Annotated in this window: 44 protein-coding genes; 24 read left to right on the plus strand and 20 right to left on the minus strand. The window is 72.2% G+C overall.

Features of this window, described 5'->3' with window-relative positions; translation table 11 throughout:
• On the minus strand, window positions 1–1,361 hold a 1,361-nt coding region (gene glnA, locus ABD844_RS37730), incomplete at its 3' end, for a type I glutamate--ammonia ligase (protein ID WP_344889082.1).
• Between the two features lie 195 nt (window positions 1,362–1,556).
• Between glnA and ABD844_RS37735 the strand changes: the two genes are divergently transcribed.
• Both ABD844_RS37735 and ABD844_RS37740 read left to right on the plus strand, forming a co-directional pair.
• Entirely contained in the window at window positions 1,557–2,102 is a 546-nt protein-coding gene (locus ABD844_RS37735) for an EF-hand domain-containing protein (RefSeq protein WP_344889085.1), read from the plus strand.
• 224 nt (window positions 2,103–2,326) lie between these two features.
• Window positions 2,327–3,343, plus strand: a complete 1,017-nt coding sequence (locus ABD844_RS37740) for a terpene synthase family protein (RefSeq protein ID WP_344889088.1) — start codon at window positions 2,327–2,329, stop codon at window positions 3,341–3,343.
• 42 nt (window positions 3,344–3,385) lie between these two features.
• Here ABD844_RS37740 and ABD844_RS37745 read toward each other — a convergent pair whose 3' ends face one another.
• Complete coding sequence (locus tag ABD844_RS37745; protein ID WP_344889091.1) at window positions 3,386–4,348, minus strand: DUF5937 family protein; 963 nt, start codon at window positions 4,346–4,348, stop codon at window positions 3,386–3,388.
• Between the two features lie 59 nt (window positions 4,349–4,407).
• On the opposite strand from ABD844_RS37745, the gene ABD844_RS37750 reads away from it, so the two are divergent.
• From ABD844_RS37750 to ABD844_RS37775, 6 genes are all read left to right on the plus strand, one after another.
• On the plus strand, window positions 4,408–5,619 hold the full coding sequence (locus ABD844_RS37750; RefSeq protein ID WP_344889094.1) for an MDR family MFS transporter: 1,212 nt from the start codon (window positions 4,408–4,410) through the stop codon (window positions 5,617–5,619).
• Window positions 5,620–5,719: 100 nt separating this feature from the next.
• Window positions 5,720–7,495 carry an NAD+ synthase gene (locus ABD844_RS37755; RefSeq protein WP_344889097.1) on the plus strand — a complete coding sequence of 592 codons (1,776 nt, stop codon included), beginning with the start codon at window positions 5,720–5,722 and terminating at the stop codon, window positions 7,493–7,495.
• Between the two features lie 127 nt (window positions 7,496–7,622).
• Window positions 7,623–8,024 (plus strand): metalloregulator ArsR/SmtB family transcription factor, encoded by a 402-nt coding sequence (locus ABD844_RS37760; protein ID WP_344889100.1) that lies wholly within the window; start codon window positions 7,623–7,625, stop codon window positions 8,022–8,024.
• Window positions 8,021–8,515 (plus strand): SRPBCC family protein, encoded by a 495-nt coding sequence (locus tag ABD844_RS37765; RefSeq protein WP_344889103.1) that lies wholly within the window; start codon window positions 8,021–8,023, stop codon window positions 8,513–8,515. The genes ABD844_RS37760 and ABD844_RS37765 overlap by 4 nt, the downstream gene beginning before the upstream one ends.
• A gap of 59 nt (window positions 8,516–8,574) precedes the next feature.
• Window positions 8,575–9,642 (plus strand): DNA alkylation repair protein, encoded by a 1,068-nt coding sequence (locus tag ABD844_RS37770; RefSeq protein ID WP_344889106.1) that lies wholly within the window; start codon window positions 8,575–8,577, stop codon window positions 9,640–9,642.
• Window positions 9,639–10,337, plus strand: coding sequence for a GNAT family N-acetyltransferase (locus tag ABD844_RS37775; protein WP_344889109.1), 699 nt, complete (start codon window positions 9,639–9,641; stop codon window positions 10,335–10,337). Before ABD844_RS37770 ends, ABD844_RS37775 begins: the two co-directional genes overlap by 4 nt.
• A 238-nt stretch (window positions 10,338–10,575) precedes the next feature.
• Here the strand turns inward: ABD844_RS37775 and ABD844_RS37780 are convergent, their stop codons facing one another.
• On the minus strand, window positions 10,576–11,205 hold the full coding sequence (locus ABD844_RS37780; protein WP_344889112.1) for an SDR family NAD(P)-dependent oxidoreductase: 630 nt from the start codon (window positions 11,203–11,205) through the stop codon (window positions 10,576–10,578).
• Window positions 11,206–11,284: 79 nt separating this feature from the next.
• Here ABD844_RS37780 and ABD844_RS37785 point away from each other — a divergent pair, with 79 nt between their 5' ends.
• A complete protein-coding gene (locus tag ABD844_RS37785) occupies window positions 11,285–11,722 on the plus strand; it encodes a MerR family transcriptional regulator (RefSeq protein WP_344889115.1) in 438 nt (145 codons plus the stop codon).
• A 165-nt stretch (window positions 11,723–11,887) separates the two neighbouring features.
• On the opposite strand, the gene ABD844_RS37790 is transcribed toward ABD844_RS37785, so the two are convergent.
• Window positions 11,888–12,238, minus strand: coding sequence for a hypothetical protein (locus ABD844_RS37790; RefSeq protein WP_344889118.1), 351 nt, complete (start codon window positions 12,236–12,238; stop codon window positions 11,888–11,890).
• Between the two features lie 99 nt (window positions 12,239–12,337).
• On the opposite strand from ABD844_RS37790, the gene ABD844_RS37795 reads away from it, so the two are divergent.
• Complete coding sequence (locus ABD844_RS37795; RefSeq protein WP_344889121.1) at window positions 12,338–13,564, plus strand: PP2C family protein-serine/threonine phosphatase; 1,227 nt, start codon at window positions 12,338–12,340, stop codon at window positions 13,562–13,564.
• Here the strand turns inward: ABD844_RS37795 and ABD844_RS37800 are convergent.
• Window positions 13,524–14,198, minus strand: coding sequence for a TetR/AcrR family transcriptional regulator (locus ABD844_RS37800; protein ID WP_344889123.1), 675 nt, complete (start codon window positions 14,196–14,198; stop codon window positions 13,524–13,526). The two genes, ABD844_RS37795 and ABD844_RS37800, sit on opposite strands and share 41 nt — an antisense overlap.
• A gap of 88 nt (window positions 14,199–14,286) precedes the next feature.
• On the opposite strand from ABD844_RS37800, the gene ABD844_RS37805 reads away from it, so the two are divergent.
• Complete coding sequence (locus ABD844_RS37805) at window positions 14,287–15,453, plus strand: hypothetical protein (RefSeq protein WP_344889126.1); 1,167 nt, start codon at window positions 14,287–14,289, stop codon at window positions 15,451–15,453.
• Between the two features lie 7 nt (window positions 15,454–15,460).
• On the opposite strand, the gene ABD844_RS37810 is transcribed toward ABD844_RS37805, so the two are convergent.
• The gene (locus tag ABD844_RS37810) at window positions 15,461–16,213 is read right to left on the minus strand and encodes a TetR/AcrR family transcriptional regulator (RefSeq protein ID WP_344889129.1); all 753 of its coding nucleotides are present in this window, start codon (window positions 16,211–16,213) and stop codon (window positions 15,461–15,463) included.
• Between the two features lie 48 nt (window positions 16,214–16,261).
• On the opposite strand from ABD844_RS37810, the gene ABD844_RS37815 reads away from it, so the two are divergent.
• Together ABD844_RS37815 and ABD844_RS37820 are read left to right on the plus strand one after the other, a co-directional pair.
• Window positions 16,262–17,212 (plus strand): ATP-binding cassette domain-containing protein, encoded by a 951-nt coding sequence (locus tag ABD844_RS37815; protein ID WP_344889132.1) that lies wholly within the window; start codon window positions 16,262–16,264, stop codon window positions 17,210–17,212.
• Window positions 17,209–17,985, plus strand: a complete 777-nt coding sequence (locus ABD844_RS37820) for an ABC transporter permease (RefSeq protein ID WP_344889135.1) — start codon at window positions 17,209–17,211, stop codon at window positions 17,983–17,985. The genes ABD844_RS37815 and ABD844_RS37820 overlap by 4 nt, the downstream gene beginning before the upstream one ends.
• 34 nt (window positions 17,986–18,019) lie before the next feature.
• Here the strand turns inward: ABD844_RS37820 and ABD844_RS37825 are convergent, their stop codons facing one another.
• From ABD844_RS37825 to ABD844_RS37835, 3 genes are all read right to left on the minus strand, one after another.
• Window positions 18,020–18,622: a TetR/AcrR family transcriptional regulator gene (locus ABD844_RS37825; protein ID WP_344889138.1), complete on the minus strand. Its 603-nt coding sequence runs from the start codon at window positions 18,620–18,622 to the stop codon at window positions 18,020–18,022.
• A 126-nt stretch (window positions 18,623–18,748) separates the two neighbouring features.
• A complete protein-coding gene (locus ABD844_RS37830) occupies window positions 18,749–20,311 on the minus strand; it encodes an MFS transporter (RefSeq protein ID WP_344889141.1) in 1,563 nt (520 codons plus the stop codon).
• 260 nt (window positions 20,312–20,571) lie between these two features.
• Window positions 20,572–21,861 (minus strand): MFS transporter, encoded by a 1,290-nt coding sequence (locus ABD844_RS37835; protein ID WP_344889144.1) that lies wholly within the window; start codon window positions 21,859–21,861, stop codon window positions 20,572–20,574.
• 144 nt (window positions 21,862–22,005) lie between these two features.
• Here ABD844_RS37835 and panB point away from each other — a divergent pair, with 144 nt between their 5' ends.
• The gene (gene panB / locus ABD844_RS37840; protein ID WP_344889147.1) at window positions 22,006–22,845 is read left to right on the plus strand and encodes a 3-methyl-2-oxobutanoate hydroxymethyltransferase; all 840 of its coding nucleotides are present in this window, start codon (window positions 22,006–22,008) and stop codon (window positions 22,843–22,845) included.
• Between the two features lie 42 nt (window positions 22,846–22,887).
• Here the strand turns inward: panB and ABD844_RS37845 are convergent, their stop codons facing one another.
• Both ABD844_RS37845 and ABD844_RS37850 read right to left on the minus strand, forming a co-directional pair.
• Window positions 22,888–23,817: a serine/threonine dehydratase gene (locus ABD844_RS37845; protein WP_344889150.1), complete on the minus strand. Its 930-nt coding sequence runs from the start codon at window positions 23,815–23,817 to the stop codon at window positions 22,888–22,890.
• Window positions 23,818–23,872: 55 nt separating this feature from the next.
• Window positions 23,873–25,057: a trans-sulfuration enzyme family protein gene (locus ABD844_RS37850; protein WP_344889153.1), complete on the minus strand. Its 1,185-nt coding sequence runs from the start codon at window positions 25,055–25,057 to the stop codon at window positions 23,873–23,875.
• A gap of 59 nt (window positions 25,058–25,116) precedes the next feature.
• Here ABD844_RS37850 and ABD844_RS37855 point away from each other — a divergent pair, with 59 nt between their 5' ends.
• The 6 genes from ABD844_RS37855 (at window position 25,117) to ABD844_RS37880 (ending at window position 30,808) form a co-directional block, all read left to right on the plus strand.
• Entirely contained in the window at window positions 25,117–26,538 is a 1,422-nt protein-coding gene (locus tag ABD844_RS37855; RefSeq protein WP_344889156.1) for an aminotransferase-like domain-containing protein, read from the plus strand.
• A gap of 12 nt (window positions 26,539–26,550) precedes the next feature.
• On the plus strand, window positions 26,551–27,237 hold the full coding sequence (locus tag ABD844_RS37860; RefSeq protein ID WP_344889159.1) for an alpha/beta hydrolase: 687 nt from the start codon (window positions 26,551–26,553) through the stop codon (window positions 27,235–27,237).
• Window positions 27,238–27,282: 45 nt separating this feature from the next.
• Window positions 27,283–28,179 carry an ABC transporter ATP-binding protein gene (locus ABD844_RS37865; RefSeq protein WP_344889162.1) on the plus strand — a complete coding sequence of 299 codons (897 nt, stop codon included), beginning with the start codon at window positions 27,283–27,285 and terminating at the stop codon, window positions 28,177–28,179.
• A complete protein-coding gene (locus ABD844_RS37870) occupies window positions 28,176–28,895 on the plus strand; it encodes an ABC transporter permease (RefSeq protein WP_344889165.1) in 720 nt (239 codons plus the stop codon). Before ABD844_RS37865 ends, ABD844_RS37870 begins: the two co-directional genes overlap by 4 nt.
• 64 nt (window positions 28,896–28,959) lie before the next feature.
• On the plus strand, window positions 28,960–30,078 hold the full coding sequence (locus ABD844_RS37875) for a sensor histidine kinase (protein ID WP_344889168.1): 1,119 nt from the start codon (window positions 28,960–28,962) through the stop codon (window positions 30,076–30,078).
• A 124-nt stretch (window positions 30,079–30,202) separates the two neighbouring features.
• Window positions 30,203–30,808, plus strand: a complete 606-nt coding sequence (locus tag ABD844_RS37880) for a response regulator transcription factor (protein ID WP_344889171.1) — start codon at window positions 30,203–30,205, stop codon at window positions 30,806–30,808.
• Window positions 30,809–30,824: 16 nt separating this feature from the next.
• Here ABD844_RS37880 and npdG read toward each other — a convergent pair whose 3' ends face one another.
• Window positions 30,825–31,478, minus strand: coding sequence for an NADPH-dependent F420 reductase (gene npdG, locus ABD844_RS37885; protein WP_344889174.1), 654 nt, complete (start codon window positions 31,476–31,478; stop codon window positions 30,825–30,827).
• Window positions 31,479–31,582: 104 nt separating this feature from the next.
• The gene (locus ABD844_RS37890) at window positions 31,583–32,725 is read right to left on the minus strand and encodes a lipase family protein (RefSeq protein ID WP_344889177.1); all 1,143 of its coding nucleotides are present in this window, start codon (window positions 32,723–32,725) and stop codon (window positions 31,583–31,585) included.
• Window positions 32,726–32,897: 172 nt separating this feature from the next.
• Here ABD844_RS37890 and ABD844_RS37895 point away from each other — a divergent pair, with 172 nt between their 5' ends.
• Window positions 32,898–33,476: a hypothetical protein gene (locus ABD844_RS37895; RefSeq protein WP_344889180.1), complete on the plus strand. Its 579-nt coding sequence runs from the start codon at window positions 32,898–32,900 to the stop codon at window positions 33,474–33,476.
• Between the two features lie 55 nt (window positions 33,477–33,531).
• On the opposite strand, the gene ABD844_RS37900 is transcribed toward ABD844_RS37895, so the two are convergent.
• Window positions 33,532–34,482 carry a LysR family transcriptional regulator gene (locus tag ABD844_RS37900; protein ID WP_344889183.1) on the minus strand — a complete coding sequence of 317 codons (951 nt, stop codon included), beginning with the start codon at window positions 34,480–34,482 and terminating at the stop codon, window positions 33,532–33,534.
• 73 nt (window positions 34,483–34,555) lie between these two features.
• On the opposite strand from ABD844_RS37900, the gene ABD844_RS37905 reads away from it, so the two are divergent.
• A complete protein-coding gene (locus ABD844_RS37905; protein WP_344889186.1) occupies window positions 34,556–34,834 on the plus strand; it encodes a CBU_0592 family membrane protein in 279 nt (92 codons plus the stop codon).
• A 43-nt stretch (window positions 34,835–34,877) separates the two neighbouring features.
• Here ABD844_RS37905 and ABD844_RS37910 read toward each other — a convergent pair whose 3' ends face one another.
• Window positions 34,878–35,054, minus strand: a complete 177-nt coding sequence (locus ABD844_RS37910; protein ID WP_344889210.1) for a hypothetical protein — start codon at window positions 35,052–35,054, stop codon at window positions 34,878–34,880.
• A gap of 32 nt (window positions 35,055–35,086) precedes the next feature.
• On the opposite strand from ABD844_RS37910, the gene map reads away from it, so the two are divergent.
• Window positions 35,087–35,935: a type I methionyl aminopeptidase gene (gene map, locus ABD844_RS37915; RefSeq protein ID WP_344889189.1), complete on the plus strand. Its 849-nt coding sequence runs from the start codon at window positions 35,087–35,089 to the stop codon at window positions 35,933–35,935.
• Window positions 35,936–35,954: 19 nt separating this feature from the next.
• Here the strand turns inward: map and ABD844_RS37920 are convergent, their stop codons facing one another.
• The 4 genes from ABD844_RS37920 to ABD844_RS37935 form a co-directional block, all read right to left on the minus strand.
• Complete coding sequence (locus ABD844_RS37920; RefSeq protein WP_344889192.1) at window positions 35,955–36,356, minus strand: sensor histidine kinase; 402 nt, start codon at window positions 36,354–36,356, stop codon at window positions 35,955–35,957.
• A gap of 191 nt (window positions 36,357–36,547) precedes the next feature.
• The gene (locus ABD844_RS37925; RefSeq protein WP_344889195.1) at window positions 36,548–38,524 is read right to left on the minus strand and encodes a bifunctional copper resistance protein CopD/cytochrome c oxidase assembly protein; all 1,977 of its coding nucleotides are present in this window, start codon (window positions 38,522–38,524) and stop codon (window positions 36,548–36,550) included.
• A complete protein-coding gene (locus ABD844_RS37930; protein WP_344889198.1) occupies window positions 38,521–39,114 on the minus strand; it encodes a copper resistance CopC family protein in 594 nt (197 codons plus the stop codon). The genes ABD844_RS37925 and ABD844_RS37930 overlap by 4 nt, the downstream gene beginning before the upstream one ends.
• 61 nt (window positions 39,115–39,175) lie before the next feature.
• Entirely contained in the window at window positions 39,176–40,459 is a 1,284-nt protein-coding gene (locus tag ABD844_RS37935) for a helix-turn-helix domain-containing protein (protein WP_344889201.1), read from the minus strand.
• A 454-nt stretch (window positions 40,460–40,913) separates the two neighbouring features.
• Here ABD844_RS37935 and ABD844_RS37940 point away from each other — a divergent pair, with 454 nt between their 5' ends.
• Window positions 40,914–43,760, plus strand: a complete 2,847-nt coding sequence (locus ABD844_RS37940) for an AfsR/SARP family transcriptional regulator (protein WP_344889204.1) — start codon at window positions 40,914–40,916, stop codon at window positions 43,758–43,760.
• On the opposite strand, the gene ABD844_RS37945 is transcribed toward ABD844_RS37940, so the two are convergent.
• On the minus strand, window positions 43,735–44,221 hold a 487-nt coding region (locus tag ABD844_RS37945), incomplete at its 5' end, for a PucR family transcriptional regulator (protein ID WP_344889207.1). The genes ABD844_RS37940 and ABD844_RS37945 overlap by 26 nt on opposite strands.

The following is a 44,221-nucleotide window of genomic DNA, read 5'->3' on the forward strand; positions in this document are numbered from 1 at the left end:
CACAGCACGGGCAGGTAGCGGCCCAGCTCGAACTCGGTGACGTGGCGGCGGTATTCGCGCCACTCGCTGCGCTTGTTGCGCAGGAAGAAGTCGAAGACGTGCTCGCCCAGCGTCTCCGCGACCAGCTCGCTGCGCTCCATGACCTCGATCGCGTCGTGGAGCGAGCCGGGCAGCGGCTGGATGCCGAGGGCCCGGCGCTCGGCGCTGGTCAGCGTCCAGACGTTGTCCTCGGCGGCGGCGGGCAGCTCGTAGCTCTCCTCGATGCCCTTCAGCCCGGCTGCCAGGATCAGCGCGAAGGCCAGGTAGGGGTTGCACGCCGAGTCGAGCGAACGGAACTCGATGCGGGTCGAGCCGCCCTTGTGCGGCTTGTACATCGGCACCCGGACCAGGGCCGAGCGGTTGTTGTGGCCCCAGCACACGTAGGAGGGGGCCTCGCCGCCCTGCCCGGCGATGGCCTCGGCGCCGCCCCACAGCCGCTTGTAGGAGTTGACCCACTGGTTGGTGATGGCCGTGATCTCGGCGGCGTGCCTGAGCAGCCCGGCGATGAACGAGCGCCCGATCTTGGACAGCCGGTATTCGGAGCCCGCCTCGTAGAACGCGTTGCGGTCGCCCTCGAACAGCGACATGTGGGTGTGCATGCCGGAGCCGGGGTGCTCGGTGAACGGCTTGGGCATGAACGAGGCCCAGATGCCCTGCTCCAGCGCCACCTCCTTCATGACCAGGCGGAAGGTCATGATGTTGTCGGCCGTGGTGAGCGCGTCGGCGTAGCGCAGGTCGATCTCCTGCTGGCCGGGCGCGCCCTCGTGGTGGCTGAACTCGACCGAGATGCCCATCGACTCCAGCATCATGATCGCCTGGCGGCGGAAGTCGTGGCCGGAGCTGTGCGGGGTGTGGTCGAAATAGCCGCCCGGGTCGATCGGCTCGGGCCGCTGCCCCGGCTCGGGCCTGCTCTTGAGCAGGAAGAACTCGATCTCGGGGTGGGTGTAGAAGGTGAAGCCCATGTCGGCGCACTTGGCGAGTGTGCGCTTGAGCACCCAGCGCGGGTCGGCGTGGGACGGCGACCCGTCGGGCATGAGGATGTCGCAGAAGATGCGCGCGGCACCGGGCGTCTCGCTGCGCCACGGGAGGATCTGGAACGTCGCGGGGTCGGGCTTGGCGAGCATGTCGGACTCGTAGACGCGGGCGAAGCCCTCGATGGCCGAGCCGTCGAAGCCGATGCCCTCGGCGAACGCCCCTTCGAGCTCTGCCGGCGCGATCGCCACGGACTTGAGGAAGCCGAGCACGTCAGTGAACCACAGCCGGATGAACCGGATATCGCGTTCCTCGAGCGTGCGGAGCACGAACTCCTGCTGGCGGTCCACAGCATCCCCTCGTTCGACAGACAAGTGTTCGATAGAAGTGTTCGAACGAAATGTTCGACAGAAAGTACAGGCTATGTACCAGCATGCCGTGTCCGTGTTTCGCACACGTTACGGGGGTTGCCGGTGCGAGCCTCGCTGACAAAGGGCCCGCCCCGACTTACTGTGATCACGCAGTCAGTCTCGGGGGAGGCATTGGTGGCTATCGACCTGCTCAATCACAAGCTCGATCGGGCGTTCGACCACATCGACGCGGGCGGCAGGGGCGTCGTCGAGCGTGAGGACCTGCTGGGGCTGGGAGCCCGCATCCTGGTGGGCTTCGGGGAGTCCCCCACCTCGGTCACCGGGGCGAGTCTCGTGGACAGCTTCGACCGGATCTGGTCCACGCTGTCGGAGACGCTCGATCGCGACGGCTACTTCGGCATCGCGCGCCCCGACTTCCTCAGCGGGATGACCGCCGCGTTCGTCACGGGCGACCTCTACGAGCCGGTCTTCAAACCGGCCACGGTGGCCGTGGCGGAGCTGTGCGACGGCGACGCCGACGGGGAGATCCAGCCGGGCGAGTTCCGTACGATGCTGTCGGCGTTCGGCGTGGCCTACGACGACGTGGACGAGGCGTTCGACCGCCTGGACCGGGCGGGCCGGGGCACGCTGACCGTGGACGCGCTGGTGCTGGCCGCCGCCGACTACTACCGCAGCGACGACCCCAACGCCGCCGGCAACTGGCTCTTCGGACCCCTGTGACGGCCGCTGTGAACCACACAGTGAATGACACTGCGAACGACACAGCGAGCGACACAGCACGAAGCACTGCGGACCACGCAGCCGACGAACCGAAGAGCCCAGCGGAGAGCCCGGCGAAGAACATCGTGAACACGTCAGCGAAGAGCACCGAGAGCGCCACAGAAGGCCCCACGGAAAGCGCCCCTGTGAGCAGCAGCACTGTGAGCAGCCCTATGGGCAGCGCCGTGAGCAGCACTGTGAGCAGCGCCGTGAGCAGCACGTCCACCGCGTCCACCAATGTGTTCGCCACCGTCCGCACGGCCCTGCGCTCGGCCCTGGCGTCGCTGCTGCCGCTGCCGCGCAGGGGCGGCTCTGCGGCCCTGGCGCTGCTGCCGCTGACCGAGCGGGTGCCCGCGATGGCGGCGCCGTGCCGGATGCACCCGGCCGTGTACGCGATCGAGGCCGCGGTCATCGACTGGGCCAGACGCACCGGCCTGCGCGCCGACCCCGGCATCGGGTACCACCGGATGGCGGGCCGGGCGTTCGCCGAGTTCGACGCGGCCGCGGCGGCGCTGTTCGCGCAGTGGCTGACCTGGCTGTTCCATCTGGACGACGAGCTGGACGAGCGGTCGGGCCCGCTGGAGATCTTCCACGGCATGCTCATGGGCTCGGCGCGCCATCCGCTGGAGGCGGCCTTCGCCGACCTGTGGCGGGTGACGAGCGTGCGGATGAGCGACCGGTGGCGGGCGAGGTTCGCGGTGGGGCTGCAGCGCCAGTACGACGCCTGCCGCACCGAGGCCGACAACCGGACGGCCGGGCGGATGCCGACGCTGGAGGAGTACCCGGAGCTGCGCAGGGGCACGGTGGGCCCGTACCTGTACGACCTGGTCGAGCCGTGCCTGCGGGTGGAGGTGCCGGTGTGGCTGCACGAGTCGGAGCCGTGGCAGCAGCTCGTGAACGCCTGCAGCGACGTGACCGCGTGGTGCAACGACGTGGCCTCGCGGCCCAAGGAGCGCGGCGACGTGCACAACTTCGTGGTGCTGGCCATGCGCCAGCTCGGGCTGGGCGAGCGGGAGGCGACGGCCTGGGTGCTGGACCGCATCGCCGCGCGCTGCCAGGACATGCGCAAGGCCGCCAGGCGGCTGCCGCTGAACGACCTCGAGCCCAAGACGGCCAGGGACGTCAGCAAGGTCGCGTGCGCGTACCTGGCGGCGCCGCGCGCCCATCTGGACTGGCTGCTGGAGTCGAAGCGCTACGCCTGAGCCGGTGGGCGCGGGCGTCGGCAAGAACGTCAGGCGCCGGCGTCATCCGGCGCCGGCGAGCATGTCGCCGGCGAGGGTGCGGCGGTAGACGACCTGTTTGCCGACCCGCATCCCCACGGCGAGCCCGCCGCCGCTGAGCACGCTCAGGTGCTGGCTGACCGCGCCCGGTGTGAGCTCCATGCGGGTGGCCAGTGCCGAGGTGGTGGCGGGCTCGGCCAGCGCGAGCAGGATCGAGGCCCGGCTCCTGCCGATCAGCGCGGACAGCGCGCCGGGGGCGGGCGGCGGGCCCTGCTCCCACAGCGTGCCGACGCCCTGCACGGGGTAGACGAGCATCGACTGGTACGGCGCCGTCATCACGGCCACCGCGGGCCAGTAGAACGCGCTGGGCACGAGCACCAGCCCGTCACCGTGCAGACCGCCCGCGTCGCACCAGGGCCGGTCGATGATCAGCCGTTCCCCGGTCCACACCACGGCCTGGTCGAGCCCGGCGAACAGCTCGCGCGCCCCGCCCTGGGCGAGTTGCCGCGAGCGGCGCAGGACGTCGCGTTCGAGCAGGCCGTACACGCGGGGCCAGAACTCGGCGAAGCACTCCGCCCAGTACGTCTCCAGCGCGTCGGCCACCCTGGCCACACCCGCCTCGGGGTCGGCCGTGAAGCGCGCGATCACGTCCGGGTCGGTGCCGCGCACGCGCCCGGCCTCCTCACGGGCCTGTGCGGGGTCGGTCTGCCTGACCCGGTCGAGCTCCTCGGCGAAGTCCGGCATCGGCGTGTCGGGCGGCGGGGTGAGGAAGTCGGCCAGGTAGCCGCTCGGCGGCACGAGCGCGAACAGCTCACCGAGGTCGAGCCCGGCCAGCCGGGGCCGTACGGCCTTGAGCCAGGGCAGGTGGATCGACTGCCGCGCCGGCTGCTGGAGGGTGCGCAGGCTGGCCACCAGCTCCCACATAGGGGAGAACGCGAACCGGATGCGCGCCACGTCCTCCGGCTTCAGCACCCACGTGATGGTCATGCTTTTAGTGTGGGCTAAATCGTTGGCATCGCCAAGCGCGCGGATCCCACGCTTGTCCCGTGTCGAACGCCACCGCTGAGAAGCCTTCCGCGCTGCCGTCGTTCCTGCGCTCGCAGGTCGGCGGGCTGCCCCGCCCGTTCTGGGCCCTGTGGAGCGGGACCGTCGTGAACCGCCTGGGCACTATGGTCATCCCCTTCACCGGCGTCTTCCTGACGCAGAACCGCGGCCTGTCGGTGGCCGCGGCGGGCCTGGTGATGGGCGTGTTCGGGGCGGGCTCGCTGCTGTCGCAACTGCTCGCGGGCGTGCTGGCGGACCGGATCGGGCGGCGGGCCACGTTGTCGGGCGGCATGGTGGCCACGGCCGCGTTCATGCTGGCGCTGGGCTACAGCACCTCGCTGCCCGCGATCCTGGCCTCGATGTTCGCGCTCGGCCTGGTCGTCGACATCTACCGGCCCGCCTCGAACGCCCTGGTGGCCGACCTGATCTCGCCCGAGGAGCGGCCCAGGGCGTACGGGCTGCTGTTCTGGGGGATCAACCTGGGCTACTCGATCGGCGTGACGGCCGGCGGCTGGCTGGCCGAGCTGGGGTTCCTGTGGCTGTTCTGGATCGACGCGGTGTCGAGCGTGGTCTTCGCCGTGCTGGTGTGGCGGGCGGTGCCCGAGACCAGGCCGCGGGCCGACCGGTCGGCGGGCGGCTTCGGGGTGGTGCTGCGCGACCGGGTCATGGTCGGGTTCACGCTGGTGGCGCTGGGCAACGCGCTGGTCTACTCGCAGACGCTGACCATGCTGCCGGTCGCGATGACCGAGGTCGTGAAGCTTTCGCCCGGCCAGTACGGCCTGGCCATGGCGCTGAACGGGGTGCTCATCGTCGTCGTGCAGCCGCTGGTGTCGGGGTGGCTGGGGCGCAGGGACCCGGCCCGTACGTTCGCGCTCGGGCTGGCCGTGATGGGGGCGGGGTTCGCGATGACCGCGTACGTCACGAGCGTGTGGGGGCTGACCGCCACGATCGCGGTCTGGACGGCCGGGGAGATCGTCACGGCGGGCATCCCGGGCGCCGTCGTGGCCGCGCTGGCACCGGCCGAGCTGCGGGGGCGGTACGCGGGGCTGTTCGGGTTCTCGTGGTCGCTGGCGGCGGTGCTGGCTCCCGTGCTGGGCGGGCCGCTGCTGGAGCTGGGCTCGCAGGCGCTGTGGTTCACGATCGGCGGGGTCGGCGCGGCCTCGGCGGTCGGCATGCTGCTGCTGGGCCCGGCCATCAGGCGCCGCTCGGCGTGACGGCCGCGTACCCACGAGTCGCGGCCGGTACCATCGGTAACCACTCGTACCACTTTTCGTCGCTTTGACGATAAAAATCGGGGCGTACTAGGCTGTCCACGTGGCACAACTGCGCATTGCCCTCGCACAGACGAACCCGACCGTCGGCGACCTGGCGGCCAACGCCGACCGGCTGATCGCGTGGACCCGCGACGCCGCCGAGCGCGAGGCCCACCTCGCCGTCTTCACCGAGATGTTCCTCACCGGCTATCCGGTGGAGGACCTCGTGCTGCGCACGTCCTTCGTGGACGCCAGCATCAGGACGCTGGAGGAGGTGGCGCGCAGGCTGGAGCGGGAGGGCCTGGGCGAGCTGCCGGTGGTGGTCGGCTACGTCGACCGCGCCGGGCTGGCCCCCCGGGTCGGGCAGCCGAAGGGCGCCCCGCTCGACGCCGCCGCACTGCTGCACCGGGGCGAGGTGGTGACGCGCACGGCCAAGCACCACCTGCCGAACTACGGGGTGTTCGACGAATACCGCTACTTCGTCCGCGGCGACCGGCTGCCGATCTTCCGGCTGCACGGGGTCGACGTGGCCATCGCCGTCTGCGAGGACCTCTGGCAGGAGGGCGGCCCCGTGTCCGTCGTGGGGCAGGCCGGGGCCGGGCTGCTGGTCGCGCCGAACGCCTCGCCGTACGAGAAGGACAAGGACGACGTACGGCTGGAGCTGTGCGCGCGCCGGGCCCGCGAGGCCGGATGCGCGCTCGCCTACGTCAACCAGGTCGGCGGGCAGGACGAGCTGGTCTTCGACGGCGACACGGTCGTGGTGGACGGGTCGGGCGAGCTGGTGGCGCGGGCCGCCAAGTTCGAGGAGGAGCTGCTGATCGTCGACTTCGACGGGTTGCCGGAGTCGGCGGCCGAGCCGGGGACGTACCCGTACGACGCGGGCGACGGCTCCACGATCACGGTCGAGCGGCTGGTGCTGTCGTCCGAGCCCGTCGCGCCGTACGAGCCGCTGCCCGCCCGCGTCGCCGAGTCGCTCGACCCGAGCGCCGAGGTGTACTCGGCCCTCGTGCTGGCGGTACGCGACTACGTGGTCAAGAACGGCTTCGAGTCGGTCATCCTGGGCCTGTCGGGCGGCATCGACTCGGCCCTGACCGCCACGATCGCCTCCGACGCGATCGGCCCCGAGCGCGTCAACGTGGTGCTCATGCCCTCCCGCTACTCCTCCGACCACTCGGTCGGCGACGCCGAGGAGCTGGTACGCAGGCAGGGCGTCACGGCTCGGGTGGTGCCGATCGCGGAGATCGTCAACGCGTACGAGAAGGAGATCGAGCTGTCGGGCCTGGCCGCGGAGAACCTCCAGGCCAGGGTGCGCGGCATGATCCTCATGGGCCTGTCGAACGAGCACGGCCACCTCGTGCTGACCACGGGCAACAAGAGCGAGCTGGCCACCGGCTACTCCACCCTCTACGGCGACTCGGCCGGGGGCTTCGCGCCGATCAAGGACGTGCCGAAGACGATGGTGTGGGAGCTGGCCAGGTGGCGCAACGACCACTCCGGCCCCGGGTTCCTGCTCCAGGCCGAGCGCCCGATCCCGGAGAGCTCGATCGTCAAGGAGCCCAGCGCGGAGCTGCGGCCCGACCAGCGCGACACCGACTCGCTGCCGCCGTACGAGGTGCTCGACCGGCTGCTGGACGACTACGTGGAGAAGGACATGGGCTCGCGGGAGCTCATCGCGGCAGGGCACGATCCGGCGCTGGTGACGCGGGTGATCCGGCTGGTGGACCTGGCGGAGTACAAGCGGCGGCAGTATCCGCCCGGCCCCAAGATCACGCCGAAGAACTTCGGGCGTGACCGCCGCCTGCCCATCACCAACCGCTGGCGGGAGACCACCGGCTAGGGACTGGCCTCTCTCCTCCCGCGTACGAAAGCGCCGTCGCCCTCACTCGGGCGGCGGCGCTTTCGCGTGCCCTGGCCCCTGCCGGACGACTGGCGGAACGCGTAACCAGTGGGTTACACTTTCTCCCGTGGACGACGTGGCAGGGGCGATCGCGGATCCGGTGCGCCGGGAGATTCTCGTCATGCTGCTGCGGGACGGGGCGCTGCCGGCGGGCGAGATCGCCGACCGGTTCGCGATCAGCCGGCCCGCGGTGAGCCGCCATCTGCGCGTGCTCAGGCAGAGCGGGCTCGTACGCGCCGAGCTGACCGGACGGCAGCGCCTCTACACGCTCGACCCCGGGCCGTTCACCGCGCTGGCCGCCTGGCTGACCCCGTTCCTGCGGCCCGCCGGGTGGGAGCACCGCCTCGACGCGCTGGAGACGGAGGTCTACCGCACGCGCCGCGAACGCCGGGCCACCCAGTCCCAGTCCCAGTCCCAGTCCCAGGTTCAGCACGACACTCAGTTCGAGCGAGAGGAGAGCGCAAGGTGAGCCCCATTCCCATTGGCAGGCTGTTCAAGACCGGTGAGGGCAGCGACCTCGTCCTGACCAGGACCTTCCGCGCGTCCGCCGAGGACGTCTGGCTCAGCGTCACCGAGTCCGACCGCACGGCCCGGTGGTTCGGCCCGTGGGAGGGCGACGCGGGGCCGGGCCGTACGATCAAGGTGCAGTTGCTCTTCGAGGAGCAGCAGCCCTGGTGCGACCTGCGCATCGAAGCCTGCGAGCCGCCGCATCGTCTGGAGGTCACGTCGCTGGACGAGTTCGGCGCCTGGCGGATCGAGCTGCTGCTCACCGAGGCCGACGGGGTGACGGAGCTGCGGTTCGTCCAGCACCTCGACTCGGACGACGGCGTCGGCGAGATCGGCCCCGGTTGGGAGTTCTACCTCGACCAGCTCGTGGCCTCCCGCGACGGCTCCCCCGCCGTGGCCTTCGACGACTACTACCCCTCGATGCGGGCGTACTACGAGGGCCTGCGGGGCTGACCCGCTGAAGGACTGCGGGGCCGAGGGGAACTGTCGGTGCCGTCTGGCACAGTTGGCGCGTGGCTCAACCCCTGAAAGATCTGATCAACACGCGGTCGGTGGCGGTGCTGGCCGACGGGCTGGCCGCCGCTTGGGCGCCGTTCGACCGTGATCGCTTCGTCGCGCGGGCCCTGGCCGGGCTCGACGGGCTGGAGCTGAAGGGGCGCGTCGCGCACGTGGCGGCGGCCCTGCACGACGCGCTGCCGCTGCCCTACCCTCAGGCCGCCGAGCTGGTGCGCGAGTGCGCCGGGCACGTGCCGCTCGACCTGTGGAGCGGGTGGCCGGCCACCGAGCACACCGCCGTCCAGGGGCTCGGCCACCTGCGTGCCGCGATGGACACGCTGGCCGTGCTCACGCCGTTCGCGACGGGTGAGTTCGCCGTGCGTCCCTTCCTCCGGCACCATCGCGACGACGCACTCAAGATCATGTTCGAGTGGGCGGAGTCGCCCGACGAGCACCTGCGCCGCCTGGCCTCGGAGGGCTCGCGCCCGCGCCTGCCGTGGGCCGGGCGGGTCGAGTGGCTGATGTCGCCTGGTCCCACGCTGCCCCTGCTCGACCGGCTGCGCGACGACCCGAGCGAATACGTCCGCCGCTCGGTCGCCAACCACGTCAACGACCTGGCCAAAGACCATCCCGATGAGGCGCTCGGGCTGCTGGCCCGGTGGCGTTCCGACGGCGGTTCGCACGTGGAGAGGGTGCTGCGGCACGCGGTGCGCGGGCTGCTGCGCGCGGGCCATCCCGAGGCGCTGGCGCTGGTGGGCGCGACCCCGGGCAGCGGCTCGGTCGACGCGCTGACCCTCGAGTCCGGCACGGTCGCGGTGGGCGAGCGGCTGGGCTTCACGGTCGCGGTGACGTCCGGCGCGGCGGGGCCGGTGCTGCTGAAATACGCGATCCGGCGGGCGGGCTCGCGGCGGGTGTTCCATCTGGGGCAGCGGGAGGCGGGCGGGCCTGGCGAGACGTTCACGCTGCGCAAGAGCCACTCCTTCCGTCCGGTCACCACGCGCGACGAGCCGCCGGGCGACAGGGAGCTCGACGTGATCGTCAACGGGCGAGTGGCGGCGAGCGTCCCGTTTACCCTGGTCCGATGACTTCTACGGCGCGCGAGCCGCGCGACTCCGAGCTGCTCCGGATCGAGCTGGGCGTCATCTGGCGCCTCGACGGGCTCGGCCGCCTGCCCGGGCCGGAAGACCTGGTGATCGGCGTGGCGGCCGACGGCATGGTGGCGGCCGTGGCGAGCGTCGTGCCCGACCCGCTGGCCGGGCGCCTGCTCTCGCTCGTCGCCGACGGCGGGGAGCTGCCCGACGTGGTGGTGGGGTGCCAGGCGCTGCTGGGCGGCATGGGGGTGGCCGTTTCCAGGGGGCCGAGCTATCTGGTGGAGCCGCCTTTGGGGTATGACGCGGGGGTGGAGGTGCTGACGTCCGCCGTCCCCGCCCACGCCCGGCTCGTACGTCCGCTGCGGCCGGGCAACTGGGAGCCCGGCGAGTGGGACGACCTGCTCGGCGGGCGTGAGGGCGCACCCTGGGCGATGATCGTCGAGGACGGGCAGGTGGCCGCCGTCTGCCACACGGCCCGCCTGACCCCGGCCGGGGCGGAGGCGGGCACGTGGACGGCGCCCGCCTACCGGGGGCGCGGCTACGCCGCCGCGACCACCGCCGCCTGGTCGGGGCTGCTGCCCGACACCCGGCTCTTCTACAGCACGAGCGCTGACAACCGTTCCTCCCAGCGCGTCGCCGAACGCCTCGGCCTCCGTCCCATCGGCCACCTCTGGAAGCTGACCGCCTGACGGGCCACCCCACCAACGCGCCCACCACGCGGTGCCCCAACCAGCGGGTGACGCCCGCACCGCGTGGTGTTCAGCTGTCCGGGTGTTCGGTCGTCCAGGCGTCCAGGCGCTCGGTCGTCCGAGCGTCCGGGCGTTCAGGTGTCCGGGCGTTTAGACGTCCGGCGCCGTGTGGTGTGACGCCCACGCCATCCGGCACCTCGCCCGGTGGCAGCGTGGCGGGTGGCCTCGGGCGGGCTGGTCAGGAGTCGTCCGAGTGGAGTACCTCGTGCTGCCACTGCGCGCGTGGCTGGGTGTGCAGGTGCCAGTAGTGTTCGGCGATGTCGTCAGGGGCGAACGCAGTCCCCGGGGCCACCGGACCGGCGACGGTGACGCTGGCCACGTGTATCCCTGACGGGCCGTACTCCTCGTCCAGCATCGCCACCAGCGTCCGTACCCCGGCCTTGCCCAGGGAGAGGCTGACGTACTGGGCCTTGGGCTGCGGCATGCCGCCCGTGACGAGGAACGTGCCGTTGCCGCGCCGCGCCATCGCGGGCACCACGTGTGCGGCCGTGACCAGCGCGCCCACCACGTTGACCGCCCACGCGTCGAGCTGCGCCCGCGCGTTCGCCTCGCCCGGCGAGTCCGGGCGGATGATCGCGGCGTTGTACACCACGACGTCCGGCGTGCCCAGCTCGCCCACCGCCGCGTCGAGCGCGGCGCGCAACTCGTCCTCGTCGGCGCAGTCCGCCCGGTACGCCGAGGCCCCCTCCAGGTCGAGCGTGCTTCCGGTACGCGACACGAGCGCCACCCGCAGCCTCTCCCTCGCGAACCGATGGGCCACGGACCGGCCGATTCCCGGCCCCGCCCCGATGATCAGCGCTCCTGGCATCGATGTACTCCTTCACGTTGTTGTCAGTGGCAGTTCGCGACGCTAAGGCGTCACATCCATGTGAAGGTCAAGGGAACGCATGAGGATCGGTGACCTGGCCCACCGGACCGGGGTGAACAGGCGGCTGCTGCGCTACTACGAGGAGCAGGGGCTGCTCCGCCCGCGACGGCTGCCCAACGGCTACCGCGAGTACGGGGAGGCGGACGTGGCCGCCGTACGCCACATCCGGACGATGCTCGCCGCCGGGCTGCCCACGTCCGTCATCGCCCGGCTGCTCGACTGTGTGCACGATGACGGCGAGCGGATGGTGCCCAGCGCCTGCCCCGGCATGGTCAGCAGCCTGCGGCGGGAACGCCGGCGCCTGGCCGAGACGATCGACCGGCTCCAGACGTCGCAGCGAGCCCTCGACACCCTGCTCGACACCCTGCCCAGCACCCTGCCCGACACTCTGCCCGACACCGAACGCACCGCCACGCCCGGCACCCGCACCCGGAACCGGGCTCCACACCAGTCCTGACACCTCGCCCCGCGCCATGCTCAGCACCATGTCCGGTCACCTGCCCGGTAGCACGTCCGCCACCGCCCGGCAGTACGCCCGGTGGCGTGCCCGGCAAGCCGTTCGGTGGCCGACCTGCGCGTTCGGCGGCCTTCTGCTCTCGATCGGAGGTGCTGATGCGAAGGGTCAGAGATCGCGTAGCGCGAGTGCCTCGGCGTCGGTCAGGCCCCGGCGAGCGCCCGCGCGGAGCCGGGCCCGCACCTGCGCGCTCGTACGCGGCCGGTACTTCGGCTGACGCCCGCACCCGCACGGCTCGAAGCCCTCGTACCGCAGCCCCGCCGTCAGCACCGTGGCCACGGCCCGCCAGCGGCGCTCGTCTCCCCGGCGCGGCGCGGCGAAGTCGTGCCCCGCGTAGAGCATGGGCTGCCGGCAGCGCGGGCACCGGTGCTCGCCTCTGACCCAGGGCTGCTTGTGGCTACGCCGACACGGCACACACACGTAGTGGACCTTGTAGAAGACCATGCCGTAGGTGCACATGCCGCCCACGCTACCCAAGAAAGATCAGGGCCCCGGTCCGCGACCCCGGAATGGCACGGGCCGGACGGGTGCCGATGGATCTGCGATGATCGTGGGGCCATGACGGAGATGACACACTGCGTCACGTGCGGCGGCACCGTGGCCCCCGACGGCCACTGCTGGGACTGCGGCACCCCGCAACCGGCCTTCCGCTCGCACCTGGAGCTCACTGTGGGCGGCGCGGCCGGGGTCAGCGAACGTGGCCCGCGGCGAGGGGTGAACTCCGACGCGATGGCCCTGGTCAGGGCGGGAGTGTGGACGGTCGGGGCGGTGTGCGACGGCGTCTCCATGGCGCCGCGTGCGGACCGCGCCGCCCGGGTGGCCGCCTACACCGGCGCGGCGACGACGGCCGCGCGGCTGCGGACAGGGGCCCTGCCGGAGACGGCGCTCGTGGCGGGCGCACTCCACGCGGCCCGCGCGGTGGCGTCCCTGACCGCGATCCGCGCGACCGTCCCCCCACCCGGCCCCGCAGAAGGGGCGGACCACCGCACGATCCCAGACCCGGCACGCGTGGAGAATCGCACGATCCCGGAACCGGCACGCGCGAACCACCGCACGATCCCAGACCCGGCACACACGGACCACCGCACGACCCCAGACCCGGCACACACGGACCACCGCACGACCCCAGACCCGGCACACACGGACCACCGCACGACCCCAGACCCGGCACACACGGACCACCGCACGACCCCAGACCCGGCGCGCGCGGAGCATCGCACGGCCCTGAGTGCGGCGTGGGCGGGGCTCGGCGTCGGGGCGCCGTCCTGCACGTACGTCGCGGGGGTCGTGGGGCCGGAGGGCGTCTGGAGTTGCTGGATCGGTGACAGCCGAGCGTACTGGCTGCCGGGCGAGGGCCTCGGGATGGCGCTGACCGAGGACGACACGGGTGAGCACGAGGCGCTGTCCGCCTGGCTCGGCGCCGACGCCGGGCCTTCGAAGCCCCGCCTGCGCAGCTACCAGCCCAGAGTGCCCGGCCGCCTGCTCCTCTGCACGGACGGCCTGTGGCGCCACCTCCCGGACGCGGCCTCCCTGCGCGTCCACGCCCTCCCCGGCGACCCGCTGGCCGCCGCCCGCTCGCTCATCGCGTACGCCCTCGGCGCGGGCGGCCAGGACGACGTCACGGCCCTCCTCATCGACGTCCACCCCGGCGACCACCCCGGCGACCATGCCGACGACCATGCCGGCGACCTCCACCGGCAGGCCCCACCGACGTCCGACGCTCGCGGAGCCGCCACCACAGGGCCTACGCGGGTCGCAGGCGTCCCGCGATCCCGTCGAGGATGAGGTCGAGGCCCAGGCGGAACTGGCCGTCGAAGTCCCCGTCATCCACCTGGGCGAGGCCGCCGAGGTCGGCCGCGTGCTCGTTCAGATGGTCGGCCACCCTGGCACGGAGCCCGGCGTCGGCCGCGGGCGTGCGGACCGTGTCCCACCAGGTGTTCTCGGCGGCGACGAACCCGTTGACGTAGGAGGACAGCGTCCCGACCGCCGCCGTCAGCTCGGGCCCGTGCAGGCCCGCGCGGGCGAGGGCGGCGTAGATGACGCGGGAGCGGGCCAGCGCGTTCGGCCCCAGCAGGGGGCGGGTGGCGGTGAGCGCGGGCATCCAGGGGTGGCGGCGCATGACCTGTCTGCTGCGCGTGAGCTGGCGGACCAGTAGCTCGCGCCACGGGTCGCCCGCCCGCGGCTCGTCGACCTCGCCGATCACCTCGTCGAGGGCCAGGTCGAGCACGTCCTCCCGGCTCTGGACGTACTCGTAGAGCGACATCGTGCCCGCGCGCAGGCGGGCGGCGAGCGCGCGCATGGAGAAGCCTGTCACGCCCTCGGCGTCGAGGAGGGCGACGGCCGCCGCCACGATGCGCTCGCGGGAGAGCCGTGGCCTGCGCGGACGGTCGTCGTCGCGGAACCAGATCGACTCGGGCATCCCACACCTTCCGTGCGCTGCCTTCCGTGCACTGTACGGAAAACCGTACGGCTAGCTTGGGCGGCCCGGCGAGATGGAGGAGGACCTCATGGGATGGCAGCGGGACCACGCGATGCTGGCGCTGCGGCTCAACCGGCTGCTGACCGGCGGCAGGGCGGGCGACGCGGGAGCGGCGGGCACGGCGCTCATCTACCGCGGCCCGGCGGAGTGGAGTGAGCGGGCCGCGGCCGAGCCGCCCGCCGTTCCCGGAGCGCTGGCGGAGGAGGCGGAGCGGCTGATGGAGCAGGCGCCGTCCGCCTACCTGGCCGCCCACGTACGGGCCGTCCGCGCCGTGGCCCGCCACCTGGACGGCGAACGGCTCCCGCTCGCCGACTACGCCCGGGAGTGCCTGGGCCTGGAGCCGCGGTGGGTGCCGGAGGAGGTGTTCGAGCGGGCGCACGCCGAACTGGACGCGGCCCTGCCGAAGGCCCCCGGCTCGGTCGGCGACCGGCTGCGGGCCTGGCAGGCGGCCCGTACGCTCGGCGACATCGACCGACTGCCCGCCCTGGTGGACCGGGCGGTGGCCGAGACCAGGGCTCGTACGAACGCCATCGTCCCGCTGCCGTCAGGGGAGGTGGTGCGATGCCGGTTGGTGGAGGGGGTGGCCTTCCACGGGGCGGGCGACTACGAGGGCGGGCTGAGGTCCACGATCCACATCAACAAGGCGATCCCGTTCAACCTGGCCGACCTGCTGTATCTGGTCTCCCACGAGGGCCATCCCGGGCACATCGCCGAGTCGGTGCTGAAGGAGCCGCGGCTGGGCGAGTGGCAGCGGGTGCGGTTCATGCTCTCGCCGTCGTTCGTGCTCAGCGAGGGGCTCGGGCTGCTGGCGCAGGAGGTGCTGTTCCCCGGGAACGAGGCACGCGACTGGCTGAACGCGTACGTCTACCCGGAGGTCGGCCTGCCGCCGGACGACGTCGATCTGGCGGCCGTGCACCACGCCAAGAACGTGTTGTGGGGCGTCTGGGGCAACGCCACCTTCCTGGCGGCCGAGGGGCGAGGCGATGCCGAGGTGGCCGCGTACCTGTCGAGGTGGTCGCTCTACGGCGACGGCGAGGTCGCGGCCGTGCTCGGGCAGCTCAGGCCGTCGCCGATGAGCCCGTACGTCTTCGGCTATTTCCATGGCTGGGAGCTGCTGCGGCGCTGGGTGCGCGGGCCGGAGCAGGTCCGCCGCCTGCTCACCGAGGCGTTGCTGCCCGCCGACGTGACCGCCTGACCCCGGCCTAGTCTTTCCGCGCGCGCCGCTCGATCAACTGCTCTACCCCGTCGAGCAGCAGGTCGAGGCCGAAGCGGAAGTCCGCGTCGTCCGCCCAGCCCTCGGCGCCGTGCATGACGCCCGCGCGCATGACCGCCGACAGCGCGGGATAGGTCTCGGGGTCGAGCACCTCGACCAGCAGGTCGCCCCAGTCGGCGGCCCCCTCGATCCCGGTGTGGTCGTGCTCGGGGAACCCCGCCGTCGCCGAGAGCACGAGCGCCGCGTCGGTGAGCGCGTAGCCGGTCAGGGTGCTGGCCACGTTGAGCCTCTCCCCGTCGTCGAGGCCCGTGCCGTCGAGCGCGGCCAGCGCCCGGTCCAGCCAGAGCAGCCGGCGCGGGCCCAGGGGTGGGGAGAGGCGGGAGATCGACAGCACCCAGGGGTGCGCGAGCAGGAGGTCGCGCTGGACGCGGGTCCACAGGGCGAGGTAGTCGCGCCAGTGCCGGCCCGCGGGCTCGGGCGGCAGCGGGGCCACCCCGTCGGCCATCGCGGTGAGCAGGTCTTCCTTGCTGTCGACGTACCGGTAGAGGGCCGTCGTCGCCACCTCCACCCGCGAGGCCACGCTCGCCATCGAGACGCCGGCCAGCCCTTCGGAGTCGGCGATCTCGATGGCGGCCGCGGTGATCGTGGCCAGGTCGAGGCGTGGCCTCGGGCCCCTGCGCGGCACGGGTTCGCGCCCCCACATCCGCTGCAGCATGGGGGGCAGCGCCCGTTCCTTCGCCATCGAACTCCTCCTTGACTCGCTCATAGGATTCTGCATTACGATAAAACTATGAACGTCATACACAGTACGACATTCACAGATGCCATCCACGCCCGAGGGCTCACCAAGTCGTTCGGCGCCACGCGGGTGCTGGCCGGAATCGACCTGGCCGTGCCCACCGGATCGCTGGTGGCCCTGCTGGGGCCCAACGGGTCGGGCAAGACGACGACCGTACGGATCCTGACCACGCTGCTCGCCCCCGACGGCGGCACCGCCGTGGTCGGCGGGCACGACGTGACGCGCGAGGGCGTGGCCGTGCGCCGCGTCATCGGGCTGACCTCGCAGCAGGCCACCGTGGACGACCTGCTGACCGGGCGGGAGAACCTGGAGCTGTTCGCCGGTCTCTACCACCTCGGCGGGCAGCGGGCCCGGCACCGGGCGACGGAGCTGCTGGAGCTCTTCGGCCTGGCCGACGCCGCCAACCGGCGGGCGGGCACGTACTCCGGGGGCATGCGCCGCCGCCTCGACCTGGCCGCCAGCATGGTGGCGGCCCCGCCGATCCTGTTCCTGGACGAGCCCACGACCGGCCTCGACCCCCGCAGCAGGGCCGACCTGTGGGCCGTGATCCGCGAGCTGGTCGCGTCCGGCACCACGATCCTGCTCACCACGCAGTACCTGGAGGAGGCCGACCAGCTCGCCGACCGCGTCGTGGTGATCAACGGCGGCCGGGTCGTCGCCGACGACTCCCCCGAGGCGCTCAAGCGCCAGGTCGGCTCGGAGCGCCTGGCGCTGCGCCCGGCGCGGGCCGTGGACCTGTCCAGGGCGGGCGCCGTACTGGCCGGGTCGGGGGCCTATCTCGACGCCGAGTCCAGGGAGCTGACGCTGGCCCTCCACGACGCCGACCACCTGCGCCGCACGCTCGACCTGCTGCACACGGCGGGCATCGCCGTCGCGCGCGTGGAGCTGCGCACCCCCACCCTGGACGACGTCTTCTTCGAGCTCACGGCGGCCGCGGCATGAGCGGCCCCGTCACCGCCGCCGCCGACCTGCGCCGGCTGGTCGTCCGCGACCTGCGCCGCGAGCTGCGCGTGCTGGACGGCCTCATCGTCAACACCGCCCTGCCCGTGATCATCATGATCCTCTTCGTGTACGTGTTCGGCGGCGCGATCACGACCGGCTCCAGCGGGCTCGACTACATCGACTTCGTCGTGCCCGCCGTGCTGCTCATGTCCGGCGGGTACGGCGCGGCGCTCACCGCCGTGACCATCTCCGACGAGATGACCGGCGGCATGATCGACCGGTTCCGGACCCTGCCGATCAGCGCCTGGGTGGTCCCCGCCGGGCACATCGTGGCCTCGGTGCTGCGCAACGTGGCCTCCTCCGCCATCGCGCTGGCCGCCGCGCTCCTGCTCGGCTTCCGGCCGAACGCCACGCTCTCCGACTGGCTGCTGGTGCTGGCCCTGGTGACGGCGTACGTGCTGGCGCTGTCCACGCTGGCCGCGCTGTGGGGGCTGCTGGTGAAGTCGTCGCAGGCGGCCGGGGCGTTCAGCTTCGTCGTGCTGTTCACGCCGTACCTGTCGGACGGGATCGTCCCCGCCGAGACCATGCCGGCGGTGCTGCGCGCGTTCGCCGCCAACCAGCCGCTCACGCCCATCATCGACACGATGCGGGCGCTGCTGCTGGACCAGCCCATGGGCTCCGCCGGCCTCGTCGCGGTGGCCTGGCTCGCGGGTACGGTCGTGGTCGGCCTGCCGATCGCGGCCCTGCTGTTCCGGCGCAGGACGGCGGCCTGAGGCTCTGGCGCAGGCCGGGAGGAGGGACGGCGCCTCAGGGGGCCAGGCCGCGCAGGACGGTGTCCACGACGCGTTCGGCCAGGTCGGGCGCGAGGTCTCCGGCCGGCCCCCACTTGGTCTGGTGGATCATGGTGCCGGAGATGACGGCTATGGCCAGGTCGACGTCGAGGTCGGCTCTCAGCTCGCCGGTGGCGATGCCCCGTTCGACCACGGCGCGCATGGCCAGCCGGCGCGGCTCGACCGCCCGCTTGACGAAGCGCTCCATCAGGCGCGGGTAGCGGTCGGCCTCGCTCATCGCGATGTTCATCACGCAGCGGGTACGGGCCTGCCCCGACTCCTGGCGCATCGCGTCGACCAGGCTGATCAGGTCGTCGCGTACGGACGTGCCGGACAGCGGGGGCAGCGGCGCCTTGAGCGTGGCCAGCGCGTCGACGACCAGATCCTCCTTGTTGGACCAGCGCCGATAGATCGTCGTCTTGCCGACGCCCGCCCTCGCGGCGATCGCCTCGATCGTCAGCTCGGACACCCCCATGCCCTCGCCGATCAGATCGAGAGTCGCGTCGACAATCGCCTTCTCGGCCTTCTCACTGCGCGGACGGCCCGCCGGGCGGGCGGCCCCAGATTCCTGGATCGACATCGCGGCCTCACCATACATCTCCAGCGCCGTGGCGCTGTCTTCCCGGGCGGGCGGGGAGCATGCGATCGTACGCGCTCCCCGCCGTCTCTCCCCGTAATGATCCATACGTTCCCATCGTCGCACCGATCATCCGGCCGACGACGACAACGCGGGCTCCTTCTGCGTCGCGTGCTTGGCGGGACGGACCTTGCCCGGCATCCACCTGGCCACCACCACGATGCCGAGCAGCCCGACCGCCGCCGAGACCAGCGCCGTCACGTGCATGCCGTCGATGAACGCGGTGAACGCCGGCTGGACCAGCGCCTGGCCCCTCTCGCCCAGCGACTGCACGACGCCCATCGTCGCCATGATCGACTCACCGGCCGCGTGCTGCGCCCCCGAGGGCAGCCCGGCCAGCGCGGGCGCGATCTCCCCGCGGTAGCTGGAGGACAGGACCGAGCCGAGCACGGCCACGCCGAGCGCGCCGGACACCTGGCGGACGGTGTTGCTCATGGCCGAGCCGACACCGGCCTTCTCCCTGGGCAGCGACTCCATGATGGCCGTCGTCGCGGGCGGCATGATGTTGGCCATCGCGGCGCCCTGGATGAAGAAGACGGCCTCGATCAGCACGATCGGCGTGTTCTGGTCCATGAGCGCGTAGCTGCCCAGCGCCAGCGTCACCACGATCATGCTCACGGTGGCCGACAGCTTGGCGCCGAACCGCTCGTTCACCCGCTGGCTGAGCGGGGCGAAGATGAGCTGCGCCGCGGCGAACGGGATCATCAGCGCGCCCGCCTGCACCGGCGTGAACCCCAGCACGATCTGCAGGTAGAACGTCAGGAAGAACATCCCGCCCATCATCGCGAAGAAGACGATGCCCATCATGCCGATGGCCGAGCTGAAGCGCACGTTGGTGAAGCTGCGCACGTCGAAGACCGGGTGGTCGATGCGCCGCTCCCACCACACGAACGCGCCCAGCACCGCCACCCCGAACAGCGTCGGGACCAGCACCTCGGCGCTCGCCACGGTGGCCAGCTCGCCGCCGCGGATGATGCCGTACACGATGGACACCAGACCGATGATCGACAGCAGCACGCCGACCGGGTCGAGCCTGGACGGCTTCGGGTCGCGCGACTCCGGCACGATGGTCGCGATGAGGATCATGCTGATGATCACGATGGGCACGTTGATCAGGAAGACCGAGCCCCACCAGAAGTGCTCGATCAGCAGGCCGCCGGAGATGGGCCCGATCGCCACCGCGAGCCCCACGCCCGCGGCCCAGATCCCGATCGCCCTGCCCCGCTCACTGGGCGGGAAGACGTTGGAGATGATCGCCAGCGTGGCCGGCATGATCGCCGCCCCGCCGATGCCCATCGCCGCCCTGGCCAGGATGAGCTGCATCGGATCCTGCGCGTACGCGCTGGCCAGCGAGGCCAGCCCGAACAGCGCCATACCGATGAACAACATCCGCTTTCTGCCTGTTCGGTCGCCGATCACGCCGAAGGTGAACAACAGACCGGCGAACACCAGCGTGTAGGAGTTGATCGCCCATTCCAGCTCACTCTGGGTGGCGCCCAAACCGACGGTCTTGTCGGCGATGGTCTTCATCGCCACGTTCAGGATCGTGTTGTCGAGCACGACCGCCAGCAGGCTGAACACCAGCACGCCGAGGATGCCCCATCGGCGTGGATGTCCCGAGTCCGGGTCCATGGAGGAAATCCTTAATTTCGATACGGATAAGTTTCGCAACGTCACCGTATCGCATGCTATTCCGATACGCAACGGTCTCGTTTCGTAAATATCCGGTGAACTACCGCACACCACCACATAACGGACACACTGCGCCTCGGCCCACCCCCGGCCCAGCCGCCACCCCCGCCCCGCTCGGCCCACGCCGAACGAGCCCGTGCGACTGGGCCGATTTCCCGCACCCCAGGAGAAGCCCCCGCTTTACTCCCGGGGCGCCGCTCTCACTCCCGCGCCGTCGACGCGGCGGCCGGTCCTGCCGCCTCCATCCGCGTCTCCGTCCGCGCCTGCGCGGACGGCTCCTCCGGGGCCTCGGCGGGCAGCCCGGCACCGATCGGCCGACGGCGCCAGAAGGGCAGGGCGATGACCACCATGGCCACCCCCACCAGCCCCGCCACCACGAACGCCCACTCCGGCCCGCTCCCGTCGATGATCGCCCCCGCGATGGGCGCCGAGGCCGCGCCGCCGACCAGCAGGGCGGTGCCGTGGAAGCCCATCGCCTCACCCCGGGCCGCGCCGGGCACCCAGCGGCTCAGCACGTCGACCGTGGACGACAACGACGGCGCGCACAGCAGCCCCGCGGGCACCAGGGCCAGCACGATCCACTGCCAGCCGTCCGCGGCCAGGCCCACCGGGATCGTCAGCAGGCCCATGCCCGCGATCAGCGCCAAGGGGGACGCGCCCCGCGAGAGCCCGCCGTACACGAAGCCGCCGACGAGCGAGTACACGCACCAGATGGCCACCGCCAGCCCCACCCACGCGGTCTGGCCGGCGTGGTTGATGGTGGCGACCAGGGCCAGCTCGGTCGCCGTGAGCACGAACGTGGCCGCCGCGGTCGTGCCGAGCAACGCCACGAACGCCGGGGTGAGCCACTGCCGCCTGGGCACCCTCACCTCCCGCTCCGCGGCCTCCGCGGCCTCCGCGACCTCCGCGGCCGAGCGGGTGGGCGGGTTGAGCAGGATCAGGCCGAGGCCGGCCACCGTCATGCCGACGCCGATGACCGTCATGGTCACGCCGCTGCCGAGCGTCGTGATGCCCGCGACGGCCAGCGCCGGGCCCAGCATGTAGGACAGCTCGACCACCATCGAGTCGAGCGCGAACCCACTGCGCCGCTGTTCGACCGGGATCATGGCGGCCAGGCACTGCCGGGTCACGCTGAAGACGGGCAGCGCCAGCAGCCCGGCCACGGCCGCCGCCGCGACCAGGGCCGGGAACGGCAGCGCCCACGCGCACGCCCAGAACGCCGCCTGCACCACGGTGGTCACCGTGAGCACGGGACGCAGCCCGTGCCTGTCGACGAACCTTCCCGACAGCGGGGCGCCGATCGCCATGCCGACGGTGCTGGCCGTGGCGATCAGACCGGCTTTGCCGTATCCCAGGTGCATCACCTCGGCCACGTGCAGGGTCAGCGCCATGCCCGTGGCGGTGGACGGCACCCGCGCCATCAGCCCCACCAGGAGCAACGTGGGGACGCCCGGGAGTTTGAGCAGTCGTCGGTAAGGGTCGAGAGCCATGATTGTTCGTTACCTCCGCGTAGATTGTGGCAAGAGGCACTGACAGTTTCGCCACCGGTTTTCCGCTATGTCGGTGCATGGCATCATCGGGGGGAGTCCGGGGACGCCACTGGGGCGCCTCGAGACGTTCTTGGAGGGTTACTCATGTCCTCTTCGACCACTTCGACCACGCTGTACGGGGGCGCGTCCGGGCGCCGCGTCACCGTCCGCGACCTCACCGCCGCCAAGGAGCGCGGAGAGCGGTGGCCCATGGTCACCGCCTACGACGCGATGACGGCGAAGGTGTTCGACTCGGCGGGCATCCCGGTCCTGCTGGTGGGCGACTCGGCGGCCATGGTCGTCTACGGCTACGACTCCACCCTGCCGGTGACGGTCGACGATCTGCTGCCGCTCACGGCGGCCGTCGTACGCGGCTCGTCACGCGCGCTCGTGGTGGCCGACCTGCCGTTCGGGTCCTACCAGGGCTCGCCGCGGCAGGCGCTGGAGTCGGCGACCCGGTTCATGAAGGAGGCGGGCGCCCACGCGGTCAAGCTGGAGGGTGGCCGCCGGGTGCTGCCGCAGGTCGAGGCGCTGGTCTCGGCGGGCGTGCCGGTCATGGCGCACCTGGGCCTGACCCCGCAGTCGGTCAACGTCATGGGCGGCTACCGCGTCCAGGGGCGCGGCCAGGCCGGCGACGAGCTGATGGCGGACGCGAAGGACCTGGAGCGGGCCGGGGCGTTCTCGGTGGTGCTCGAATGCGTGCCCGCCGACCTGGCGCAGCGGGTGACCACGTCGCTGGCCATCCCCACGATCGGCATCGGGGCGGGGGCGGCGACGGACGCGCAGGTGCTGGTGTGGCAGGACCTGATGGGGCTGACGCCGCGCCCGGCCAAGTTCGTCAAGCGCTACGCGGATCTGGACACCGAGCTGGACCGCGCCGTCCGCGCCTTCGCCGACGACGTGGTGTCCGGCGCCTTCCCGGCACCGGAGCACTCCTACCAGTGACCGTCCGCCGCTGACCGCGGGCCACCGACTCCGGGGCGGTGCTCAGGCGGTGGTGAGGGTGCCCGGGTCGGTGTTCGACCCGCACACCACCACCGCCACCCGCTCCCCGGGCGCCGGACGGTAGACGCCGGACAGCAGCGCCGCGTAGGCGGCCGCGCCCGCGGGCTCGGCCGCCAGCCGGTGCCGTTCCCAGAGCGTACGCCGCGCCGCCACGATGGCCTCGTCCGTCACGAGCACGCTGTCCACCCGCGGCCCCGACAGGACCTCGAACGCCAGCCCGCCGAGCGTGGAGGCCCCCAGAGCGTCGGCCCCCACGCCCCCGACCTCCACCGGCACTGGCCCGCCCGCCCGGAGCGCGGCGTTCAGGGTCGGGATCCGTTCGGGCTCGACGGCCACGATCCGCGGCCCGCCGCCGGGCGTGACCGTGCCCAGGGCGATCCCCGCCGCGAAGCCGCCCCCGCCCACGGCCGCCAGTACGGTGTCCACCTCCCCGATCTGCTCCACCAGCTCCAGCCCGGTCGTCCCCTGCCCCGCCACCACCTCGGGCTGGTCGTAGGCGTGCACCTGCAGCGCCCCGGTCTCGGCGGCCCGCTTGGCGGCGGCCTCGGCGGCCTCGGCGTAGATGACCCCGGTCTGCGTGATCCGCGCGCCCAGGGCCGCCAGCCCGGCCACCTTCACCGGGCTGGTCACCTCGGGCACGAAGATCTCCGCCCGCGCCCCCAGCGCCCGCGCCGTGAAGGCCACCGCCAGCCCGTGGTTGCCCCCGCTGGCGGCGATCACCCCGCTCTCCGGCAGCTCACCGGCGGACAGCATGCGGTTGAACGCCCCGCGCACCTTGAACGATCCCGAGTGCTGCAACAGCTCCAGCTTCAGCCAGAGGCCGGGCGCGATCTCCAGCACGGGCGTGCGCAGCACATGCCCGGCGATCCGGCGGGCCGCCGCCCGCACGTCCTCATGGGTGACGGTGGTCACGTGTTACTCCCCAAGGTTCTGCTCTCATGGTCGGAACGGCGCCTGCGGACCGAGGCTACGCCAGCGCCTGGGCCACGTCGGCCCACAGGTCCTCCGGGTGCTCGATGCCCACGGCGATGCGTACCGTGCCCTCCCCGATGCCGCTGCGCCGCAGCTCCTCGGCGCTGAGCGCGCGGTGCGAGGTGGTGGCGGGGTGCAGGACGAGCGTCTCGACGCCGCCGAGCGAGGGGGCGAGCAGCGCGAGGCGTACGGACTTCATGAACCGCTCCCCCGCCTCCCGCCCACCGGCCAGGTCGAACGAGAACACCCCGCCGAAGCCCGACAGCAGCTTGCCCGCCAGCTCGTACGAGGGGTGCGAGGGCAGCCCCGGCCAGTGGACGGCCGTGACGGCGGGGTGCCCGGCGAGCCGGGTGGCCAGGAGGTGGGCGTTGGAGCAGTGTCGCTCCATGCGCAGCGCCAGCGTCTGCAGGCCGCGCAGCGTCAGCCAGGCCGCGAACGGGTCGGCCGAGGCCCCCAGCTCGATCGCGAAGTGCCACACCTTCTCGTACAGCCCCGCGTCGGCGAAGACGGCGATCCCGCCCACGACGTCGGTGTGCCCGGACAGGTACTTGGTGGTGGAGTGCAGCACGACGTCCGCCCCGTGCTCGAACGGCCTGCCCAGCAGCGGGGTGGCGAACGTGTTGTCCACCACGGACAGGATCCCCAGCTCCCGCGCCACCTGGCACATCCCGGGCAAGTCGGCCACCAGCGTCATCGGGTTGCTGATCGTCTCCAGGTAGACGAGCCGGGTCTCCGGCCGGACGGCGGCGCGCAGGGCGGCCGGGTCGTTCTCGGGGACGTACGTGACCGTGAAGCCGAACCTGCCGACCAGCTCGTTGAGCATGGCGGCGGTCCCCCCGTAGAGGGAGCGCTGGGCCACCAGGTGGTCGCCGGGCTTGAGCAGGCCGAGCAGGACGAGGTTGATCGCGCCCATGCCGGAGCCCGTGGCGATGGCGGCCGTGCCGCCCTCCAGCCCGGCCACGGCCTCCTCCAGCGCGCGCACGGTCGGGTTCGAGTAGCGCCCGTAGACGTACGCGCCGTCGGGGCGGCCCATGGACTCCGCCATCAGCGCCGGGTCGTCGAAGACGAAGCCCGAGGTCTGGTAGATCGGCATGCTGATCGGACTGCTGCCCTCGATGACGGGGCGCGGCACGTGAACGGTCTTCGTCTCGGGCCGGGCGTCGGGCGGGAAATCGTTCATAAGGCAAGGATCGCCCGCCGAAGCGTCCGATGTCAGAGCCAATGCCGCAGAATTGGTCCATGACTGAGGCCAATTTCGCGGACGTCGTCGATCTGCTCGGCCGGTGGGCGTCCGGCCGCGGGCCGCTCTATCTGCTGCTCGCCGCGCGGCTGCGGGCCCTCATCGACGACGGCGTCCTGGCGCCCGGCGAGCCGCTGCCGCCCGACCGGGTGCTGGCCCGGCGGCTGGCGGTGGGCCGGGGCACCGTGGTGGCCGCCTACGACCTGCTCCAGCAGGAGGGCCGCGTGGTGCGCCGCCGGGGCAGCGGCACCAGGGTCGCCGCCCTCGACCTGCCCGCCACCAGGACGGCCGACGGGGTGCAGGCCAACCCGCTGCTGCTGCACATCCTGCACCCGCCCGACGGCGTGCAGCTCCTGACCTGCGCCGCCCCGCACGATCCGCCGCAGGTGCTGTTCGAGGCGTACGCGGAGGCCGGTGAACGCCTGGCCGGGGTGCGCCAGATGGGCTACCAGCCTGCGGGCGACCCGGCGCTGCGGGCGGCGCTGGCCGCGTACTACACCGGGCGGGGCGTGCCGACCGCGCCCGAGGAGATCATGGTGACGACGGGTGCCCAGCAGGCGCTCACGCTGCTCACGGGGCTGCTGCTGGCGCCGGGTGACACGGTGCTGGCCGAGTCGCCGACCTACCCGGGGGCGCTGGAGGTGTTCCGGCACGCGGCGGTGGTCGTCAAGCCCGCGGCGAGCGTCGAGGACGTGCGGGAACGTCCGGCGCTGGCCTATTTCGTCCCGACGGTGCGCAATCCCGACGGGGTCATCATGGACAACCCGTCCCGCAGGCGGCTGGCCGCCCTGGCCGCGGCGCACGACGTCCCGGTGATCGACGACGAGGTCCGGGCCGAGCTGTGCTTCTCGGGCGAGACACCGCCGCCGGTGGCGGCGTACGGGCGTGGCGAGCAGGTGATCACGATCGGCTCGCTGAGCAAGCTGGTGTGGGGCGGGCTGCGGGTGGGCTGGATCCGCGCCGCGGCGCCGCTGATCTCCCGGCTGGCCCGGCTGCGCGCGGTGCACGACCTCGGGGGCGAGGTCTTCAGCCAGCTCGCCGCCGCCGCGCTGCTGCGCCGCCTGGACGACGTACGCGCCGCGCAGGTCCGCACGCTGCGCGCGCGGCACGACCACCTGTGCGCGGAGCTGCGGGCGCGGCTGCCGTCCTGGACGTTCGAGCCCGCGCTCGGCGGCCAGACCATCTGGGTACGCCTCCCGCGCGGCGACGCCGACTCCTACGCCCAGGTCGCGCTCAGGCACGGGGTCGCCGTGCCGCCCGGCAGATCGTTCGACCCGCTCGGCGGGCTCGCCGGCCACCTGCGGCTGCACTTCCTGTTCCCCGAGGACGAGCTGTCGCGCGCGGTGACCAACCTGGCCGCCGCCTGGGCCTCCTACGACGGGGCCGGGCGCACGCCCTCCCACCGTCCCCTGGTCGTCTGAGAGGGTGGGCGCATGCAGACGACGTTCGTACTCGTGCACAGCCCCTCCGTCGGGCCCTCGACGTGGGCGCCCGTGGCCGAGTCGCTGGAGCGCCGCGGGCATGCCGCCGTGGTGCCCGACCTGACGGGCGTGACGGTGGGCGGGGCGCCGTACTGGCCGAGGGTGGTGGCGACGGTGCGCGCGGTCACCCCGGCCACTCCCGTGGTGCTGGTCGTGCACAGCAATGCCGGATTCCTGCTGCCGGTGATCAAGGAGGGGCTGGGCGATCAGGTGGTGGCCTGCGTGTTCGCCGACGCCGCCCTCCCGCCGCGCAACGGGCTGGTCACGACGGCCAAGGAGGGGTTCCTGCCGTTCCTGCGCGACCTGGCGGGCCCCGACGGCGTGCTGCCGCGCTGGACCGACTGGTGGGACGAGGAGGACGTGGTGGCCATGCTGCCCGATCCGGCCGTACGCGTCCGGGTGGCGGCCGAACAGCCGCGCCTCCCACTCGACTACTACACCCAGCCCATCCCCGTGCCCGTCGGCTGGGACGCGGTCAGGTGCTCCTTCCTGTGGTACAGCCCTCCGTACGACGGGGTTGCCGAGGAGGCCGCCCGCCGCGGCTGGCCGGTGACCCGGCTGCCCGGCCTGCACCTGCACCAGACCGTCGCCCCCGAGGCCGTCACGGACGCGGTGCTCAAGCTCTCCAGGAAGTCGTGAATTCTTCACTGTCGTCCCCGCCGGAGCGCCGCGACAGTGGAGCGCATGACAGCGATCCAAGTACACGGGCTCCGCAAGAGCCTTCGGGGATTCGAGGCGGTGCGGGGCATCTCGTTCGAGGTGGACGAGGGGGAGATCTTCGCGCTGCTGGGCAGGAACGGCGCGGGCAAGACCACCACGGTCGAGATGCTGGCCGGGTTCCTGCGGCCCGACGGCGGCAGTGTGCGCGTGCTCGGGCTCGACCCCTGGGCCGACCGCGCGGCCGTACGCGCGCGCACCGGCGTCATGCTCCAGGAAGCCGGGCTCTTCCCTGACCTGACGGTCGCCGGGACCGTCGACGTCTGGCGCGGCTTCACCGCCGCGCCCCGGCCCCGCGACGAGGCCCTCGAACTCGCCGGGCTGACGGCCAGGGCCCGCACCCGGGTCCGGCAGCTCTCCGGCGGCGAGAAGCGCCGGCTCGACCTGGCGCTGGCCCTGCTGGGCCGCCCCCGCGTGCTGTTCCTCGACGAGCCCACCACCGGCCTGGATCCGCAGGCCCGCGCCGCCACCTGGGAGGTCGTCCGCGGCCTGGCCGGGCAGGGCACCACGATCCTGCTCACCACGCACTATCTGGAGGAGGCGCAGCGCCTGGCCTCCGCGATGGCGATCATGGACGAGGGCCGCCTCGTGGCCTCGGGCGGCATGGCGGCGACACTGGCCGCGCGCGGCGGAAGGGTGTCGTTCCCGCTGCCCGCGCACGTGGCCGCCGGGGACCTGCCGCTGCCGGTCACGGTGGCGGACGGGCTGGCCGTGTGCCGCACCGACGACCCCGACCTCGCCTCGCAGAAGCTGCTGACCTGGGCGGCCGAGCGCGGCCTGCGCCTTGAGGGGCTGGAGGTCCGCGCCGCCACCCTGGAGGAGCTGTTCCTGGAGAGCGCCGGATCGGCGGAGGAGGCCCGATGAGCCTGACCGCCGCGTACCGGCTCGGCGCCCGGCTGTTCTGGCAGGACAAGGCCATGGTGTTCGGCTCGGTGGTCACGCCGGTCGGCCTGGCCGTCGGGATCCCCGTACTCATGCGGCACGTCATGCCCGAAGGCGTCGCCGCCGCCACCACGATCTTCCACGGAATGCTCGCGCTGCTGCTGTCGATCACCGCGTTCATGAACATCACCGTGACCCTGACCGCCCGCCGCGACCAGCTCATCCTCAAGCGCCTGCGCTCGACCAGCCTCACGGACGGCCAGATCCTGCTGGGCCAGATCGCCGGCACGGCCACCCAGGCCATGGCCATGATCGTGCTGTGCACGGTGGCGGTGCGGGTGCTCGCCGACGTCCCGTTGCCTGCCGACCCGCTGGGGTTCGCCGCCGTCACGGTCGCGGGCTCGCTCGTCCTGTCCCTGCTCGGGGCCGCGTACTCGGCCGCCGTCCCGCGTGCCGAGCTGGCCGCCCCCTTCACCATGCCCGTCTTCCTGCTGGCCGGGGTCTCGGCGGGGGCGATGGGCCCGATCCCGCTGCCCGATCGGCTCGGGCAGGCCCTCGACCTGCTGCCCACCACCGCCGTGGTGGACGCCGTCAGGACCGGCGGCCTGGCCGGGCCGTTCCTGGTCCTGGCCGGCTGGACGGTCGTCGGCCTGGCCGCCGTCCGACTGTGGTTCCGCTGGGAGCCGCGCCGCTCATGACCCGCCCGCCGCGACCTGCCGTCGAACGGGGACGGTCCAGGAGGAAAAGGAGATAATCATCGTCGTGGTCTCCTCCGCGCAACGGCTCGCGAGCGCCCTCATCACGGCCGTCTCCTGCGGCTACACGATGATCGCACTGCTCTACTTCGTGCACGGGGTCTATTTCGGCCTGGTGGCCACGCTGGCGATGTGCGGCGTGGTGGCCACCCACTACGTGAACACACAGGCCGCCATGCGCGGGGAGCGTCCGCGCGGTTTCCCCCTGACGCCGGTGCTGCAGGCGGTCATCACCTATCTGCCCGACGTGCTGCTGCCCGGCGGCATGTCCGCGGTGGCCGCGCCGATGCTGGCCGGGACGCTGCTGGTGTTCCTGCCGCGGCTCTGGGGCGGGACGCTGGTGGGCCTGATGATGGCGTACGAGGCGGCCGCGCTCTGGGGAGGCTGGGACGGAGTCGTCGTCACCCTCTTCTACGTGATGACGGTGCCGGCGACGGGTGCCATGACGTACGCGCTGGTCCGGTTCGCCCGCGTCACGACCGAGTTGGAGCAGGCCAGGGCCGAGCTGGCGGACGCCGCCGTGCTCAAGGAGCGGCTGCGGATCTCCCGTGACCTGCACGACGGACTGGGCCGCAGCCTCACCGCGATCGCACTCAAGGGCGACCTGGCCGCCCGCCTCATGGACCGTGACCCCGGCGCGGCCCGTACGGAGGTGGGTGAGCTGGTGGTGGTCGCCAGGGAGGCGGCCCAGGACGTACGCCAGGTGGCCAGGGGCTACCGCGCGATGTCGCTGGCCGGCGAGGTGAACCGGGCGGTGGCGCTGCTGGAGTCGTCGGGGGTGGGCGTCCAGGCGCATCTGGCCGACGTGCCGCTGCCGAGACGTTCGGAGGAGGCGCTGGCCTGGGCCGTACGCGAGGGGGTCACCAACGTGCTGCGCCACAGCCGGGCCACGACCTGCACGATCACCACGTCGCTGTGCGACGGGGCGCTGCGGCTCGAACTCGCCAACGACGGCGTGCCCGCCCCCGGCGACCCCGGCGACCCGGGCGACCCGGGCGGGCGCGCGGCCGGCGCGGGAGGCGGCCTCACGGGCCTCGGCGAACGCGCCGCCCAGGCAGGGGGCTCCTGCACGGCCGCCCCGACCGGCACGGGCGGTTTCCTCCTGGCGGTGGAGGTCACCACGTGACACCCGTTCGTCCTGACCGTGGAGACCGCCGCGTGACGCCCGTTCGTCCTGGCGGTGGAAGTCGGCGCGCGACGCCCGCGGGACGGCCGCGCCCCGGCCCCGGGACGGCGCGCGGGGAGACGTCGTGATCAGGGTGCTGCTCGCCGAGGACATGCACATGATCCGGGCCGCCCTCACCGCCCTGCTGCGCCTCGAACCCGACATCGAGGTGGTCGCGGAGGTCACCCGAGGCGACGAGATCGTGCCCGAGGCGCTGCGGGTCCGGCCCGACGTCGCGGTCGTGGACATCGACCTGCCGGTCGTCGACGGCATCACCGCCGCCGCCACGCTGCGCGAGCGCCTGCCCGCCTGCCGGATCCTGGTGCTCACGGCGATGGGGCAGCCGGGCCACGTCCGCAGGGCGCTGGCCGCCGGGATCGAGGCGTTCCTGGTCAAGGACGCGCCCGGTGACCGGCTGGCCGAGTCGATCAGGCGTACGGCCGCCGGGCTGCGCGTCCTGGACGCGGAGCTGGTCTCCTCGGCCATGGAGTACGGTGAGAGCCCGCTGACGGCCAGGGAGTCGACCGTCCTCAGAGAGGCGGCCAGGGGCGCCTCCGCCAAGGAGATCGCCGCCCGCCTGCACCTCTCCCCCGGCACGGTGAGCAACTATCTGACCGGGGCGATCGCGAAGACCGGGGCCCGCAACAAGATCGACGCCATCCGCATCGCCGAGGATGCCGGCTGGCTGTAACCCGCGGCCGTTCCGGTCAGATGTCGGTGACGCGCAACCCGGCGTGGGCCTTGTAACGCCGGTTCACCGAGATGAGGTTGGCGGTCAGCGCCTCGACCTGGTGGGCGTTGCGCAACCGCCCGCCGTACACCCCCCGCACTCCCGGAATGACCCCGGCCAGCGCCTGCACCGTGTCCGTGGCCTCGCGGTCGTCGCCGAGCACCAGCACGTCGAGGTCGACCTTGCCCACGGCCGGATCCATCAGCACCACGGCCGACACGTGGTGGAAGGCCGCCACCACCCGGCTGTCCGGCAGTACGGCCGCGGCCTGCTGGGCGGCGCTGCCCTCCTCGACCGGCAGCGCGTAGGCGCCCTGCTTGTCGAACCCGAGCGGGTTGACGCAGTCGACCACGATCTTCCCGGCCAGCTCGCCGCGCAGGGACTCCAGCAGGGCCTTGTGCCCCTCGTACGGCACCGCCACGATCACGATGTCGGCCCGCGCCGCCACGTCGGCGTTCTCGCCGCCCGTCGCGCTCGCCCCGATGGAGTCGGCCGCGTCCTGGGCCCGCTGGGCGCTGCGCGAGCCGATGAGCACCGGATGCCCGGCCAGCGCGAACCTCCGTGCCAGCCCCTTCCCCTGGTCACCGGTGCCGCCGAGGATGCCGATGGAAAGCCCGTTCACGTCTGTCATAGCCAGATCATGTCAGGCCCGCCACACCCGCCGGGCTCCCACCCCTTCTGGACACTCGATCCCGGCCGACGGCACGGCCGGGATCGGTGTCGGCGGCGGGTGGCCTAGCAGTTTCCGAAGGCGGGCAGCCCGACGATCCGCAGGGCCAGCCACTCGATGGCCAGCGGCCCGCCCTCGACGGCCCCCGTGACGTGGTCGGGCGCGGGCAGCGCGGTCCAGCGGGCGTTCACCCCGGCCCGGCAGTACTCCGAGCGCAACGTGGAGCCCACCGCGAGCGGGATGGTCTGGTCGCCGCGCGCGTGGTACAGGAACATCGGCACACGCGGCGCGACGGCCCCGAGCCGGTTCTCGGCCAGCCTGGCCAGCCACTTGGGCTGGTTGAGCAGGTCGATCGGGCTCAGGTCGGCGAACCGGAGCCCGGCGAGCTTGCCCAGGTCGCCCAGGCAGTCGTCGGCGGCGTCGGCCAGCAGGGCGCGGCCCCGGTCGTTGAGGTCGGCCTCCAGGTCCAGCTCGGGGTAGGCGGCGTCGAGCCCGATCCCGGCGGCCGCCGCCAGGCCGAAGTCCGCCCCGCCGTCCAGGTGTCGCGCGACGGCCCCCAGGTCGGCCGGTACGCCGCCCGCGGCCACGCCGCGCAGCCGCAGCTCGGGCGCGTACGTGGGCTGGAGCTGGGCGGCCCAGGCGGCCGACGCGCCGCCCTGCGAGTACCCCATGATCCCGACGGGCGCCTGACCGGACAGCCCGGCGCCGGAGACCCGGGTGGCCGCCCTGATCGAGTCGAGCACGGCCTGCCCCTGCGAGACCCCCGCCATGTACGTGTGCGTCCCCGGCGTGCCGAGTCCTTCGTAGTCGGTCACCGCGACCGCGAACCCCTTGAGCAGGAACAGGCTGACCAGCGCCAGCTCGGCCTCGCGGCCCTGGCTCATGCTGACCGAGGGCGCGCACTGGTCGCCGAGGCCGTGGGTGCCGACGGCGTACCCGATGATCGGGCGCGCGCCGAGCGGGTAACCGGCCTTGGGGACGAGCAGCGTGCCGGAGACCGTGTTGGGCGAACCGGTGGCGGAGGTGGAGGTGTAGCGCAGGTGCCAGGCGTTCACCGGGACTTCGAGCAGCTTGCCCGGCAGCAGGTAGACGGTGGTGGGCTGGGCGGAGACCACGTCTCCGGGGGCCGCGGCGCGAGCCGGGGCCGCGATGAGCGACATGATCGATAACAGGATCAAGGACATGCTGACGCGCACACGTAAGGTCATGTGCCGCCCCTCTCCGTGAGGATCACCACTGGGACGGCGGCGCCGCGAGCCCGATCGTTACCCGAGGGTAACTCGATGTCAAGGCCCGAAATGACGGAGAAACACACGCCATGTCAACCAGCACCCGGGAATCAGCCACCCCACGCGGGCCCCGTCGGGCACCATGGAGGGCATGGACTCAGGATCGGTCGCCCTGCTGCGTGAGCTCCTGTCGGAGACCGGCTGGCTGGAACGCACGCGCGAGCTGGGCCTGGCCCTGCGCGCCACCCGATCCCCCGGCGGCCTGCTGCTGGTGGGCACCCCCGACGACGAGCCCTGGCACCTGACCGCCCACCTCGCCGACGAGGCCAGGTTCTCCGGCCTGTCCCAGCTCACCCCGACCCTGGTCCGCTGGGCCCCGCCCCCCGGCGCACCCGCCCACCTGCGCGTCGGCCTCGAACGCCTGGAGCGGGCGGCGCGCGGGGAGACGTTGTTCGTGGTCTCGGAGCAGCAGGCGCCGGTCCCGCTGCTGGAACGCGTGGACGACGCGCGACGCACGGGTGCGACGATCCTGGCGATCGAGGGCGGCGACCCGGAGCTGTCCGGGCTGGCCCACGACGCGATCGCGGTGCCGAGTGCCGGGCCGGTGACGTTCGACGGCGCGCAGCACCTCGTGAGCGCGGCGGCCGGAGAGCCGACCCAACGGCCCGGCCTGCGCGAACGCCTGGCCCGCCTGCTGGAGAAGGTCAGCGGCCCTCAACTCGCCGACTGACCCCCCGCCCCCCGCCCTCGCAGGAGCGGGGCGGCGCGGGGCGGGGGCCGTACGGTCAGGAGGCCGTCCGCTCTCCGATGCGCCCGCGCAGCGACGCCTCCAGCGCCGCCGTGGCCTCCTCGATGGCGCCGATCACCACGGCCTGCACCGGATCCGGCTCCCCCGACCGCGTACGGCTCACCCGGGTCACGGCGTCCAGCCTGCGCGCGCCCACGTCACGTACCTCGCTGACCAGCACCTCCCCCTCGGGGACGTCCAGCAACGCCAGGGCGGGCACGATCGCCACGCCGTGCCCGGCCGCCACCAGCGCCAGCGTCGGCCCGAACTCGGTGATGACGTGCACCTTGCGCGGCTCGAACCCGTGCAGCCCCGCCAGCCGTTCCAGCGCCTGCCCGCACGCCTGGCTCGGCTCGCCCGCGACCCAGGGCAGCCGGATGAGGTCGGCGACCGTGGACGGCGGGTCGGGCCAGGCGGGCGGCACCACGATGCGGTACTCGTCCACGTACAGCAGGCGGGTGCTCAGCGACGGTTGCGAGAGGGCGGGCAGGCTCATGTCCTGCTCGGTGATGAGCACGTCGACCGCGCCCATCCGCAGCTCCTGCAGCGCCGGGTGCCCGTAGATCTCGTGGATGGTCGGCGTGATCCTGGGATGGCGTACGGCCAGGTCGCGCAGGGCGGGCACCAGCACGTGCTTGATCACGGTGGGGAAGGCCGCGATGCGCACCGGCCCGGCCAGGCGCTCGGTGAAGCGGGTCAGCTCCCGCTTGGCCTCGATCAGCTCCTCCTCCACCCGCTCGGCGTAACCGGCCAGCACCCGTCCCGCCGGAGTGAGCGACACGCTGCGCTGGGAACGGTCGATGAGGGCGAGCCCTACCTCGCGTTCGAGCTGGGCGAGCTGCTGGGAGACGGCGGAGGGTGTCAGGTGGAGCGCCTCGGCGGCCCGCATGACGCCACCGCGCCGCGCGACCTCGTGCAGGACCCGCAGCCGCCGAGGATCGATGTCCATGCAGGTCAGCTTACGCCCACCTTTAGCAACCTTTATTTGTGCTTCACAAGCTTGAGTCCGGACAATATGGCCCATGGATCTCCTGCTCGCCGCCGCCGGCTGGGTCGGCGCGGCCGTGCTGCTGGTCGGGTACGCCCTCGTCTCGTCGTCGCGCCTGTCGGGGGACGGGACGGCGTACCAGGTGCTCAACCTGACCGGCTCGGTCGGCCTGATGGTCAACAGCGCCTACAGCGCCGCCTGGCCGTCAGCCGCGCTCAACCTGATATGGGCGGCGATCGGCGTCACGGCCCTGGTCAAGCTGGCCCGGGCGGCGGGCGCGCCGAAGAGGCCCACCCACCGGCCCGCACCGTGACCTGGCCGTCATACCCCGGCGGCCGGCCGCGGCCACAGGATGATCACTCGTCGTCCTGGTCGGCCTCGTCCCACGCCTTGTTGCGGTCGGCGGCGCGTTGCAGCGCTCCCGCCGCCTCCTGCTCGGAGTCGTAGGGACCCATCCGGTCCTTGTTGGGGCAACCCTGGTCGGGCTCGACCCGCATGTGCTTGAGACAGAACCACCACTGGCCTTCGCTCACGGGGTCAATTCTGCCCCGTAGACTCGTGTTTCATGACGACACTGCTCCAGCCCGGGCGAGTTTCGCCCATGCGAAAGGTTCCCGCCCACATCGAGCGGCCGGAGTACGTCGGCAAGAAGCGCCCCAAGACCGGCGAGTCCGACGTGAAGAGCCCCGAGATCATCGAGCGCATGAGGGTGGCGGGCCGCATCGCCGCGCAGGCGCTCGAAGAGGTCGGCAGGCACGTCCGGCCGGGCGTCACGACCGACGAGCTCGACAGGATCGGCCACGAGTTCCTCATCGACCACGGCGCCTACCCGAGCACGCTGGGCTACAAGGGCTATCCGAAGTCGCTGTGCACCTCGATCAACGAGGTCATCTGCCACGGCATCCCCGACGACACCGTGCTCCGCGACGGCGACATCGTCAACATCGACATCACCGCCTACATCGGCGGCGTCCACGGTGACACCGACGCGACGTTCCTGGCCGGAGAGGTCGACGAGGAGTCGCGGCTGCTGGTGGAGCGCACGCGCGAGGCGACGATGCGCGCCATCAAGGCCGTCGCGCCCGGCCGCCAGCTCAACGTGGTGGGCCGGGTGATCGAGGCGTACGCCAAGCGCTTCGACTACGGCGTGGTGCGCGACTTCACCGGCCACGGCATCGGCACGAGCTTCCACTCCGGCCTCATGGTGCCCCACTACGACGACCCGTCGCTGCGGGTCGACCTGGTGCCGGGGATGACGTTCACGATCGAGCCGATGCTCACGCTGGGCACGATCGACTACGAGATCTGGCCCGACAAGTGGACGGCGGTGACGAAGGACCGCAAGCGTACGGCACAGTTCGAGCACACGATCCTGGTCACCGAGACGGGCAGCGAGATCCTCACCCTCCCCTGACGCCCCGGGCCGCCCGCGGTCAGCCCGGCACCACTCCGGTGACCGTCGTGCCCTCGCCGCTCACGCTGTTGACCGACAGGCTTCCCCCGATTTCGGCGAAGGCGGCCCGCATCCTGGCGATCCCCCGCCCGGCCCGAGCCGTGGGAAAGCCCTGTCCGTTGTCGCTGACCGTGAGGCGCAGCCCGCTCCTGCCGGTCGTCACCGCGATGGACACCGTCTGTGCGCTGCTGTGCAGCTCCACGTTGGACAGGGCTTCGCTCATCGCGGTCATGACACCGGTCGAGACCTGTGAGGGCACGTCGGTGGCGGGTAGGGCCCACGTCTCGACCGCTATGCCGGTGCGTTCGGACCACTCGGCCAGATAGGTCTCAAGCGCCTCGGCCAGGCTCTGCCCGCCGCGCATCCGTGTCTCTTCCGCCAATGAACTGTCGCCTTTCTCAGCACTCGGGCACCGCGCCGATCCCCACTCCGGCGCTCCCCTCCACAAGGTGCGCGTCCCCCCTCAAGGTCACGCACACTGGCTGATGAGGTTATACCCGTATCCCCTGGAAGAAAGGGTACCTGGCGGCCCGGGGGCTTGCGGCGGTAGGGAAGGAGGCCATGGCCGAACGGCTACTCGCCCTTGTCGGCCCGGTTGAGACGGGCGAGGTAGGCGTTGTAGGAGTCGAGGGCTGGATCTCTGCCGCCGGCGCGGTCGGCCCGGCGGTCGGCCCGCCGCGCCTGCCGGTCGTCGTCCCTGTACCACTGCACGGCGATGGCCAGCAGCACGATGAGCGTCGGGATCTCGCCGAACCCCCACGCGATGGCCCCGCCGTCGCGCTGGGTCTGCAGCAGCGTGTCGCCCCAGGTGCGGCCGAGCTGCTCGTACCAGCCCGAGGCGATCACCGAGCCCATCATCATCAGCGCGATGCCGAAGAACGCGTGGAACGGCATGGTGACGAAGAGCATCAGCAGCCGCCCGACGTACGGGAGCCGGTTGGGCCCCGGGTCGATCCCGATGATCACCCAGAAGAACAGGCACCCGCTGATCAGGAAGTGCAGGGTCATCCAGATGTGGCCGAGGTGCTCGTTCATCGCCGACTCGAACAGCGGCGTGAAGTAGAGCGCGTACGTCGAGGCGACGAAGATCGAGGTCGCCACCACGGGATGCGTGACGACCTTGGTGAACCGGCCGTGCAGGATCGTGGTGATCCACTCGCGCGGCCCCCTGTCGCCCCTCTTGGCCGCGGGCTTGAGCGCGCGCAGGGCCAGGGTGACGGGCCCGCCGAGGACGAGGAAGATCGGCACCACCATCGACAACATCATGTGCTCGATCATGTGGACGTCGAACATGACCTTGGCGTATCGCGCCAGCCCGCTCTGCGTGCAGAACACCAGCAGCAGGACGCCGATGTACCAGGAGGCGGTGCGCCCCCACGGCCAGCGGTCGCCGCGCCGCCGCAGGCGCAGGACGCCGAGCCCGTAGAGCCCGCCCAGCGCCCCCGCCACCACGGCGAAGAACAGGTCGAGCCACCACAGGGAGAAGATGTTGCCGATCGTGAGCGCGGGCGGGAGCGGGAAGCCGAGCAACTCGAACGCCCGGTCCGCGGGCACGCTGAACTCGGGCGGCGGCGTGCGCGAGAGTGCCACGGCCACGCCGACGGTGGCGAACATGAGCACCGTCTCGCCACCGGCCAGCCGGGTGAACGCCCGCGGCTTGCCCGCCTCCAGATCGGCCAGCGTACGCTGCCGGTGCCAGTAGCCCACGTAGCCGAGCAGCACGAACGCCACGATCTTGGCCACGGCGAGCCTGCCGTAGTCGGAGCTCCACAGGTCGGAGACCGCGCCGAGCCGCGCGACCAGGGCGAACACCCCCGACAGCCCGACCCCGGCGTAGCAGTAGAGCGCCATCCGCGAGAACCGCGCCGCGGCCACCTCGAGCTGCTGTCGGCGGCGGAGCGCGTGCAGCGCCAGCACGCCGAGACCGCCCACCCACAGGGCGAGCGAGAGCAGGTGCAGCGACACCGACGAGGTGGCCAGGCCGTGGTTGGGCGAGGAGGAGGTGTGCCCGGTGAGCGGCACGGGCAGCAGCGTCACCAGCGCGAACACCAGCAGCCCCGCCGCGGCCCCGGCCGTGATGGCGCCGCGCGAGAACAGCGCGATGGCCACCCCGAACAGCACCACGAGCGTCAGCGCGACGCCCTGCGTGGTCTGGGTGGCGTAGCTGGTGAGGATGGCGCGTTCGAGGACCTGGGGCACCGTGCGGCCGATGGAGTCGGCGGCGCCGAACACGACGGCCAGGAACGCCGCCCCGGCCCACACGAGCGCGGCCCACGAGGCGGCCTTGACGTAGTCGAGCGCGTTCTTGCCCAGCACGCCCTTGTTGTTGGGCAGCAGCGCGGCGGCCATCAGCAGCAGGCCGACGGTGACCACCCCGGCCGCGTCCATGAGCAGCTTGGACACCGGCAGGCCCCACCTGACGACCACGCCGGAGTCGGGCAGCCCCGGAATGATCCGGGGGAACGCCCTGCCTCCCGCGATCATGCCGATCGCGAGGGCGAGGACCGCCGCCGCCGTGGCCCCGAGCGCGAGGCGCACCGCCCGGCTCATGGCCGCTTTTTCCGCGCGCTGAGCAGGAACCCGATGCCGATGCCGACGAGCGCCCCGATCACGATGATCAGCCAGACCGGGAACGTCGCGCCCTGCTCGGCCGACGCCTGGTCGGTGGCCGCGACCTCACTCCCCGAGGGAGTGGGCGCGCTCGCGCTCGGGGCCGCCGATGCGGGCGGAGGAGCGCTCGCCGCCTCCTCCGAGGCGCTGGGCTCGGGCGACGGCGCCCCCTTCACCCGGAACGGGATCTCCCCCTCGATCGGGTGCCCGTCGGAGGAGACGACGCGGTAGGCGATCGTGTATTTCCCGTCGGGCAGCGGCCCGCCGACCGCCTGCGTGACCACCGCGCCGTCCACCTCCGGCTCACCGCTCTGGTGCTGGGCGTCGCCCTCGCCCCGCACGATGACGAACGGCATGCGCACCTTGGCGCTGAACTCGAGCCTGATCTCGTCGACAGACTCGACCTCGGCGCCCTTGGCCGGGTTGCTGCTCTTGAGCGTGTCGTGCGCCAGCGCGGGGGCGGCGGTGCCGAACACGAGCAGGGCGGCGGCGAGGATCGCGGAGAGGGCCGCGAGCGGGGATCTGTTCATGGCACCCCCAAGGCTACCGACGACACCACCCGGTCCGGACGCCGCTCCTCGAACCGTCCCGCTACAGACCGGCGCAGGCCAGCGCCCGCTGGTAGGACTCCACGGCCCCGTCGGAGTCACCGAGGCTCTCCATGGTCTCGGCCGTGGCGTACCAGGTGGAGGCGGAGCGGCGGGAGTCGGGCAGCGGCGCGAGCCAGTCGCGCACGGACGCCACGTGCCCAGCCGCCTCGTCGAAGCGGCCCACGGCGCCATAGACGGTGCCGAGCAGAAGCTTGGCCTCCGCGCCCAGCACGTAACCGTAGGCGGGGAGCCGGTTCCGGCCGATCACGGCGTGCTGGATGGCCTTGTCGTAGTCGCCAGCCATGTATTCGGCATAGGCCAGCTCGATGTGGACGCGGGCCCGGTCGAGGATGCTGGTGGAGGTCTGCTCAAGCTCCTCCGCCGCCGCCCGGAGCACTTCGCGAATGGCGCCGGCCTCGGCCGGCCGGGCCCTGAGCCGCTTCTGCAGCATCGCCAGGCGCATCCTGGCGACACTACGTGGCTGCCCGGTCTCCACCTGCACCGCCATCGCCCGCTCGGCGAAGGACAACGCCTCCTCCGTGTGGCCGGTGGCGTGGGCGACGGCCGAGGCGTTCCAGTTGGCGGCGACGATCGAGCGTGGCGTGCCGAGCGCGTCGGCGGCGTTGAGCAGCTCGGCCGCGAACTGACGAGCCCGAAGCAGGTCGCCGCGCAGGATGTACGCACCCAGCAGCGTAGCGGCCAGCTCGACGAGCTGATCGGTCCAGGGCTGCCGGGCGCTGCCCATCAGCATCGCCTCGCCCACCTCGACGGCCTCGGTCAGGCGCTCGCTCTCCCGGTAGGCGCGGCACAGCACCATGGCGATCTCGATGCCTCGCTCGGGCGCCAGTTCCTCGTTGCGCAGCCGCAGCAGGATGGAGATCGTCTCGTCGAGATCGCCGCAGGCCTCAGTGGAGAGGGCGAGTCCGAATTCGGCATCTTGACGAAGTCTGGTGAGCCCTGTCAGGTTATTGTTCTGCAGCAGCTCGGCGTAGCGGGTACGGGCCTCTTGGACCTCACCGTTCTCGAGGGCCAAGCGCGCGTAGCCAAGGGCTAGTTCGATGTCCTCCATCTGCTCAGCGGTCACCCCGTTGATCAGATAGGACAGCGAACAGTCCAGTTTCTGGGCCAGCAACTCCAGAACTGCAGGGGTCGGGGTACGCTTGCCACTCTCGATCAACGAGACGTAACTGTCCGACAATTCGGGATGGGCGAGCTGTGCCTGCGACAGGCCGCGTTGTCGCCGAACCGTCTTAATGCGGAGTCCGACCAGGTCAGATGTGGTCACAGTCGTCGCTCCCTGAGAAAATACGTCGAGCTACCCCACATAGGCGAGGGAGAACCCCATGCGCATGCGTCTTGCCCTGTCTGCTCTGGTCGCCGTGATCGCAATCGCGGTGACCGCTGGAGGTAATGCTACGGCTGCGAGTGCCACTACGTCTTCCCCCAGTACGAGTCTGGACGACACTCTCTGCTGCTAGGCAAAATCCCGGCAGGAGGGGAGCAGGTCCATCAGCCGGGTGATCCTCACCGCACAGAGGACGACGGCTGGCCTTGCGCACACGCGCTCCGCACCCAGACCGTGTCGCGGCCCCAGCTCCCCAGAACCCGAAGCCCTGCGCTGGCACACAACCTAGCGCAGGGCTTCTACATCGCCTCTACATAACGCCACGACCTCGACGCACGCGAGAGAGCGTTACTCTGCCTGGGTCACACAGGCAGAGGGATTCCGCGGAGGCGGTATGAGCGAAGAACTCTCCGTTCGCGTTCTCGGCGCGGTGACCGCCGCCCGCGGCTCTTCGCCGATCGAGGCCGGCCCGCCCCAGCAGCAGATCGTCCTGGCCATGCTCGCGACCTCCGCCACCGTTCCCGTGCCGATCAGCCGGTTGGTCGCCGGGATCTGGGGAGAGGCGGCCCCCCGCAACGCCGAGCAGGGCGTCTACACCTACATCGCCGGCCTGCGCCGGGCCTTCGAGCCCGATCGCGGGCCCCGGCGGCCGTCACGCTATCTCACCGGATCCAAGGCCGGCTACGTCTTACGCGTGGAGCCGTCACACGTGGACGTGTTGCTGTTCGCCGACCTGGTCGACCGGTCCCAGCACGACGCGGATGACCAGCAGGCGGCCCGCCGGCTCGACGAGGCCCTGGCCCTGTGGCAGGGCACCGCGCTGAGTGGCCTGTCAGGGCCCTTCGCCGAGGCGGAACGCGCCCGCCTGGAGGATCTGTGGCTGGCCGCGTCCGAGCGCCGCGCCGACCGGCTGCTGCGGCTGGGGCGCCACGAGGAGGTCACCGCCGAACTACGCGACCTCGTCCGGCGTCATCCGCTGCGGGAGCGGATTCGCGAACTGCTCATGGCGTCGCTGTTCCGCTCCGGACTGCGGGCCGAGGCGCTGGAGGTCTACGAGCAGTGCCGGGTCCTGCTCGCCGACGAGCTCGGCATCTCCCCGGGTGAAGGTTTGCGCCGGTTCCACGAGATGGTGTTGCGCGCCGACGCGGAACAGGCCGGGACGTCGCCGGCCGCTGTGGGGCCGGCACCGGTCGCGAACGTGCCGCACCAGTTGCCCCGTCCCCTGGTGGAGTTCGTGGGCAGGGTGCAGGAAAGCATGAGGGTCAAGGAACGGCTGGCACCGTGGGACGACTCTTCTCCCGGCCCGTTGGTGGTCGTCTCCGGGCCGGCGGGGGTGGGCAAGTCGGCGCTGGCCGCGTACGTCGCCCACCAGGCACGCGACCGCTTTCCCGACGGGCAGCTTTACGTCAACTGCCGCGGAGCCACCCCTGAGTTGTCCGCGCTCACGTCGCTCGACGTGCTCGGGCGTTTCCTGCGCGGCCTGGGCGTGCCGCCCGGGGCGGTCCCGACCGACCTGGACGAGGCGGCGGCGATGTGGCGCAGCCGGCTGCACGAGGGGCGGGTGCTGGCGCTCCTGGACGACGCCGCCGACCTGGCGCAGATCCGGCCGCTGCTGTCGGTGCCGCTGGGCAGCGCCCTGCTGGTGACCAGCCGCGAGAGCATGATCTGGGGCGAGGACGCCTTCGAGGTGGAGCTGCGCAGGATGTCCTCCTCGGAGGGGGCCACGATGCTGGCCAAGCTCGCGGGCGCGGAACGGGTGTCAGCCGACGCGGACGAGACGGCCAGGCTGGTGCGCCTGTGTGACGGCCTCCCACTGGCCCTGCGCATCGCCGGGGCCCGCCTGGCCGCCCGCCCCGGCTGGAGCCTGTCGGCGCTCACGACGCGGCTGAGTGACGAGCGGCGTCGCCTGCACGAGCTGGCGGCGGGCGACCTGGCCGTGCACTCCAGCCTGGCCGCCAGCCACACCGCACTCGAACGCGGCTCCCGCCCGGTGGATCGGCTGGCCGCGCGCACCCTGTCGCTGCTCGGCCGCCTGCACGTGCCCGAGGTGACCGGGGAGGCGACGGGCGCGCTGCTCGCGGAGCCGACCGCGAAGGCCGAGGCGGCCCTGGAGCGGCTGGCGGACGCCCACCTGCTCGAGCGTGGCGCGCCGGGACGCTACCAGCTACACGACCTGGTTCGCCTCTTCGCCGCGGAACTCCGGGCGGAGGATGGCCGCGAGGCACTCATCCGCGCCCTGTCCTACTTCGCCGCCTCCGCCCGGCTGGCGAGCCATGTCAGCGAGCCGCACCGCGTGCAGGAGGCGGCGCCGGTCGATGCGGTGCCGCACGCGGTCTCCGGCCGGGAAGAGGCGATCGCCTGGTTGTTCGAGGAGGAAGCGGTCCTGGCGGCTGCCGCCGTTCAAGCCATGAACTCTCCCGATGACGCCGTCGCCGAACTCGGCGTCAACATCGTCTTCGGCCTTCACTGGCACAACGAGCGGGCCCACCGGATGGTGACGGAGCTGGAGCTCAACCTTCAGGCGCTCCAGGCGAGCCGCCGGCTTGGGGACGAGAAGAGCATATTGATCGCACACAGCCACATCGGCAATATCATGCGTCTGTTCAGGCGTACGGACGAGGCCGTCGAGCATCTCCGGGCCTCGCTGGAGATGTCCGAGCGGCTCGGTGACACTTTCGGGCAAATGCGCGCGCTCGGCAACCTGTCCAGCGCCTACAACTCGGCCGAGCGCTTCGAGGAGGCGCTGCCTTGGGCCGAGCGCCAGCTCGCCTTTGCCAGGCACGCCGACCTGCGGGTCGGTGTGCGCTACGCACTGATGTGCATCGGCAACGCTCTTCTGGGCTCAGGTCGTCCAGGGGAGGCGCTCGGGCCTCTGCACGAAGGGCTGGCCGACGCCCACGAGGTCGGCGACGGCGGCATCGAAGGGCAGCTTCAGGTGGCCATCGCCGAGTGCCACCTCGCCGAGGGCGACCACGAACAGGCCCTGGCCCACCTACTGGACGCCAACGAGCTGCTCACGACGGCCGGCTACGGGATCCCGCGGTTACGCTGCCTCATCGCGCTGTCGCGAACGTTCCGGGAGCTGGGCGACCAGGACCGGGCCCTCCACTGGATCACGGTGGGCGCCTCCGTCGGCGGGTTCGGCAACGCCCGCTGGGAACGGCGGCTGGCGGAGGAGCGGGCGGCCGTGCTGGAGGCGCGCGACCGGCAGGCGGTCAACGAGGTGTCCCGGTATCCCTGAGTGCCAGGAAGAAGTCGACCCGGTCGGCCATCGTGGACAGGTTTCTGCCGGTCAGCTCCTCGATCCGGCGCACCCGGTAGCGCACGGTGTTGACGTGCACGTGGAGCTGCTCGGCGCAGGCGTTCCAGGAGCCGGCGCAGTCGAGGAAGATCCCGAGCGTGCGCACCAGCTCCGACTGGTGCCTGCGGTCGTAGTCGAGCAGCGGCGAGAGCAGCCGGGCGGTGAACGAGCGGCGCACGTCGCCCGGCACCGTGGCCAGCAGCAGCGCGTGGGTGTAGATCTCGTCGCTGGTCACCACCCCGCCGGCGCGGGCCTCGGCCAGGCGGCGGGCGTGCCCGGCCTCCTCCACACCGCCCTTGAGGGCCGCGGCGCCGGTCAGCGCGCCGCTGAGGCCCACGCACAGGCGGATGTCGGGTAGGGCGGCGAGCACCCCGGCGCCGGTCCGCAGCCGGTCGGCCAGC

Origin of the sequence: Nonomuraea antimicrobica (assembly GCF_039536965.1) — a bacterium.
Taxonomy (GTDB): domain Bacteria; phylum Actinomycetota; class Actinomycetes; order Streptosporangiales; family Streptosporangiaceae; genus Nonomuraea; species Nonomuraea antimicrobica.

Coding starts and splice junctions, on each gene's coding strand:
- map (WP_344889189.1), top strand. CDS start 35,087: ATGACGACACTGCTCCAGCCCGGGCGAGTTTCGCCCATGCGAAAGGTT.
- ABD844_RS37925 (WP_344889195.1), bottom strand. CDS start 38,524: ATGAGCCGGGCGGTGCGCCTCGCGCTCGGGGCCACGGCGGCGGCGGTC.
- ABD844_RS37860 (WP_344889159.1), top strand. CDS start 26,551: ATGCAGACGACGTTCGTACTCGTGCACAGCCCCTCCGTCGGGCCCTCG.
- ABD844_RS37890 (WP_344889177.1), bottom strand. CDS start 32,725: ATGACCTTACGTGTGCGCGTCAGCATGTCCTTGATCCTGTTATCGATC.
- ABD844_RS37785 (WP_344889115.1), top strand. CDS start 11,285: ATGAGGATCGGTGACCTGGCCCACCGGACCGGGGTGAACAGGCGGCTG.
- ABD844_RS37745 (WP_344889091.1), bottom strand. CDS start 4,348: ATGACCATCACGTGGGTGCTGAAGCCGGAGGACGTGGCGCGCATCCGG.
- panB (WP_344889147.1), top strand. CDS start 22,006: ATGTCCTCTTCGACCACTTCGACCACGCTGTACGGGGGCGCGTCCGGG.
- ABD844_RS37905 (WP_344889186.1), top strand. CDS start 34,556: ATGGATCTCCTGCTCGCCGCCGCCGGCTGGGTCGGCGCGGCCGTGCTG.
- ABD844_RS37780 (WP_344889112.1), bottom strand. CDS start 11,205: ATGCCAGGAGCGCTGATCATCGGGGCGGGGCCGGGAATCGGCCGGTCC.
- ABD844_RS37835 (WP_344889144.1), bottom strand. CDS start 21,861: ATGGCTCTCGACCCTTACCGACGACTGCTCAAACTCCCGGGCGTCCCC.
- ABD844_RS37855 (WP_344889156.1), top strand. CDS start 25,117: ATGACTGAGGCCAATTTCGCGGACGTCGTCGATCTGCTCGGCCGGTGG.
- ABD844_RS37805 (WP_344889126.1), top strand. CDS start 14,287: ATGGGATGGCAGCGGGACCACGCGATGCTGGCGCTGCGGCTCAACCGG.
- npdG (WP_344889174.1), bottom strand. CDS start 31,478: ATGACAGACGTGAACGGGCTTTCCATCGGCATCCTCGGCGGCACCGGT.
- ABD844_RS37850 (WP_344889153.1), bottom strand. CDS start 25,057: ATGAACGATTTCCCGCCCGACGCCCGGCCCGAGACGAAGACCGTTCAC.
- ABD844_RS37790 (WP_344889118.1), bottom strand. CDS start 12,238: ATGTGCACCTACGGCATGGTCTTCTACAAGGTCCACTACGTGTGTGTG.
- ABD844_RS37865 (WP_344889162.1), top strand. CDS start 27,283: ATGACAGCGATCCAAGTACACGGGCTCCGCAAGAGCCTTCGGGGATTC.
- ABD844_RS37870 (WP_344889165.1), top strand. CDS start 28,176: ATGAGCCTGACCGCCGCGTACCGGCTCGGCGCCCGGCTGTTCTGGCAG.
- ABD844_RS37810 (WP_344889129.1), bottom strand. CDS start 16,213: ATGGCGAAGGAACGGGCGCTGCCCCCCATGCTGCAGCGGATGTGGGGG.
- ABD844_RS37900 (WP_344889183.1), bottom strand. CDS start 34,482: ATGGACATCGATCCTCGGCGGCTGCGGGTCCTGCACGAGGTCGCGCGG.
- ABD844_RS37825 (WP_344889138.1), bottom strand. CDS start 18,622: ATGTCGATCCAGGAATCTGGGGCCGCCCGCCCGGCGGGCCGTCCGCGC.
- ABD844_RS37820 (WP_344889135.1), top strand. CDS start 17,209: ATGAGCGGCCCCGTCACCGCCGCCGCCGACCTGCGCCGGCTGGTCGTC.
- ABD844_RS37940 (WP_344889204.1), top strand. CDS start 40,914: ATGAGCGAAGAACTCTCCGTTCGCGTTCTCGGCGCGGTGACCGCCGCC.
- ABD844_RS37795 (WP_344889121.1), top strand. CDS start 12,338: ATGACGGAGATGACACACTGCGTCACGTGCGGCGGCACCGTGGCCCCC.
- ABD844_RS37800 (WP_344889123.1), bottom strand. CDS start 14,198: ATGCCCGAGTCGATCTGGTTCCGCGACGACGACCGTCCGCGCAGGCCA.
- ABD844_RS37775 (WP_344889109.1), top strand. CDS start 9,639: ATGACTTCTACGGCGCGCGAGCCGCGCGACTCCGAGCTGCTCCGGATC.
- ABD844_RS37815 (WP_344889132.1), top strand. CDS start 16,262: ATGAACGTCATACACAGTACGACATTCACAGATGCCATCCACGCCCGA.
- ABD844_RS37930 (WP_344889198.1), bottom strand. CDS start 39,114: ATGAACAGATCCCCGCTCGCGGCCCTCTCCGCGATCCTCGCCGCCGCC.
- ABD844_RS37895 (WP_344889180.1), top strand. CDS start 32,898: ATGGACTCAGGATCGGTCGCCCTGCTGCGTGAGCTCCTGTCGGAGACC.
- ABD844_RS37830 (WP_344889141.1), bottom strand. CDS start 20,311: ATGGACCCGGACTCGGGACATCCACGCCGATGGGGCATCCTCGGCGTG.